Genomic DNA, 57671 nt, shown 5'->3' on the forward strand with positions numbered 1-57671 from the left:
TAAAATAGTTTCCTAGGAAACTATTTTAATTTTACTATTTTTGGAAAAAAAATACAAGATAAATTTATTTGAATTATTATATTTATCATTATATAATTTAAAACAAAATTAAGAATAATAGGAGGAAAAGTGTTAAGTGTTATAATTCCAGCTTATAATGTTGAAAAATATATTGAACGATGTGTAAACTCTGTTTTAAATCAATATTTAAAAAATATTGAAATTATAGTTATAGATGACGGATCAAAAGATAAAACATCAGATATTTGTTTAAAGATATCTGAAAATAATAAAAATATAATATATAAAAAAGTGCAAAATGGCGGGTGTAGTGCTGCTAGAAATTTAGGAGTTTCAATGGCTAAAGGAAAATATATAGCTTTTTTGGATTCTGATGATTGGGTAGATTCAGATATGTATATAAATATGATAGAAGAAGCTGAAAAAAATCAAGCAGATATTGTAATATGTGGATTTAAGAAATTAGATGAAAATAAAAATCTTCTTTCAACAGTTAAAATTCCTAAAAGAAATAATAAAAATGAGTATATAGATTGTACTACAGAGTGGTTTGCATCACCATGTAATAAAATTTATAAAAGAGATTTATTAGAAAAAAATAATATTAGATTTTTATTAAATATCTATACTGGTGAGGATATGTTTTTTAATTTTATAAGTTTTTTTTATAGTAAAAATATTATTTCTTTAGATGAACCATATTATAATTATTTTATGAACCAAAATTCAGTTTCAAATAATTATAAAAATAGAACAGATATTTATATTGTCATAAGAGAATTAATATCTTTTTATAAAAGAAATGGGGTATATAAAGAAAATATAAATAAAATTAGGGAATGCTTTAAATATCATGGTATAATGTATCCCTTTGATGTACTTCAAAAATTGAGTGAAAATAAAGTTGAAAATTGGAAAAGGTTTTATATAAAGATAAAAGAAGAAATAAATAGATTAAAAGAAATAGAAACTATAGATATAAAAATATATTACTATTATAGAATTTTTAGATTAAAAATGATGTGGCTTAAGCGATTTAAAAAAATGCTAATAGAAAAATAGGGTGAGGGACAGTGAAAAAAATATTAATAAAGGCGTATGCACAACTAAATTTAGGAGATGATCTTTTTATAAAAATGCTTTGTGAAAGATATAAAGATACAGAGTTTTATCTTTTTGCTACTCCTGAATATGAAAATTTAAAAGGGATTGAAACAAATAATTTAAAGATTTTATATAATAATACTTTTGCAAAAAAGATATTATTTCGTTTAGGAAGAAAATTTGGAGTATATAATATATTAGAGGATTTAAAAGCAAAAGAGTTAGATGGTGTTGTTAATATAGGAGGATCAATTTTTATAGAAAATGATTTTTCAAAAGAGGACTTTAAAATAAGAGAAAGAAACTTGGAATTTGGAAAAAACTATTTTATTTTAGGAGCAAATTTTGGTCCTTATAAAAGTGAAGCATTTAAAAGTATGTATCATGATTTTTTCAAAAAATGTAAGGATGTATGTTTTAGAGAAAGGTATTCATATGAGCTTTTTAAAGATTTAGAAAATGTAAGATTTGGAAAAGATATAGTCTTTAGTCTAAAGCAAGAGACTGTAGCAAAAGAAGATTATGTTTTATTTTCTATAATTTTACCATCAGCAAGGCCAGGTTTTTCTGGAATAGAGTCAGAGTATTTTAATAGATTGAAAACATTAACTTTAGATATTATAAAAAGTGGAAAAAAAGTTAAATTTATGTCCTTTTGTCAAGGTGAAAAAGACGAAGAAGCTATAAAAAAATTACTAAATATGATACCAAATGAGCAACATAAATATATTTCTAAATATTTTTATAGAGGAGATATGAATGAAGCATTGGAAATATTAAATAAAGCTGATAGTATTGTAGCTACAAGATTTCATGCAATGATATTAGGATTTGTTCTTAAAAAAACTGTATTTCCAATAGCGTATAGCAAAAAAATGACAAATGTTTTAGAAGATTTAGAGTTTAAGCAAAATTATGCTTCTTTAGAAAATTTACAAGGTTTAAATTTTGAAAAATTTAAAGAGAATGAGGCACTATCTCCAAACACACTTATAAGAGCAGCTCAGGATGGGGAGAGGCATTTTTTAAAATTAGATGATTTTTTAAGCGAATAGAGGTTGATATGGCTAGAAATGAACTAAAAATAGGAACGGCTCTTTCAATGATGACAATAATTACAAGTTCGGTTATTCAGATTTTATATACGCCTTTATATATGAAGTATTTAGGGCCAGGAGATTACGGAATAAACTCATTGGTTCAATCAATAATGGGATATATATCTATTTTGAACTTAGGATTAGGGAATACAATGCTAAGATATACAACAAGATACAGAGCTGAAGGAAAAATAGAGGAAGAAAAATCTTTAAACGGAATGTTTTTAGTAATTTTTTCTATTTTAATGACGATAGCTTTTATTATAGGAGTATACATTTATATAAATATTGGGAAATTTTTTGGAGAAAGATTTACTTTGGTAGAACTTGAAAAAACAAAAGCGGTATTTATAATATTAGCCTTAAATGTAATTATATCTTTTCCAATGGGTATTTTTTCTACTAATATAACATCTAGAGAAAAGTTTATATATCAAAGGGGAGTAAAACTTATAACGATTATACTAAATCCTATTGTCGGAGCAATTTTAATGATAAATGGTTTTGGTTTAATAGCAGTAACTGTTTCAACCGTATGTTTTGCAATATTATCTTATTTCTTTGATATGATTTATGCTTTTAAATTAGGAATGAAAATAAAATTTTCTAAATTTAATAATGATATTTTAAAAGAGATATTTGTTTACTCATTTTTTATTTTTTTAAATGTATTAATCGATCAAATTTATTGGGGAACGGATAGAGTTATAATAGGAAAGTATGTTGGAGTTCAAGGAATTGCAATATACTCTGTTGGAGCAATATTTAATACTCTTTATATGGGATTTGCATCAGCTGTTTCAGGTGTTTTATTTCCAAGAATAAATAGGTTAATAGTAGAAGAAAAGCACCAAGAAGTAGATGACATGTTCTTAAAAATTGGAAGATTACAATATATTCTTTTAGGATTAATTTCTTCAGGTTTTATATTATTTGGAAAAGATTTTATAACTTTGTGGGTTGGAAAAGAATATATTGAAGCATATAACATAGCGTTATGGATAATGATACCATTAACAGTTCCCTTAATTCAAAGTACGGGTGTAAGTATAATGCAGGCTAAAAATATGCATCAATTTAGATCAATAGTTTATTTTATAATAGCTATTTTAAATTTACTTCTTAGTATTATTTTTGTAAAAAAAGTTGGAGCAATAGGATGTGCAATAGCTACGGGAATTTCTTTTATTTTAGGACAAATAATAGTTATGAATATATATTATAAAGTTTCAGTAGGATTAGATATAGTTAAATTTTGGAAAAATATTATAAAAATGTCAATACCAATGGGAATAGTAATGATATTTGGATATATTTTAAATTATTATTTAATAGAAATTAATTATTTAAATTTCTTGATAAAGATAGGACTTTATACAATATCTTACGGAATATTACTTTGGTTTATGGGATTAAATAACTATGAAAAATCCCAAGTTTATATATGGAAAAAGTAAAAAAGTGATGTAATTAAACATCACTTTTTTTATTGGTAATATATTCCTCTGTTAAAAAATGGATTCCTAAAAATAAGATATACCATCCAAAAACAATATAAACAGCTTTATCAGTTAGCAAAGGTAATACAATGATTAAAGAACCAAATAAAAAATGTAAAAGACCTTTTACAATAACTAAGATTTTTACTTTAGCTTTTGTATTCTCCCAAGATGTAAGTTTATTGTCTCTACCTAAAATTAAGATTAAACCCTTTAGGCAAAGAAGTCCACCAATATAACTTGTAAAAAACAATTGACTAGTAAAAGTGTTTAAAAGAATGATAGCTACAGATATAAGCTCGATTATTCCCTCACCTAGAACAAGCCCCCAATGAAAGTATGGATTTTTTCGATTTGTCATTGAATAGAAAACATGATATATACCATTTAAAAATAAAACAGTACTTAAAATATACTCTATATTTTGATTGAAAAATCCCATATTGCTAATTCCAAGAGCTCCTATTAAAATGTAAAAAATTCCTAATGTTAAGAAAAATGATTTAAATTTTATTGCCATTATAAATTCTCTCCTTATAAAGAATAGTTATTGATTGAATTATATCAGAGTTTAGAAAACACTTCAATTAAAAAAAACTTCACATAAATGCGATAGATTGATATAATATTAAAAAAGTTTTTTTAGGAGGGACAGATGTTTTCAAAAAATATACAAAATTTAAAAACATCTCCAGTGAGAGAGTTAATACCATATTCAAAAAAGGCTAAGGATGCTGGTGTAGATATAATACATTTAAATATAGGTCAACCAGATTTAGAAACTCCAAAGGAGTTCTTTGAAGCAATAGAGAATTTTGGAGAGAGAACAATAGCTTATTCGGACTCATCAGGGAGAAAAGAGTTAATAGACTCAATAAAAAAATACTATAATAATTTAGGAATAAATTATGAAAATGATGAGATATTAATAACCGCAGGTGGAAGTGAAGCATTATTATTTACACTAATGACACTTTTTAATGCAGGTGAAGAAGTTTTAATTCCTGAACCATATTATGCAAATTATAACAGTTTTTTTGCTATGTTAGGAATTAAGGTTGTGGGAATTCCTACAAAATTTGAGGAAAACTTCAAACTTCCAGAAAAAAGTGTAATTGAAAATTTAATTACAGAAAAAACAAAAGCTATAATGTTTTCAAATCCGGGAAATCCTACAGGATCAGTTTACTCGAAAGACGAGCTTTTAATGTTAAATGAAATATCAAAAGATAGAAATTTATTTTTAATAAGTGATGAAGTTTACAGAGAATTTATTTATGATGGAAAGGATACAGTTAGTTGTGGAACTTTCGTAGATAATTTAGATAGAATAATACTTATAGATTCTATTTCAAAAAGATTTTCAACATGTGGTGCAAGAGTTGGAACAATATTAAATAAAAATAAAGAGTTTATGTCTTATATTTTAAAGTTATGTCAATCAAGACTATCAATATCAACTCTTGATATGGTTGGAGCAGAAGCATTATATAGATGTATGGGTAAAGATTACTACGAAGCTGTTAATAAAAAATATATGGAAAGAAGAGATTTCTTATATGAAGGATTAAATAAAATAGATGGAGTAGTATTAAATAAGCCAGAAGGAGCGTTTTATTGTATCGTTGAACTTCCTGTAAAAGATGCAACAGATTTTTCTAAGTGGTTATTAGGAGAGTTTTCATATGACAATTCAACAGTTATGTTAGCACCAGCAAAAGGTTTCTATCAAAATGAAGAGTTAGGATTAAATAAAATTAGAATATCTTATGCTTTAGAATTAGATAGATTGGAAAAAGCGATAAAAATAATAGATTTAGGATTAAAAAAATATAATAATAAATAAAAAAACGCTAGGATTCTAGCGTTTTATTTTTTTAATAGAAGTTCTCTAAACTCTTTAGCAGTCATTCGATTACTTTTAATCTCTTTTTCTATTTTTATAGGAGCGGCTACTTTAGGAGTATATAAAGAGTTTGTAAGAGAGTTAATATGTGTAATAGCTACAGCAATAGCATCAGCAGCATCATCAGGTTTAGGAATCTCTTCTAGCTTTAAGATTTTTTGAACCATAAGTTGTACTTGTTTTTTATCTGCTTTACCATAACCAGTAATACCCATTTTAACTTGAAGTGGTGTATAACTCTCTATTTGCAAATTATTTTTTTTTCCAGCTAGGATTATAACACCTCTAGCTTGTCCAACGCTAATAACTGTTTTATTATTTTTAAAAAAGAAAAGTTCCTCAACAGCCATGAATTGTGGAGCATAAAAATCTATAATCTCTTCAAGTTCATTAAAAATTTGTAAAAGTCTATCTTCCATAGGAAGATTTTTATCTGTGAAAACACATCCGTATTTTATTAAATTAATTTTATTTTCTTTATAATCTACAATTGAATATCCAACGATTGCAGTACCTGGGTCAATACCTAAAATTCTCAAAAAAATCACCTCTAAAATAGTTTAGCATGAGATAAGAAAAAAAACTAGGAGATGTATATAAGTTTAAAAATTATGGTATAATAGAAAACATAAAAAGGTAGCATAATAGGAGAGTATATATGATTTTAAAAAGAGCTATGGCAGCGCAAATAATAGAAGAGTTAAAGATGCAAAATAAAAAAGTAGTTTTTACAAATGGGTGTTTTGACATTCTACATGTAGGACATTTAACATATTTAAATGAGGCTAAAAGACAAGGGGATATACTTGTTGTTGGAGTAAATTCAGATGCGTCTGTAAAAAGATTAAAAGGTGAAAGTAGACCAATTAATAGTGAAGTAGATAGAGCTGAAATGCTTTGTGGTTTAAAAGCTGTAGATTATACAGTTATATTTGAAGAAGATACTCCTTGTGAGTTATTAGATGAATTAAAACCTTCAATTCATGTAAAAGGAGGAGATTATACAAAAGATGATCTTCCAGAGACAAAAATTGTAGAGAAAAATGGTGGAGAAGTTAGAATTTTAGGATTTGTAGAGGGGAAGTCTACAACGAACATAGTTAATAAGATACAAGGGTAGGTGAATTATGAAAAAAATATTAACATTTGATGAAATTAATATATTAGCTAAAAAACTAGCAGATTATGTTTCACCAAATACAGTAGTAGCTCTAATAGGTGATTTAGGAACAGGGAAAACAACGTTTACAAAAACTTTTGCAAAAGCTTTTGGGATAATGGACAATTTGAAAAGTCCGACATTTAACTATGTTTTAGAGTACTTGGATGGAAGATTACCTCTTTATCATTTTGATGTATATAGATTAGGAAGTCCAGAAGAGATTTATGAAATTGGTTATGAAGATTACATAAATAATGATGGAGTAGCTCTTATAGAGTGGGCAAATATAATTGAAAGTGAGTTGCCTAAAAAATATATAAAGATAGAGTTTGAATATGCTTTAGATAAAGAAGAGCAAGAGGTCAGAAGCGTTAGCTTAGAGTATATAGGAGATAAAGAAAAAGAGGAGGAGATGTTAAAATATGTTGATTTTAGCAATTGATACATCTACAAATATAGGAACAGTAGCTATTTATGATAATAAAAAAGGCGTTGTTGGAGAAATAACTTTGAATGTAAAGCAAAACCACTCAGCAATAACAATGACAACAATAGATACATTATTTAATTTAACTGGGATAGATAAAAAAGAGATTGATAAAATTGCTGTAAGTACAGGGCCAGGTTCATTTACTGGAATAAGAATTGGAGTAGGGTTAGCTAAAGGCTTAGCATACGCTTTAAAAAAGCCAATTGCTGGAATAAATGAACTAGATTTACTTGCGAATACATATAATGGTGATAAAAAAGTTATAGCAATGTTAGATGCAAGAAAGGAAAGAGTATTCTCTGGAGTATATAAGAAAAAGAATGATGCCTTTATGTTAGATGGAGAATATATGGCTGAAGAACTAGAGAATATATTAAATATTGTGGATGAAGAAACTGTATTTGTTGGAGATGGAGCATCTACATACGAAGATATAATAAGAGAAAAACTAGGAGATAAATGTATATTTATTAAAAAATCTTTAAATATATCTAGAGCTTCTTTATTAGCTGAATTAGCTGAAAATAAAGAGGATAATTTATTTACTCTTGAGCCATACTATGTAACAAAATCTCAAGCTGAAAGAGAAAAAGAAGGTAAATAAATATCGAGGTGGGCTTATGAACTCTTTTAAATTGAAAGATGGAATCTATTGGATTGGAGCATTAAATCCAGATCTGAAAGTGTTTGATGTGATTATGGAGACTCAATTTGGGACGACGTATAACTCTTATTTAGTTAAGGGTGATAAAAAAATAGCAGTTTTCGAAACTGTAAAAGAAAATAAATTCCAAGAGTTTTTAGAAAGATTAAAAACATGTTTAGATGACATCAGTAAAATTGATTATATTGTATTAAACCATACAGAACCAGACCATTCAGGATCTGTTGGAAAATTATTAGATTTAGCACCAAATGCTAAAGTTGTTGGATCAAAAAATACAATTGAGTTTTTAAGAGGTATACTAAATAAAGATTTTCCTCATATAATTGTAGGACAAGATGACACCATATCTTTAGGAAATAAAACGTTAAAATTTATATCAGCACCATTTTTACATTGGCCAGATTCAATGTATACTTATATAGAAGAGGATAAATATCTAGTGACATGTGATTCATTTGGTTCTCATTTTAGTTTTGATGGTATATTATTATCAAAAGTTCCAGTTGAAAGACATAAAGATTATATGGTTGCTTTAAGATACTATTATATGTGTATATTTTCACCTTTTAGAAAATATATGTTAGAAGGAATTGAAAAAATTAAAGATTTAAAGATTGATGCAATACTTCCAGGGCATGGTCCTGTTTTAGATATTGATATCGATAAGATGATACAAACATATAAAAATTGGTCAACAGTAAAAAATCCAAATGAATTTAAAAGTATTATAATCCCATATGCAACAGCTTATGGATATACAAGAGAGCTAGCTCAAGAAATTGAAAAAGGAATAAAAGATTACAATTCTACTATAGAAGTAAAAAGTTATGATTTAAATATAGATAACTTTGGAAAATTAGAAGGTGAGATTTTAAGAGAATTTCAATGGGCAGATGGGATACTATTTGGAAGCTGTACTATAAACGGAGATACGTTGCCGGTTATTTGGAATCTTTTAACATCGTTAAACCCAATCGTTCATGGTGGAAAATATGTATCAGCTTTTGGAAGTTATGGGTGGAGTGGAGAAGCTGTTCCTAATATAATTTCTAGATTAAAAGAACTTAGAATGCATGTTATAGATGGGATGAAAGTTAATTTTAGAGCATCTAGAAAAGATTTAGATACAGCATTTGAATTTGGAAAAGAGTTTGCAAAGCATATGTGTTTGAAAACACTCCCAGAAAAGGTGGTGGATACAGTTATGGAGAATTTAAATCCAGATAGAAAATTAATGAGATGGACATGCAGTGTTTGTGGAGAATCTTATGTTCAAATTGATCCCCCAGAGGTTTGCCCAGCATGTGGAGTTGGAAGAGAATTCTTTGTACCATCGCCGCTAGATAAAAAAATTGAAAAAAGTGATGCTGAAGAAAAAATAGTTATAATAGGTGGAGGAATTGCAGCTTTATCTACTGCTCAAGTAATTAGAGAAAGAAATGACAAAGCTAAGATAGTTATTTTATCTAAAGAGAAAGAGTATCCATATTATAGAACATTATTGTCTGAAATGATTGGAGAAAATATTTCAAGAGAAAAATTCTTAGTAAAACCAGAAGAGTGGTATAAAGATAAAAAAATTGAAATCTCTTTGAAAAAAATAGTGGAGGATATAGATTCTAAAAATAAAATTATAAAAACAGAAGATGGACAAGAAATATCGTATGATAAACTTGTTATAGCTACAGGAGCAAGAGCAATGGTTCCAAGCATTGGTAACTCTCATTTAGAAGGAATATTTACTGTTAGAAATAAAGAGGATGTAGATGCAATTAAAAATTATTGCATTGGAAAGAAAAAAGCTGTTGTAATAGGTGGAGGAGTTTTAGGATTAGAATCAGCATGTGGACTTCAGAAATTAGGATTAGAAGTTACTGTTGTTGAGATGATGCAAAGAATGCTTCCAAGACAACTTGATGAAGAAGGGTCAAAAATATTTGAAACATGTATTAATAAAAGTGATATAAAACTTTATAAAAACTCTAAAGCAGAAAAATTTGATGGAACTCAAAAAGTAGAGGGAATTCATTTAGATAGTGGAGAAGTAATCGAAGCAGATATTGTTATAATTAGTTCAGGAATAATTCCTAATAAAGAGTTAGCTGAAAAAGCAGGTATTGCTATTAATAGAGGGATAATTGTTAATGAAAAAATGGAAACATCTGTAAAAGATATTTATGCTTGTGGAGATGTGGCTGAGTATAAGGGAAATGTAATTGGATTATGGCAAATATCTTCAGATCAAGGAAAAGTAGCAGGACTTAATTCTATCGGAATTGAAGAAAAATATGAAGATAAAATACAACCAGTTACTTTTGAAGGAATGGGAACAAAAATATTCTCAGCAGGTGGTGTTTTAGAAACTCAAGATTCGATTTGTGAAAGAGATTATGATGATTTAATTTATAAAAAATTAAACTTTAAAAATAATGAATTATCATCTGGAATATTAATTGGAGATATAGAAAAAGGTATAGTTATAATTAAAGGATTAAAAGATAAAGAAAAAAAAGGAAATCTATTAAAAAAGTTCTATAAATAGGTAGTAAATTAAAATTGACAAAAATAGTTGTCTATGTTAAAGTACAAATATATTTAAAGGAATATTTTCCATATTAAGGAGGAAAAAATGGGAAAGGTTTTAAGTTTAAATAATTCAAATTTTAAAGGTGAAGTTATTGAATCAAAAGGATTAGTATTAGTTGATTTCTGGGCTGATTGGTGTGGGCCTTGCAAAATGTTAGCGCCAATTTTAGAAGAGCTTTCAGGAGAAACTGAAGCAAAAATCTGTAAGGTAAATGTAGATGAAAGTGGAGACTTAGCAGGAGATTACGGAATTAGAAGTATTCCAACAATGATTATATTCAAAGATGGAGTTAAAGTTGATCAAATAGTTGGGTTAAGACAAAAATCAGAGCTTTTAGAAAAATTGAATTCTTATTAAAATAATAAATAAAAAGGTTGCTACTGGCAACCTTTTTTGTTTTATGGTATAATTGAAATTAACATAAAATGGGAAAATGGGAGGGCCAATGAAAAGTAAAATCTATTTAATTTTAGCTTTAATGGTTGTTGCTATAACCAGTTTAAAAGCACAAACAGAAAAGATTGATGATTTACAAAATGAAGTTGAGATAGACTTGAATTCAGATACGATGACTTCGACAGACGGAGTAAATGTAAGATATGGATCTTTAAAGTTAAAAGCTTTTGAAGTTAAAGTTGACAGAGAGAAAAATAGAGCTTATATTCCAGGAGAGTTCTATCTAGAAGCAGATGAGCCTACAGGAAAATTGAGAATGGACTCACTAAATGGAGAGTTTGATACAGAGGGGAAAACTGGAAGTTTTGGTAAAAGTTTTGGATATCTTGAAGTTGGTCAGGTAACTGGTGCAGAAAAGCCAAATGATAGAATCTATTTTGGTGGAAATAAAACAGAGTACTTAAATGGGAAAACTTATTTAAGAGATGCATGGTTTACAACAGATCCTAAAATTCTTGAGAATAGAAACCCAGAAGAAGTTGGTTACCATTTACAATCTGATACAATAGTAATTGAACCAGATAAACAAGTAACCTTTAGAAATACAAATCTTTTCATAGGAGATACAGATGTAATCCCATTTTCATTACCTTGGTATAGATTTAATATAAGACAAGGTTCAGAAGTTCCTTTATTCCCAAGTTGGGGAAATGATGATGACTACGGATGGTTTATAACATCAGGGGTTTTATGGGGAGATAAAGATAGTAAATTTAAAGGTGGTATAGCACCAAAATTTGGAGATAGAATAGGACTTTTAATAGGTAGAATGGAAAATTGGTATGATTTTGGAACCTATGGAAAAGGACAATTAAATATTAATGATTGGTTAATAGATAAAAAAGCCGATGGAAATGATGTAGAAAGAAACTTCAATAGATGGGATTTCAATTACAATCATAACTATTCTGGTGAATATGGATTCTTTAATTTAAATTATAAGAACGCAACATATAACATGATTCCAACTTTAGATGATGCGATAGATAAGTATTTTTATGGTCCAGGAAACCAAGGAAGACCAGGCAATACATGGAAATATGTTGATGGTATACCAGATCGTGGTGGAAGTTTAGGATTCTATACTTTAAATACAGAGTTAACAAATTTAGGAGAAGATAAAGATATTAGCATTAAAGCTGATGTAAATCTTGTTTCTGATAAAAAAGTATATGGAGTAATAGTAGCAGATCAATTGGATGATATGGACTATGGATCATCGTCAGACTATGATTTAACAAGCGATGTATCTATAAAGAAAGAAAATGATAGATATTCAGTAGGAGCATATTATAACTATCTTTATGATATGGATCCAGGATCTACAAAACAAGACTTGCAGTCAAGAGCTGAGAATTTTGGATTTAATTTTAATGATAAAGTAAATAAGATTAATATATCTTATGATGATAAAACAGGAAATAAATTCAGAGAGTTAAACTCTTGGGAAAGAGATCCAAATTTTAGTAAATTAGATAATCAAGGCTTTTATGGAATAAAGTTTGATTATACTCCATGGACTGTAGAACAATATAGTATATATGATAGCAAGGATCTAAAGACCTCTTTAGGTGAATATCATCTATATAAAGATGTATTCTATAAAGTTGGGTATGATTATACTGAGTTTGAGCATAAACTAAACTTACAAAATGATCCATTTAGAAAAACTGCTTTATTTGATGGAACTACAAAAACTAATAATTATAGAGATTTACAATATAATAGATATGAAAATATTATTTATAATAAAACATCTGAGAATAGAGCTTACGTAGACTTTATGTATGATTCATTAAAGCTAACAATAGCTGGAGGTAATACAAAAGAAGAGATATGGGATAGAGAAGGGATTTATCACTATGGTGATATAAATAATCCTTGGGATAGAAGTGCATATAGAATATATGTAAATAACTCAAATTTCTATGAAGTAGGTTTATCTGATGAAAAACTATCGCTATCAAGACTTGGAAATCTAGAAGTATATGGAAATGTAAGATTTGATCAGTATGATAAAGGGTATGATAATTTAGCTGACAAAGAGATATCAACAGATGATAGTTCAACTAGATATAGAGCTGGATTTACTCATAATGTAACTATATTTGATAATAGTGAAAACAAAGAGAGAAAAACAGATTTATCTTTATTAAATAGATTAACTTATATGTTCCAAGAGTATTCTTATAACTCAGATTCAAAAATTACTAAAGATGTAAGAATGGCTCAAAAGGATAATATTCAACAGGTTACAGATACTGTTACATTTGATTTAGGAAATACTGAAACTGTATATAAAGTTGATTATAAAGAGATAAAAAGAGCAAGTAATGACAATAAAAAAGGTGAAATATTAAATCAAAATTTAGATTTCTTAATTGATGATAAAAATAGTTTTGGTTTAGAATATGGTTCAGATAAAAGATTTACAGATTATAATAAAAAAGATGAAAATCATAATGATTTGACTTTTGAGAATTATGGTGCTAATTACAGATATGCAAATAACTATTTCTATTATAAAAATCGTAGAATAGATTCTAGTATCTGGGAAATAGAAAATGTAAATAATGCTGAAGAAAAAATTAGAGAAGATGTCTATGGTTATACTTATGATTTTGGAAAAAATAAATTAAATTTAGAGTATATTCAAGGTAAAGATGAAAGAGATGAGTTGGGAGCAAAAGTAATTAATACTAAAAATAAAACTTATTCAGTTTCATATTTAGTAGGTGGAGATGTAGAGCATTTATATAGAGCTAGCTATGAAGATTATAAAAATGCGGGTGAATGGAATCCTACGTTAAGTAGATATAACTCAGATATAGTTTATTTAGCTTATACTTATAAAGATAAGAGATTTACAGATGCAGAATTAGTTTCATATGCATCTTCAGAGTATAATAAAACTCCAGATCAATTATCCCAAGTTGAAATAGACAGAATTAGACAAGTTCTTGAAGATAGAGAAAATTCTAGAGCTAGAACATTTAATTTAAATAGAATAATTGACGATAGAACATATTTTGGAGATTATAAAAGAGGTTTCCATGCTTCTTTAATGATGCAAAGAAATGATAAGAGATATGAAATGACTGGTGATTACTTGAAGTCATTGGAGGAGTTAGAAGGAAGATTGTTCTATTCGTACAATAGAATAGGATTAGGTTATATTTATAATCAAAAATCTAATTATACAAACTATGGAGTATCAGATGAGAAAAAATTAGATTGGAGAGATTCAGAAAGAGAGCATGAGTTTAGTTTAAATGCTAAAGTTGGAAAACCAAGTGAAGGTTGGAGAACAAAAGCATATGTTAAATTCTATGATCAACTTGGAGGACAAGGTGATAATGGAAGAAGTACTTTTGATGGATTTGGTGTTGAGATAGGAAAAGAGTTTGGATACTATGAGTGGGCAGTGGCTTATGAAAGAGATTATTCATATAGAACTAAAGACTATGAATGGAGTATGGCTATCCAATTTAAACTATTAACATTCCCAACAAGTAATATATTCGGATTAGGTGCAACAACTGACCAAAATAAAAAGACAACTCCAGATACATATCTATTTAATGGAATTAAAATAGATGATCTAGAGGATTAATATATTTATAGAAGAAAAGGAGAAAAACATGAAAGTAATATTACCAAGTGGAGATATAAAAGAGTTTGAAAACAGTGTAAATATGTTTGAAGTTGCAAAGTCAATTAGTAACTCTTTAGCTAAAAAAGCTGTTGGAGCAAAAGTAGATGGAAAGGAAGTTGATATGAGCTATGTACTAGATAGAGATGCTCATGTTGAAATAATAACTCCTGAAACTGAAGAGGGAGAAGAGATAATAAAGCATTCAACTGCGCACTTATTAGCACAAGCAGTTATTAGACTTTTCCCAGGAACTAAAGTAGCAATAGGTCCAGCAATAGAGAATGGATTCTATTATGACTTTGATCCTGAAAATCAATTTACAGATGAAGATTTAGAAAGAATCGAAGCTGAAATGAAGAAAATTACAAAAGAAAATATAAAAGTTGAAAGAATTGAGATGACTAGAGATGAAGCTATAGAACATTTTAAAAATCTTGGTGAAACTTATAAAGTTGAAATTATTGAAAGCATTCCAGCTAATGAGATGTTAACATTTTATAAACAGGGAGATTTCATTGATTTATGTAGAGGACCACACGTACCGTCTACATCATACTTAAAAGCTTTTAAATTAAAGTCAGTGGCTGGAGCTTACTGGAGAGGAGATTCTAATAACAAAATGTTACAAAGAATCTATGGATTTGCATTTGCAACTGAGCCTCAATTAAAAGCACATCTAAAGTTTTTAGAAGAAGCTGAGAAAAGAGATCACAGAAAGTTAGGAAGAGAGCTAGAGTTATTCTTTACAAGTGATTTTGGACCAGGATTCCCATTCTTCTTACCAAACGGAATGAAGATGAGAAATGTTTTAACAGATTTATGGAGAAGAGAGCATGAAAAAGCTGGATACGAGATGATTCAAACTCCAATAATGCTAAATAAAGAGTTGTGGGAAACTTCAGGACACTGGATGAATTATAGAGAAAATATGTATACATCAGAAATTGATGAGACAGAATTTGCTATAAAACCAATGAACTGTCCAGGTGGAGTTTTAGTATATAAGCATGGAATGCATTCATATAAAGATTTACCAATAAGAGCAGGAGAGTTAGGAATTGTTCATAGACATGAGTTTTCAGGAGCTCTTCATGGATTAATGAGAGTAAGAAACTTTACTCAAGATGATGCTCACATCTTTATGACTCCTGAGCAAATAGAAGATGAAATTATAGGAGTAGTAAACTTAATAGATAAGTTCTATAGAGGATTATTTGGGTTTGAATATGCAATTGAGTTATCAACAAGACCTGAAAAAGCTATTGGATCTCAAGAGATTTGGGATAAAGCTGAATCTGCATTAGAGGGAGCTTTAAAGAGACTTGGAAGAGATTATAAATTAAATCCAGGAGATGGAGCATTCTACGGACCAAAATTAGACTTTAAAATTAAGGATGCTATAGGAAGAACTTGGCAGTGTGGAACTATTCAACTAGACTTTAACTTACCAGAGAGATTTGATATCTCTTATGTTGGAGAAGATGGAGAAAAGCATAGACCAGTAATGATTCATAGAGTTGTTTATGGATCTTTAGAAAGATTCATGGGAATCTTAATAGAGCATTATGCAGGAGCATTCCCAACTTGGTTAGCACCTTGTCAAGTTAAAGTATTAACTATAAATGATGAAGTTGCTCCTTATGCACAAGAAGTTGTAGATATGTTAAAAGAATCTGGAATAAGAGCAGAGATAGATACAAGAGCAGAATCTATTGGATATAAAATTAGAGAAGCTAATGGAAGATATAAAGTTCCAGTTCAATTAATAATTGGAAAAAATGAAGTAGAAAATAGAGAAGTAAATGTAAGAAGATTTGGTTCTCAAAATCAAGAATCTATGTCATTAGAAAACTTTATAGATATGATAAAAGAGGAAGCAGCACCAAAATTTAACAACTAATATTTTAGAGACTGTATTTTAATTAGTACAGTCTCTTTTTTGATTTTATAGAATTGATTTTATTTTAAAACTATGATAGAATTAAGAGTAAAATAAATATAAATCCATAATTTATATGGTAGATGTTCGGAAACCTCCATCTTAAAAAAACTAGGCTTAAAATATTAAAATACAAGGGAGAGTTGTACCCTTTTTTTAAATTTGAGCAGGAGTTTCCTGCTCTTTTTTTATTTAAAAATAAAATTAGGAGAAGAAAATGGGAATTAGGTATAGTAAAATAGAAAATAAAAATAAAAGAGAGATAGTCTTATTAAAAAGTTTTCCATGTAAATATGGAAAATGTAAGTTTTGTAATTATATAGAGGATAATTCAACGGATGAATTAGAAATAGATAAAGTTAATTTAGAAACTTTACAAGAGGTTACGGGAGAGTTTGGAGCTTTAGAGGTAATAAATTCAGGTTCAGTATTTGAGTTACCTATAAAAACATTAGAAAGAATTAGAGAAGTTGTTCATAATAAAAATATAAAATTGTTATATTTTGAGATTTATTATGGATATAAAAATAGATTAGATGAAATTAGAGAGTTTTTCAAAGGTATAGATATAAGATTTAGAATGGGAATGGAGACATTTGACAATAATTTTAGAATAAACTCATATGGAAAAAACTTTAAAATAGATACACTAGAAATAGAAGAGTTAAGTAAAAAATTATACTCAGTGTGTCTTTTAATTTGTGTAAAAGGTCAAACAAAAGAGATGATAAAAAAAGATATTGAACTTGGCTTGAAGTATTTTAAAAGTATAACTGTAAATATATTTATAAATAATGGAACTGAAGTTGAAAGAGATGAAGAGCTTGTAAAGTGGTTTGTAGAAAATTATAATCAACTACAAGAAGATCCAAGAGTGGAACTATTAATTGATAATAAAGATTTAGGAGTTTTTGAACAATAATTTTAAAAAGGAGATAATTATGAGAAATGAAATTTTATGGATAGTAATGCTTTTTGTTAATTTTTTTAGCATAATTTTTATATATAAAAAATTTGGAAAGTTAGGACTTTTTATTTGGGTTCCAATTAGTAGTATATTAGCAAATATCCAGGTTGTGCTTTTAGTAAACCTTTTTGGATTTGAAACGACTTTAGGAAATATAATGTATGCAGGTGGATTTTTAGTGACAGATATTCTATCTGAAAATTATGGTGAAGAAGAAGCAAAAAGTGCTGTTAAATTGGGGTTTGTAAGTATGATTGTAACTGCAGTAATAATGAAATTAGCAGTATCTTTTGTTCCAAGTACAGTTCAAGCAGGTGCAGAAAATTTTAAAAGTTTAAAAATGATATTTGATTTTATGCCTAGAATACTTTTTGCAGGATTAGTAGCTTATGGTGTTTCACAAAGACATGATGTTTGGGCTTATAAGTTTTGGAAAAATAGGTTTCCAGCAAAGAAACATATATGGATAAGAAATAATTTTAGTACTTTAGTAAGCCAACTAATTGATAATCTTATTTTTACAACAATAGCTTTTGCAGGAGTTTATCCAGTTGAAGTTTTAGTAGAGATATTTTTAGTAACTTATGTTATGAAAGTTATAGTAGCTACAATGGATACACCATTTGTTTATTTAGCTAGTTACCTAAAAGAAAATAAAAGTGTAACAGAAAAGATAATTATCTAGTGTTGAGTATTCTCAACACTTTTTTATTTTAAAATAGTGTTGAAAAAAAAGGATATCTATACTAAAATAAGTAAAATAACTAAAAATATTTATAGGAGGAGTTATGAAAGTAGTAGTAGCTATAGATTCGTTTAAAGGAAGTTTAAGCTCTTATGAACTTGGACAAGCAATAGAAGTTGGAGTAAAAAGAGTATACCCAGAGGCTGAAGTAATAAAGGTACCAATCGCTGATGGAGGAGAGGGAACAGTAGCTTCTTTAGTTGAAGGAACGAAAGGAAAATTTGTAACAGTAACAGTAAATAATCCTCTTATGGAAAAAATTGAAGCTAGATATGGAATAATGGGAGATGGAAAAACTGCGGTAATTGAGATGGCAGAAGCATCAGGACTGCCATTAATACCAGTGGAAAAAAGAAATCCTATGAAGACAACTACTTATGGGACAGGAGAGTTAATAAAAGATGCAATATTAAAGGGATGTCGTGAATTTATAGTTGGAATAGGTGGAAGTGCTACAAATGATGCTGGACTTGGTATGTTACAAGCTTTAGGTTACAAATTTTTAGATGAAAATAAAAAAGAATTAGGATTTGGAGGAGAGATTTTATCTAAAGTAAGATATATAGATTCGACAAAGAGTTTACCTGAATTAAAAGATTGTAGATTTTTAGTGGCATGTGATGTTGATAATCCGTTCTATGGTCCAAAAGGAGCTGCAGAGATTTACTCAAGACAAAAGGGTGCCACTGAAGATATGGTTAAAGAGCTAGATAAAGGATTAAAAGATTTATCAGAAGTAATAAAGAAAGAGTTGGATATAGATGTTTCAAATCTTTCAGGAGCTGGAGCAGCAGGTGGATTAGGAGGAGGTTTAGTAGCTTTCTTAAATGGTAAATTGTCACCAGGAATAGATATGATATTAGAAAAAGTAGGCTTAGAAAAAGAATTAAAAGATGCTGATTTTGTTATAACAGGAGAAGGTAGATTAGATCATCAGACAGCTATGGGAAAAGCACCAGTGGGAGTTGCAAAAATAGCTAAAAAATTTGATATTCCTGTAATAGCTTTAGCAGGAGGATTAACAGATGATGCAGTACAAACTCACGAAAAAGGAATAGATAGTTTCTTCTCAATAATAAATTATCCAATAACTTTAGAGGAAGCTATGAAAAAAGAGACAGCTGAAAAGTTTGTAAAAGGAAATACTGAGGAAATATTTAGATTGATAAAAGTTTGTGAGAAAAAATACTCAAAATAAAATAGGAGGCAAGAAATGACAGCATTTGGAGCAGTATTGGGATTAATAATAGCTATAATATTGATAATGAGAAAAGCTAATCCGGCTTATAGTTTAATTTTAGGTGCTATAATAGGAGGATTAGCTGGAGGAGTATCTCTTCCAGAAACAGTAAACTTAATGGTTAGTGGAGTAAAGGATGTAACACCAGCAATAGTTAGAATTTTAACAGCTGGTATCTTAGCAGGAATACTAATAAAAACAGAAGCAGCTACAAAAATAGCTGAAACAATAATAGATACTTTAGGAGAAAAGAGAGCAATATTTGCATTAGCTTTATCAGCACTTATTTTAACAGCAATAGGAGTATTTATAGATGTAGCAGTAATAACTGTATCACCAATAGCTTTAGCTATTGCAAAAAGATTAAAAATATCTAAAATGGCAATGCTATGTGCAATGATAGGTGGAGGAAAATCAGGGAATATAATATCACCAAATCCAAATACAATAGCAGCTGCGGAAAATTTTGGAGCACCTCTTCCATCTGTAATGTGGGTAAATATAATTCCGGCAATAGTTGGATTATTTGCAACAATTTTAATAGCTAAACTTTTAGTTGAAAAGGGTGAAAAAGTTTTAGAAAGTGAAATTGAACAAGGTAGTGGAGAAAATTTACCAAGTTTTTTTGGAAGTATAATAGGGCCAATTATAACTATAAGTTTACTAGCTTTAAGACCAATAGCAGGAATTAATATAGATCCTTTAATAGCATTACCAGTTGGAGGATTAGTTGGAATTGTAGCAATGGGTAAAACTTCAAAGTTAAAAGAATCTATGGAATATGGGTTACAAAAGATGTCAGGAGTAGCTATTCTTTTAATAGGAACTGGAACAGTTGCTGGAATAATAAAAAACTCAACATTAAAAGATGTTATACTATCTGTTTTAGGAAAAGCAAATATTAGTGAACAATTAATAGCACCAATAGCTGGAGCATTAATGTCTGGAGCCACAGCATCAACAACAGCTGGAGCAACAATAGCATCAGCAACATTTTCAGGAGTAATATTAGCAGCTGGAGTAAGTGCTGTTTGGGGAGCTGCAATGGTAAACTCAGGAGCTACAGTTTTAGATCACCTACCTCATGGATCATTTTTCCATAGTACAGGTGGAGCTAGTAATACAAAATTAGAAGAAAGATTAAAATTAATTCCTTATGAATCGGCAATAGGATTTGTATTAGCTCTTTCTACTTTTGTAACTTATTTAGTAATTGGATAAAAAAAGATGCTGAAAAATTTTTCAGCATCTTTTTTATATAATAATATCTTCTCTTTTAATCTCTTTAACTTCACCAGGAATCATTCCATCAAGAGTTAAATTACCAAACTTTACTCTTTTAAGGTAGATAACTTTATTTTTAACAGCTTTTAACATTTTTTTTACTTGATGATACTTTCCTTCTGTAATAGTCAAATGAATACATTTAGAATTTAAATATTCCACTTTACCTGGAAGTGCAGCATAGTTGGTATCTAGAATGACACCTTGCTCTAAAGCAATAATATCTTCTTGGGAAATTTCTTTATCTAGTTCAACATAGTATGTTTTTTCCATATTTCTATCTGGATGAGCCATAGCATGACTTAAATCACCATCACTTGTAAATAATAAAACCCCTTCAGTATCACGATCAAGTCGTCCTACAGGGAAAACAGAATTTTTATCAATATATTCAGGTAAAAGTTCAGCAACAGTTTTTTTATTTTCATCTTCCATGGCAGTTATATATCCTGCTATTTTATACATAATATAGTATTTTAGCTGCTTTTTTTCTGGAATTATTCCATCAAAAGTAATAATATCTTCTCCCCATTCAACATCAGTAGCATCGTTAACTTCAATATTCCCATTAACAGTAACTCTTCCTTGAGCAATTGCAGTTTTAATTTTTTTTCTACTAGCAACACCACATTGAACTAAATATTTTTCTAATCTCAAATTTAAACCTCACAAAATTTATTTTACATAAGATGTTAACATATTTTTGATAAATTTGCAAAATAGACTATTTTTTTCAAATAAATTATGTTAATTTATATATGGGTTAAATAATTTTAAGTAAATTTTGGGAGGAAAAATGAGTTTTTTAGTAGAGAAGTTTTTACAATATGTTAAAATTGATACGACATCAGATTCAAAAAGTCAATCGTGTCCAAGTAGTGAGATTCAATGGAATTTAGCTAAGATTATAGTTAAAGATTTAGAAGAGATTGGTTTAGTAGATATATCATTAGATGAAAATGGATATATTATGGGGACACTACCATCAAATACACAAAAAGATATTCCAACAATAGGATTTATAGCACATATGGATACAGCACCATCATTTAATGGTAATGATATAAAGCCAAGAATTATAGATAACTATGATGGTAATGATATTATACTAAATAGTGATTTAAATATATCAATGACAGTAAAAGATTTTCCAGAATTAAAAAAATATGTAAATCAAAAATTAATTGTAACAGATGGAACAACGCTTTTAGGAGCAGATGATAAAGCTGGTATAGTTGAAATAATGACAGCATTAAAATATTTAAAAGAGAATCCAACTATTGAGCATGGAGAAATTAAAATAGGAATAACTCCTGATGAAGAGATAGGAAGAGGTGCAAATTTATTTGATGTAGAAAAGTTTGGAGCAAAGTTTGCTTATACAATTGATGGAGGAGAAGTTGGAGAATTAGAGTTTGAAAACTTCAATGCCGCATCAGCAAATATAGTAATCAAAGGAAGAGATATTCATCCAGGAGCTTCAAAAAATAAGATGATAAATGCGATGTTATTAGCAATGGAACTAAATGATATGTTGCCAGCTAATGAAAGACCTGAATATACAGAAGGGTATGAAGGGTTCTTTTTATTAACTAATTTTAAAGGAACAATAGAAACAACAGAGATAGATTATATAATAAGAGATCATTCAAAAGAGAAGTTCTTAGAAAAGAAGGAACTAATTGAAAATGCTGTAAAATATCTTCAAGGAAAATACAAAGATGCAGAGATAATTTTAACATTAAAAGATAGCTATTATAATATGAGAGAGATGATAGAACCAGTTTATCATATCGTAGATTTAGCTAAAAATGCAATGATAGAAGTTGGGGTAAAACCAATAATAAAGCCAATTAGAGGTGGAACTGACGGAGCAAGACTGTCATTTAAAGGGCTACCTTGTCCAAACATATTCACAGGTGGACACAACTTTCATGGTAAATTTGAATTTATTCCAATAGAATCAATGGAACAATCAGTAAAAGTAATATTGAAAATTGTTGAAATTTTATCTAGATAAATATCAGTTTTGGAGGTAAAAATGAAAACATATCATTTTATAATTAAGGGTGAAGTTCAAGGAGTAGGTTATAGAATAACAGCATATTTAAATGCAACAAGACTTGGAATTACTGGCAGTGTAAAAAATTTATCAAATGATAATGTAGAAGTTTTTGCTCAGGGAGATGAAAAAATAATAGATAATTTTAAAAAATATTTAAAGATAGGTTCCTCTATGAGTCGCGTTAGTGAGATAGATGAAGATATATTAGACAAACCAGAATTTAAAGATTTTCAAGTTATATATTAATGGCGGTAGAAACTACCGCCATTTTTTTAGTTATTGTTTATTTAAAAGATTATTTAAAAGCATTGCTAAATCTGCAGCATTACATTCAACAACATGAGCAGTAATTACTTCGTTATCTTCATTTTTTATATTTACAAAAACTCTGTCATTTATTAAAAGAATTTCTGTGACAACGCCTTCAGCAATTTTATATGTGCCTGTAGCTTTAGAAATAGCAAAAATTTCGAAACCTTCTGCTACAATATCTATTGAATCTAATTGTTGTTTCTTTAAAAAATCTTTTGCTAACTCTTCCGATTGCACATAAAAATTTTCTAGAATATCCACATATTTACTTTTTTTTATTAATTTATCAACTAAAACAGCTAAAGAAAATGGATGATAGATTTCTTCTACACTATATGGAGACGGAATTTGTTCCTTGTTCTTAAGAAAAATTTCAATTCCAGTTTCACCATCTTTTATAGTTTCGATAATAGGTGTTTTACTGTCATCTAAGTAATCGATAACATCTATCTCTAAATTTCCAACAGATAATTTTTTAGTTTTTTCTTTTTTCATTAATATTTCGAATTCATCTTCAATTTTTTCATAAAAATTAACGATAAAATCATTAAAAAAATTTTCGTACATAAATTAATCACCACCAATATTTTTTAACATATTATAACATAAAATATATGATATAATATACAGAAGAGAAAAAAATAGTGAGGTAGATAAAATGATAATTTGTCCAGTTTGTAATAAAAAAATGACAAGAATAGAAAGAAAATATATATGTGAGGGAAATCATAACTTTGATATTTCAAAATATGGTCATGTAAATTTATTATTATCTAATCAGAAAAATAGTAAAATTCCTGGTGACAATAAAGAAATGGTTTTAAGTAGAAAAAATTATTTGGAAAAAGGTTATTACAGAGGAATATCTGATGGTGTTAATAAAATTGTTGAAAATTACTTAGATAATAAAAAAGAATTAAATATACTAGATATAGGTTGTGGAGAGGGATATTATACAAATAGATTAAAAGAAAAGTTAGATGCGCTAAACATAAATAGTAATATTGTAGGAATAGATATTTCAAAAGAGGCTGTTATTTCAGCAGCAAAGTCATATAAAAATATGGAATGGATTGTAGCAAGCGCAAGTTCTTTACCAATAGAGGATGAATCATTAGATTTTATAATCTGTATGTTTGCTAAAATAATACCAGAAGAAAATATGAGAACTTTAAAAAAAGGTGGAAAATTAATAGTTGTTTCAACTGGTGAAAATCATCTATTACAATTAAAAGAGGTAGTTTACGAATCTGTAAGAAAAGAGTTCTACTCTCCTGTAGAGGATTTAAAAATATTTAAGCATTTAGAAACTATAAATTTAAAGTATGAAACGGAGATTTTAGAAAAAGAAAGTATAGAAAATCTATTTAATATGACTCCTTATAGATGGAGAAGTCCACAAAAGGGTGTTGAAAAATTATTTGCATTAGATAAATTAAAAACTACAGTTGAAGTAAATATAGATATTTTTGAAAAAAAATAAAAAAATAAAACTTTTTTAAAAAACTTTACGTCAAAAAAATATAATTAGAAAGTTAGAAATAATTTTTTAATTATAAGAAGATTTTATACTTACAAAAGTATTATTTAATCCCCCCCTGTAGACGACCTTCTATCCCCCCCGGAAGGTCGTTTCATTTTTTTGTACTTCTAATAAATATTTAGAAGTATTTTTTTTTATAAATTTATATTGTATAATATATTAGGTCAATTTTAGGGGGAGATAAAGTTGAAACAAATAGATAGAATTATTTTGATAAATGTAATAACAACAGCTATAGTTTCAGGTGTATTCAATGTTTTTACAGGAATACATGTTAAAAATTTAGGTTTTGGTGAAGGGATAGTAGGGCAAGTACTCTCAATTGGGAGTGTATCAATTGCATTAGGATCAATGTTAAATGCCTATTTAAGTTCAAAACTTGGTTTTAAAAAAACAATTTCATTGGGACTAATTTTAATGAGTATTGGAATTTTAGGAGTAAGTTTTTTAACAAATCCATTTTTAATCAAATTATTTTCTGGAATAATGGGGATAGGATATGGATTTCCATTTTCTTCAATAGGAGTACTTTTAATTGAAAATTCATCGGAAAAAGAGAGAGTGAGGGTTTTTAGTAAGAATTTTGTGAGTCAGAGTTTAGGGACTGTTTGTGCTAGTTATGGTGCTGGAAGATTGATTAAAACTTTTGGAAAAATTTTTGCAGTAGAAAAATCAATTCCATTGGTTTATTTATTTTGTGCTTTTTTAATTTTATTTAGTTTTTATCCTTTAAATGGATTGAAAGATAGAGAGATAATAAAAAATAAGAAAAGCAAAGATTTTTTCAAAGGCTTTAAAGAGGTTATGAGTGGCCAAGCTTTAAAATTTGTTATTTATAATACAATTATAGGTTTTGGAGCAGGATTGGTAATTCCATTTTTTAGTGTATATTTGAAATTTTCTTTAAATATAGATAATGAAAAAGTGGGGATTATTATGGGGTTATCTCAATTGGGATTAGTTATAGGAGGTTTATTAGTTCCATATATTTCTAAAGTATTAGGAAGAGAGAATACCGTTGTAATATGTCAGCTGTTATCAATTCCATTTTTAATCTCAATTGCATTTCCTCAAGGTATATTTATATTAGGAGTTTCATTTTTATTGAGGTCAACTTTGATGAATTTAAATCAGCCACTTATTCAAAATATATCTTTGGAGACCGTAGATTATGAAAATAGAGCGTTGATGAGTAGTGTAGTATCTATGTCATCTAATGTAACAAGAGCGATAAGTATGATTATAGCAGGATATTTAATGGAAAATATATCATATAATTTTCCATACTATCTAACAGTAGTTTTATATTTAGTTGGAACTGCTGTTTTTTATAAAAATTTTAAAGTAGAAAAACCATTAAGAGGAGGAGCAGATGAATAAAAACTTTGTTCATTTACATTTACACACAGAGTACAGTCTCCTAGATGGGGTTGGAAGAATAGAGGAGTATTTAGAAAGAGCTAAAAGTTTAAATATGAAAGCAATAGCTATTACAGATCATGGGAATATGTATGGAGCTATAGAGTTTTATAAATGTGCTATGAAGAAAGGTATCAAACCGATTATTGGTATTGAAGCATATGTATCAGAGTTTGAAATGGAAAAAAAAGAGGGAAGAAATTTTCACTTGATACTTTTAGCTAAAAATCTAACTGGTTATAAAAATCTTTTGAAAATATCTTCAGTAGGATTTTTAAAGGGATTTTATTATAGACCTCGTGTGGATAAAGAGTTTTTAAAGAAGCATAGTGAAGGTATCATAGCTTTATCAGCATGTATGCAGGGAGAAGTCTCAAGAGCAATTCTTGAAAATGAAAAAGAGAAAATAATAGATGAAAAAATAACGAGTTATATAGAAATTTTTGGTAAAGAAAATTTTTATTTAGAGGTTCAAGGTAATGGAGTTGAAGGTCAAAGAGAATTGAATAAAGAGTTACAAAGATATTCTAAAAAACATGAATTAAAATGTGTAGCAACAAATGATACGCATTATGTTTATGAAGGAGATCATGTACTACAAGACTTAGTTATTTGTATTCAAACTGGAGCTAAGGTTTCAGATACAAATAGAATGAAAATAGAAACTAAAGAGTTATTTTTAAAAAGTAGAATGGAAATTATAAATTCTTTAGGTGAAGAATTTATTGACGCTATTGATATAACTGAAGAGATAGCAGAGAAATGCAATTTAAATTTAGAGTTTGGAGAGTTAAAGTTTCCAAAATATGAAATCCCAAATTGTGTAAAAACACCAGGAGAGTTTTTAAGAAAAATTGTATATAAAGGATTATCTCAGAGATATCCAAGTGGTTTAAGTGAGGAACTTTTAAAAAGAGTAGAGTATGAATTAGATGTTATTTTGAAAATGGGTTATGAGGAATACTTTATAGTTGTATGGGATTTTATCTCTTATGCAAAAGGAAAAAATATACCAATTGGACCTGGAAGAGGATCTGCGGCAGGAAGTCTAGTTGCTTATGCTTTAAAAATAACAGATTTAGATCCAATAAAATACAATTTAATTTTTGAAAGATTTTTAAATCCTGAGAGAATATCAATGCCAGATATAGATATAGATATTTGTCAGGAGAGAAGAGAAGAAGTAATTGAATATGTAACTCAAAAATATGGTGAGGATAAAGTAGCGCAAATAATAACTTTTGGTAGAATGAAAGCTAGAGCGGCTCTAAGAGATGTTGGAAGAGTATTAGATGTGAACTTAGCTAAAGTTGATAAAATAGCAAAACTAATACCTGCATTTTCAACATTAGAGGAAGCTTTGAAAGCAAATTCTGAACTTAGAGAGTTATATACAGAGGATAATGAAATTAGAAACCTAGTGAATCTATCGCAAAGATTAGAGAATAAGGTTAGACATGCTTCTATACATGCCGCTGGAGTTGTAATAACTAAAGATCCATTAATGGAAGTAGTTCCTTTATATAGTGACAATAAGGATCATAAAATTTCGACGCAGTATCAAATGAAAGAACTAGAAGAGTTAGGTTTACTTAAAATGGATTTTCTAGGACTTAGAAACTTGACTAATATTCAGAGAACTATTGAGTATATTAAGGAAAGTAAAGGAAAAGATATAAAGTTAGAAGAGATTTCATTAAATGAAGCTCCAGTATATGAAATGCTTTCGTCAGGAGATAGTTTAGGAGTGTTTCAACTAGAATCAATAGGTATAAGAAAAATATTGGTTCAATTAAAACCTAATAGGTTTGAAGATGTAATAGCACTATTGGCTCTTTATCGTCCTGGACCATTAGGATCTGGAATGGTTGAGAGTTTTATAAATTGCAAAAATGGATTGGAAGAGATAAAATATCCCCATCCAACTTTAGAAAAAGTTTTAAAAGAGACATATGGTGTTATCTTATATCAAGAACAGGTAATGAAAATAGCTAATATAATGGCTAGTTATTCTTTAGGAGAAGCTGATCTTTTAAGAAGAGCAATGGGAAAAAAACAAGCTTCTATAATGGATGAAAATAGAGAAAAGTTTGTTAAAAGATCTATAAATAATGGATATTCTAAAGAAAAAGCAGAAGAGATATTTGACTTAATAGATAAGTTTGCAGGATATGGATTTAATAAATCCCATTCAGCAGCTTATGCCTTAATAGCTTATTGGACAGCATATTTTAAACATTTTTATCCTGAGGAGTATTATGCTTCAATAATGACATCTGAAAAAAGTAATGTAGAGAATGTTGCATTTTATATAGAGGATGCAAAAGCACATAAATTAGAGCTAAAGTTATCAGATGTTAACAATCCAGTATCTAAATTTACTGTAGAAGATGGTGGAATTAGATTCTCTCTAGCAGCTATAAAGAATGTTGGAGAAAGTTTAGCTCAAAAAATTCAAGCTGAATTTGAAAAAAATGGAAATTATTTAAGATATGAAGATTTTATTTATAGATTGAGAGGACAGGGGCTTAATAAAAAAAATATAGAAGCACTGGTTTATTCTGGAGCTTTAGATTCCCTTCCTGGAAATCGTAAGCAAAAAATAGAATCAATTGAGAAAGTTATCGACTATGCTAATAAAAAAATAAAAGAAGATGATATTCAACAGATGAATCTTTTTGGAGGAGCGAAATCAGAGATGGTAAATTTTGTTTTACCTGATGTAACAGACTTTACTCCAGATGAAAAATTAGAAAAAGAAAAAGAATTTTTAGGTTTTTATTATAGTGCACATCCTTTGGATAAGTATGATTGGCTAATAAAAACGTATAAAATGAACAAAATTTCAGAAATAAAATTAGAAAATTCCCTGCATATAATTAAAACTTATGGTATACTAAGGGATGTGAAAAAAATATTAACAAAAAAAACAAAAGAACCTATGTGTACATTTGTTATTGAAGATTATTATGATCAAATTTCTGGAATTATTTTTCCAAGAGAATATAAAGATTATTTAAATATAGAACTTGAAGGTAAAGCTGTAGTAATAGATGGAAGTATTCAAGTTGATTATTTTAATGGAAACGAAAATAAAAAATTAGTTGTGAAAAATATGAAAGCTTTAAATTCAATAGAGTTTAATAAAAAAAATAGAATATATATACTAATTAATGAGAAATCTAAAGACAAGTACAATAGATTAAAAGAGATACTTTTAGATAGTAAAGGAGAAGTTCCTTTAAGTTTTGCTATAGATATTAATGGGAATAAAGAGATAAAAAACTCAAAACTGACGATTGAAATAACTCCTAGATTAATAAGAAAAATAGAGGAGTTATTAGGAGAAAAAAGTGTAGTTATAAGATAAAATTACACTTGTAATGTAATCTTGAATGATTTTTTAAATTATGTTAAAATAAGTGATAAAAACTGATGGAGGAACTTATGAAAAAAGAAGAGTTTCAAATTGAAGATTTAATTAATGTTTTAAGTGAATGTGGATTAACTGAAATTAGTTATGAGGAAAATGAAAATTTAAAAATAAAAATAAAAAAATCTCCACAGCCAAAAGTTGTAATGCCTAAAGAAACTCCACAACCTGCAAAAGAGACAGGTAAAAAAGAGGAGAATATAAAAACTGTAGTCTCTACAGGAATAGGAAAATATTTCTATAAAGATGCAGTTAAAATAGGTGATAAAATTAAAGTAGGACAAGATCTTGGTTATATTTATGTAATGGGATTAAAAACACCGTTAAAGTCTACAGTAGGAGGAGAAGTAATGGAGATAACTGTAGAAGATGGAGGCGTAGTTGACTACGGTAAAGTGTTATTAAAAGTAAAGGCCACAGCAAGATAATTGGGAGGATTTTATGTTTAAAAAGATATTGATTGCTAATAGAGGTGAAATCGCTGTTAGAATAATAAGAGCAGCAAGAGAGTTAGGAATAAAAACAGTTGCTGTTTATTCAGAAGCAGATAAAGATAGTTTACACGTTAGATTAGCAGATGAAGCAGTTTGTATAGGGGGACCTTTAAGTACAGAGTCATATTTAAAAATACCTAATATATTAGCGGCAGCAGAGATAACAGGAGCAAATGCAATACATCCTGGATATGGATTTTTATCTGAAAATGCTAGATTTGCAAGAATATGCCAAACTCATAACATAACATTTATTGGACCAAGTCCAGAAGCTATTGAAAGCATGGGTGATAAAGCTACAGCTAGAAAAACTGCAATAGAAAATGATGTACCATTAACAAATGGAACAGGAATTATAAGAAGTATAGAGGAAGCTAGAAAAGAAGTAGAAGAAAGAATAGGATATCCAGTAATGATAAAAGCTACTGCAGGTGGTGGTGGAAAAGGTATGAGATTAGCTAGAACTCCAGAAGAGTTAGAAAGCAAAATCATCGCTGCTCAAACAGAAGCAGAGTCTGCATTTGGAAATCCAGATGTTTATATAGAGAAGTTTGTTGAAAACCCAAGACACGTTGAAATTCAAATTATGGGAGATAAACATGGAAATGTTATTCACTTGGGAGAAAGAGATTGTTCTATTCAAAGAAGACATCAAAAGTTAATAGAGGAAGCACCATCGTATAAATTACCATCAAAAGTTAGAAAAGCAATGGGTGAGGCTGCTGTAAAATTAGCAAAATCTATTAATTATGATTCAGCAGGAACTTTAGAATTTTTAGTTGATAAAGATGATAACTTCTATTTTATGGAAATGAATACAAGAGTTCAAGTTGAGCATACAGTAACTGAGATGGTAACGGGAATAGATATTATTAAATTACAAATCAAAGTTGCAGAAGGAGAGAGAATAAACATATCTCAAGAAGATGTTGTATTATTTGGACATGCAATTGAATGTAGAATAAATGCTGAAGATACAACAGCAGGATTTTTACCATCACCAGGAAAATTAGAAACTTATATTGTTCCAGGAGGACCTGGAGTTAGAGTAGATTCACACTCATATCAAGGATATGAAATTTCTCCATACTATGATTCTATGATTGGAAAGCTTATTGTCCATGGAATCACTAGAGAAGAAGCCATAGAAAAGATGAAAAGAGCATTAAATGAATTTATTATAGAGGGAATTGATACAACAATTCCATTCCATTTAGAGGTACTAGACAATAAGGTATACAGAGCAGGAAAAGTTACAACGAAGTTTATTGAAGAAAATTTTGAAAAAAATTAAATAATAGCTAGGAAAAACTTTAAATAAATGTAATAATATATGTATAATATCTACGGAGGTGTTTTTATGAACGAGTTAGGAAATATAAAAATAGCAGATGATGTTGTAAAGACGATATCAGCAAAGGCAGCACAAGATGTTTCTGGAGTTTATAAATTAGCAGGTGGAGTAGCAGATGAAGTTAGTAAAATGCTAGGGAAAAAGAGACTTACAAATGGGGTTAAAGTAGAAGTTGGAGAAAAAGAGTGCAGTGTAGAGATATATATTATAGTTGAGTATGGATATCAAATCTCTGAGGTTGCTCAAAATGTTCAAAAAAATGTTTTAACAGCAGTGAGTACAATGACTGGATTAAAAGTTGTAGAAGTGAATGTATTTGTACAGGATGTAAAAATTTTAACAGATGAGTATGAAGAAAAGCATGAGGATATAGAGATTGTATAATTAAAATATGAGAGAGGCGTTTTATTACGCCTCTAATCTTTCTTTACAGGGGTGAGTTTATTGATAAAAAAGTTAATATTTTTCTTTGCATGGATAGGAATATTTACTATAGCTGTAACAGGAATAGGGTATATAACAATGCCACAATATTTTTCAACAATAGACACAAGCTCACTTATATTTAAAGTTGTTATTTTTAATATATGCTTAATATATATGTGTATATCAATATTAAAATTATTATCTAATTTTTCCAAAGAAAAAGATTATGTTATAAAAAATGAACATGGATCAGTTCATATTTCAACAGATACAGTAAAAAATTTAATAAGAGAGATTTTGTCAAAAGATAGCGATATAAAAGGTTTAAAAATAGAGTGTGGAAATAGAGGAAGCAAATATTTTGTTAAATTAAATTTAGATATGATATCAAATAATAATCTATCGTCAAAAACAGTAGATATACAAAATTTGATAAAAACTAATTTAGAACAAAAGTTAGATTTAAAAGTTGATTATATAGAGGTAAAAATTTCTAGATTATCACCTAGAAGAGACTCAATTGAATAGGAGGAGCAGATATGATGTTGGAAAAGATTATTGAAAATTTTATTCTTAATTTTAAGAAATATCTATATGCCATCTTAGGGTTAGTGATAGGAGTTCTTTTAGTTGAGTATGGAATGCTAAAAACTATTTTTATATTATTTTTGGCATTTATTGGATTTAAATTAGGAGATAGAGATTTTCAAGAGAAGTTAAAAAAACAAATATTAAATAGATTAAAGGATTAGAAAGGAAACAATAATGAGTAGAAGAGTAGCAAGAGAAGAGTTATTTAAAATAGTTTTTGAATCGGAGTTAACTGAAGTAAAGATAGATGAAACTTTAGCAAGTTATATGTTAAGAGATGAAACTAATTTAAATACAAATGAAAAAGAGTTTATTGAAAAATACTCTAATGGAATGGCTTTAAATGATGAGAAAATTACAGAAACATTAAAAAATAATATTACTGGTTGGAGCTTAGAAAGAATTGGAAATGTTGAAAAAGCACTTTTAAAAATAGCGACATATGAGGTTTTATTTGAGGATGTTCCAGCTGAGATAGTTGTTAACGAAGTTGTAGAATTAGCAAAAAAATATGGTGATGAGAAATCACATGAGTTTATCAACGGTGTTTTAGCAAAAGTAGTAGTTGAAAAAAATAGATAATAACTTTAAAAAGGAGAAGTAGTTCTAAAAAATTGCTTCTCCTTTTTTATTATTTATTATTTAATTTTTTCTAAAATTAATGGCTTCTAGCAAATGATGCTTTTCAATATTAGAAGAGTTTCCTAAATCTGCAATTGTTCTAGCAACTTTTAAAATTTTATGATATGTTCTCATGGATAAATTTAAATTTCTAATAGCTGTTCTAATTATTTGCTCACATTCATTATTTAAAGAACAATATTTTTCAACTTCGTTATTATTCATATCACGATTAAGTTTATTATTATTAAAGCGCATATTTTGAAGTTCTCTAGCTTTCATAACTCGATCTCTGATAATTTGAGAAGTATCACCTCGATCTTCATCTAAAATCTCTTTATCATTGAGCCTGTAAATTTCAACATATAAATCAATTCTATCAATAATAGGACCTGAAAGTTTTTTTGTATACCTTCTAATGTCATAAGGTGTACATGTACATAACTCTTCATCAAATCCATTTCCACAAAAACATGGATTACATGCAGCGATAAAGATTAATTTGGCAGGGAACTCCATTTTTCCTAAGCTTCGTGTTATAGATATTCTTTTCTCTTCTAAAGGTTCTCTTAAACTTTCAATAACGACTCTATCAAACTCTGTAAATTCATCTAAAAATAGTACACCATTATTAGCTAAACTTATTTCACCTGGTTTAGGTGTTCTACCACCTCCGATTATAGAGGATGTTGTAGATGTATGATGAGGGTCTCTAAATGGTCGGTTAATGATGATAGGAACTCTTTCACTGAGTTCACCGGCAATACTATAAATTTTAGTAGTTTCAATAATTTCACTCTCTGACATAGGTGGTAGTATGCCAGTTAATCTTTTAGCTAACATAGATTTACCACTTCCAGGAGCTCCAATCATTATTATATTATGCCCTCCAGCGGCAGCAATTTCAAGTGCTCTTTTAGCTCTTATTTGCCCTTTAACGTCCCACATATCTAAAGTATATTCAAAGTTTTTTATTGTATTTACAACTCTTTTACTACGAGTAATACCTTCTTCTATAAATTTAACAACATCTCTAAGATTTTTAACAGCAATAATATCAATATCTTTTATAATTGAAGCTTCTTCTAAATTTTCTTCAGGAATAATAACTCCTTTAAATCCTTTACTTTTAGCCAATAAAACACCGCTAATTATGCCTTCAGATCTTCTAACTTCTCCAGTTAAAGAAAGTTCACCCATCAGTAGATATTCTCTTAAAATACCTTTATAATCAGAAAGAAATTTCATTCCAACCATTATTCCAATGGCAATAGGTAGATCAAAGTGTGATCCTTTTTTTCTTATGTTAGCAGGAGTCAAATTAACAACAATTCTTCTAGGATCTAATAAATAACCCATATTTTTAATTCCTGACCTTATCCGATCGCGACTTTCTGATATAGTTGCATCACCTAAACCAACTATATTAAAAATAGGAAGACCATTAGTCACATCAACTTCGACTTCAACTAAAAATGGTTCAATTCCTAAATAACTTGAGCTTAACACTCGAACTAACATAAAAACCTCCTTATTTATAAATATTTTAAAATTTAAAATAAATTAAATTTTGATAAATATCAGAGTGAGTATTCTATATGACTACTGATATTTTATAATTTTCTTTTTTTTAAAAAATAAATAAAAAAAGTTTGACATATCCACAAAAAAGGTGTATATTATTCTTGTGAACAAAATTGTAATAATTACAAAATAGTAATTGTAACAATTTTAAAAAATATAAAAAAATATAAAATATAGACAGAAAATAATCGAGGAGGATTTAAAATGGCAAAAGTAAAATGTACAGTATGTGGAGAAGTATTTGAAGAGGCTTTAGGAGCTTGCCCTTTATGTAAGGTAGGATTAGATAAATGTGTTGCTTATGATGAAACTGCAGGAAGAGTTTGGGCAACTGAGCACAAAGTAGGAGAAGGATTAGCTTGCGGAGATGAAGAGATCATCGAAGGATTAAGAGCAAACTTCAACGGAGAGTGTATGGAAGTTGGAATGTACTTAGCAATGGCTAGAGTAGCAGATAGAGAAGGATATCCAGAAGTAGCAGAAGCTTATACAAGAATAGCTTTTGAAGAAGCTGGTCACGCTGCAAGATTTGCAGAGTTATTAGGAGAAGTTGTAACTGATTCTACAGAAGAGAACTTAAAGAGAAGAGTAGAAGCTGAGTATGGAGCAACTTCAGGAAAATTCGATATTGCTAAGAGAGCTAAACAATTAGGATTCGATGCAATTCACGATACAGTTCATGAAATGGCTAAAGATGAAGCTAGACACGGAAGAGCTTTCTTAGGATTATTAGAGAGACATTTCCAAAAATAATAATAAATAGTTAGAGTGCTTAATATATTTAAGCACTCTTTTTCGTTATGTTGAAGTTTTGATTAGATTGTGATACTATTAAAGTATTATAAAGGGATAAAAGGTGAGATGCTTGGGGAAAATAATTTATGTAACTGGTGGAGCAAGAAGTGGGAAAAGTTCATTTGCTGAAAAAAAAGTTTTTCAATTGAATAAGGAGAAGATTTATGTAGCTACAGCGATATCTTTTGATGAAGAGATGAAGGAAAGAGTAAGACTACACAAAATTCAAAGAGGAGAAAATTGGATAACAATAGAGGCATATAAAAATCTTTATAAAATTTTAGAAGAATATAAAGAGTTAAATGGAGTTGTATTACTAGATTGTTTAACAAATTTAGTCACAAATATTATGATTATGGATAGAGATATCAACTGGGATAAAATAACTCAAGATATTGTTAAAGAGATTGAGGAAGAGATTGAAAATGAAGTTCAAAAATTAATAGATTTTATAAAAAATAGTTCATTAGATATGGTTGTAGTTTCTAATGAAGTTGGAATGGGATTAGTTCCTCCGTATGCTTTAGGAAGATATTTTAGAGATATAGGCGGTAGAATAAATCAATTGGTTGCAAAAGAATGCCATGAAGCGTATTTAATAGTTTCTGGATTAGAGTTAAAATTAAAATAGAGTTTGGAGGAGAAAATGAAAGGTTTAGCTTTACTTTTTAAATTTATGACAAGATTACCATTTCCAGGAGGAAAAACTTTTGATTCGAAAGCTTTAGGAAAAGGGATGAAATGGTTTCCAATAGTAGGATTAGTGATAGGTATTATAAACTTAGCTGTGGCAATGGTTTTAGAAACATTTATTCCATCGCCTATTTTAATAGCAATAATCTTAGTTACTCTTGATGTTATAGTAACTGGTGGATTACATTTAGATGGTCTAGCGGATACTTTTGATGGAATATTTAGCTATAGAAGTAAACAAAAAATGTTAGAGATTATGAAAGACTCTAGAGTTGGAACAAATGGTGTTTTAGTTTTAATACTTTACTTTATATTTAAAGTTGCTTTCTTAGTAGAAACATCTGAATTGTTTGGAGTAAATCAAGGTGTAATAATGCTTATTGTACCTATATTAGCTAGAATAAATAGTGTAGTCAACTGTGCTTTTGAGCCTTATGCAAGAGCCACTGGAATGGGTAAAACTTTTGTTGATAACACTGATAAGATGGGATTATTAATATCTTATGTCACTGTTACAGCTATATTATATGGAATAGCTCAGTACTTTATGTTACCATTTATAAGTTTATTTATTGTTTTAAATATACTAATTGTTTGTGGATTTTTATTTGGAAAGTTAATGACAAAAAAAATAGGTGGTATAACTGGGGATACTTTAGGAGCATTGTTAGAGTTATCTTCAGTACTTTCGTTAGTTTTAATGTATGTAACTTTATAGGTGAGATTGATGGGGCAAATTATTTTAGTTAGGCATGGTGAATCAAAATTAAATATTGAAGGGGTTTACTATGGAATTTTAGATCCAGAATTAACAGAAAAAGGAAAAGAGCAGGCAGAAAAAACTAGGGAAATTTTAAAAAGTATAAATTATGAAAAGATATATGCAAGCGATTTAAGAAGAGCAATAGACACAGCAGAGATTGTAAATTATAAAAAATTAGAAATCTTAATTGATCAAGAATTACGTGAACTAAATTTTGGAATATTTGAAGGACATAGTTATAAAGAACTTTTGGACAAATATCCAGAGGAGTTAAAAAAGAGTCAAAGTAATTGGGAAAATTATAATTATATAACTGGCGAAAGTGTTTTAGAGCTTCAAAAAAGAGCTATTAATTTTATAGAGAAGAAAGTTGATTTAGATGGAACAACAGTTTTAGTTACTCACTGGGGAGTAATTAATACTATTTTAAGTCATTACTTTTCTAATGGATTAGAATCTTATTGGAAGTTTAGTGTAGAAAATGGTGGTGTAGTTATAATTGAATTTTCTGAAGGATATCCCATATTAAAGGGATTAAATATAGGGGGCTAAAATTGGACAGAATAAAAAAGATTCAAAATGATATAATTGGTGTTGATACAGAAGCTATAAAAGAGTGTAAAAAAATATTAGATTCTAGAATGAAACCTGAGAAAAGTTTAGGTGTTTTAGAAGATTTAGCAATGAAAGTAGCGGGAATAACAGGCCAACCCTTAAATGAACTAAAAGCTGGGTGTCATTTTATAGCATCGTCTGATAATGGAGTTATAGAAGAAGGAGTATCATCTTGTCCAATAGAATATACAAGAATAGTTTCAGAAGCAATGTTAAGCTCTTTTGCAGCTATTGGAATTTTATGTAAAAGTTTAGGAATACCTCTAAATTTGATAGATATTGGAATAAAAGGAGATATTCCAAGAAACTATGAAAACTTATACGTAAAAAAAATAGCTTATGGAACTAAAAATTTTAGTAAGGAACCTGCTATGAGTTTAGATGAGGTAATAAAAGCAATCTTAGTTGGAGTAGAAATAATAAAAGAAAAAAAAGAGTATGATTTCTTCTCTAATGGAGAGATGGGAATAGCTAATACAACAACAAGTTCAGCTATATTATACGCCTTAACAAAAGAGGATATAGAAAAAGTTGTAGGTTGTGGTGCAGGACTTTCAGATGAAGGATTAAGACGAAAAAAAGATGTGATAAAAGATGCTTGTCTGAAATATGATTTATTTAATAAAGAGCCAATAGAAGTTTTAAGATGCGTTGGTGGACTTGATATAGCATGTATGGTTGGACTTTACTTAGGTGCAGCATTAGAGAGAAAGCCTATGTTAATAGATGGTTTTATATCAGCAGTAGCAGCATTAGTTGCAACTAGAATAGAACCAAAGGTAAAAAATTACCTAATAGGAACTCATATGAGTGAAGAACCAGGAATGAAAGTCGTTATGACAGCACTAGATTTAAAAACATTTTTACATATGGAGATGCGTTTAGGAGAAGGAACTGGAGCAGTTTTGGCGTATCCTATTTTGAAAGCAGCAGTAGAAATTCCTAAAATAATGAAAACAAAAGATGAGGTTTATGAAATATTTCAATAAAGTAATAAGGGGTGATTATTTTGGAAAAAAACCAAATGCAAGGACACCGAAAGAGATTACGAGAGAAGTATTTAAAAGTTGGATATAAGGGTTTAGAGGATTATGAAATTTTAGAGCTACTGTTAACTTATTCAATAAAATTAAAAGATTGTAAAGGTATTGCAAAGAATTTATTGTCAAAATTTAAAAGCATAGATAAAGTGATAAATGCTGAGTTAAATGATTTAAAAGAAATTGAAGGTGTTGGTGCAGAGACAGCTTTATATTTAAAAGTAATTGGTGAAACTATGTCTAATCACTATTTTAAAAATGTGAAAAATGCTGATTTAACAACTTTGAAAGGCAAAAATGATTTGGTAAATTATTTGAAAGACGATGTAGGTACTTTGAAAAGTGAAGAGTTTAAAGTGATTTACCTAAGTAGTGATAATAAGATTGTATGTGATGAGATTTTATTTAAGGGAACAATTGATAGAAGTGTAGTTTATCCCAGAAAGATAATGGAAAGAGCAATTGATAATAGAGCTAAAGGAATAATATTTGCTCATAACCATCCAAGTGGAAATTTAACTCCATCTAAAAAAGATATTGAATTAACATTAGAAATGCAAGAGTTACTAGAAAAGGTAGATATAAAATTATTAGACCATATTATTGTTAGTGATGAGTCTTATTTTAGTTTTTATGAAAATGGACTAATTGAATATTATTAAAAAGTTTAGCCCTCTTACGTTGATTAAGAGGGTCTTTTAGTAAGGAGGAAAAATGTTAGACAAAATAATTATAAAAGGTGCTAGAGAACATAATCTTAAAAATTTTGATATAGAAATTCCAAAGTATAAATTTGTTGTTGTAACAGGAGTAAGTGGAAGTGGAAAATCATCGCTAGCATTTGATACTATTTATTCAGAAGGGCAAAGAAGATATGTAGAAAGTTTATCGGCTTATGCAAGACAATTCATTGGACAAATGAAAAAGCCAGAGGTAGATAGCATAGAAGGGTTAGCACCGGCTATTTCAATTGAACAAAAAACAACAAATAAAAATCCAAGATCAACAGTAGGGACAGTAACAGAGATATATGATTATATGAGATTATTATTTGCACATATAGGTAAAGCACATTGTCCAATATGTGGAAAATTAGTAGAGAGACAAAGTGTTGATGAAATTGTAGAAAATGTATATGAAAAATTTAATAATGGTGACAGACTAATGATTTTAAGTCCTGTTGTCAAAGATAAAAAAGGAACACACAAAAATCTATTTTTAAATCTTGTAAAAAAGGGATTTGTAAGAGCAAGAGTTAATGGTGAAATTCTTTATATTGAAGAGGAAATAAACTTAGATAAAAACAAAAAGCATAATATTGAAGTTGTTGTAGATAGAATTGTTGTAGATAAGGAAGATGAGGAGTTTAAATCAAGATTAACTCAAAGTATAGAGCAAGGTATAGAACTATCTGAAGGAAAAATAATAATAAACTGGGGAGATGGAGAACAATTATATAGTGAAAATTTTTCATGTCCAGATCATGAAAATGTAAGTATTCCAGATTTAAACCCGAGACTATTCTCTTTTAATGCTCCTTTTGGAGCTTGTCCTGAATGCAAAGGAATAGGGAAAAAATTAGAAATTGATGAAAGTAGACTAATAGAGGATGAAAACTTATCAATATTAAAAGGTGGATTATATGTTCCAGGAGCAGCATCAGCTAAAAAGGGTTATACATGGACAATATTTGAATCTATGGCGAAAAAATATAAAATTGATTTAGATAAACCAGTAAAAGATTTAACTAAAAAAGAGATGGATATAATTTTTTATGGAACTGATGGAGAGAAATTTAGAGTGGACTATACATCAAAAGAGTTTAGTTTTCATGGAGAAAAGGATTTTGAAGGAATTGTAAAGAATTTAGAAAGGAGATATAATGAATCGTTTTCAGAGAGCTCTAGAGAAGAGATAGAAAATAGATTTATGATAGAAAGAATATGTAAGGTATGTCATGGAAAAAGATTAAAGCCAGAAGTTTTAGCTGTAACTGTTTATAATAAAAATATAATTGAGATAACAGAACTAAGTATAAAAGATGCTCTAAATTTTTTTGAAAATATAAAGTTAACAGAAAAAGAGAAACAAATAGCAGCAGAGATCTTAAAAGAGATAAAAGAAAGAATATCGTTTATGATAAATGTGGGATTAGATTATTTGAGTTTAGCTAGAGAGACAAAAACATTATCTGGAGGAGAGTCTCAAAGGATTAGATTGGCAACTCAAATTGGGTCAGGGCTAACAGGTGTATTGTATGTTTTAGATGAACCAAGTATTGGATTACATCAAAGAGATAATGATAAACTTTTAGCTACTTTAAATAGATTGAAAGAGTTAGGAAATACACTTATTGTTGTTGAACACGATGAAGATACAATGCATCAAGCTGATTATATTTTAGATATGGGACCGGGAGCAGGAGTGTTTGGTGGTGAAATTGTAGCTGCAGGAACACCACAAGAAGTTATGGATAATGAGACTTCAATGACAGGGAGATATTTAAAAGGTGAAATAGGTATAACGGTACCAGAAAAGAGAAGAGAGCCCAAAGGGTATATAACTTTAAAAGGAGCAAAGGGGAATAATTTAAAGAATGTAGATGTAGATATACCTTTAGGTGTTTTAACTGTTGTAACAGGAGTAAGTGGAAGTGGAAAATCAACACTAATAAATCAAACTCTTTATCCAATTTTATTTAATAAATTAAATAAAGGTAAGCTTTATCCATTAGAATATTCTTCTATTGAAGGATTAGAAAGTTTAGATAAAGTTATAGATATAGATCAAAGTCCTATTGGAAGAACTCCAAGATCAAATCCAGCTACATATACAAAAGTATTTGATGATATTAGAGATATTTTCTCTCAAACAAAAGATGCAAAAGCTAAGGGATACTCAAAAGGTCGTTTTTCTTTTAATGTAAAAGGAGGACGATGTGAAGCATGTCAGGGTGCTGGAATAATCAAAATTGAAATGAATTTTTTACCTGATGTTTATGTTGAATGTGAGGTATGTAGAGGAAAAAGATATAATAGGGAAACACTGGAAGTTTACTACAAAGGAAAAAATATTTCAGATGTATTGGACATGAGCGTGGGAGAAGCCTATGATTTCTTCAAAACAATACCAACATTAGAAAGAAAACTAAAGGTATTAGTAGATGTAGGGTTAGATTATATAAAATTAGGTCAACCTGCTACAACGCTATCTGGAGGAGAAGCTCAAAGAATAAAATTAGCAAGTGAATTATCTAAAGTATCAAAAGGAAAAACTGTATATATTTTAGATGAGCCAACAACAGGATTACATTTTGAAGATATAAGAAAACTTTTAGAAGTAATTAATAGATTAGTGGAAAAAGGAAATACAGTTATAATTATAGAACATAATTTAGATGTAATAAAAAATGCTGATTACATAATCGATATAGGACCTGAAGGTGGAGATGGTGGAGGAAAAGTTATTTTAACAGGAACTCCAGAAAAAATAGCTTCTTCTAAAAAAGGTTATACAAGTAAATACTTAAAAAAAGCATTAAAAGGAGAGAGATAAAATAATGTTTGAATATTTAAATGGAGTAATAAAAATAAAAAAACCAGAATATTTAGCAGTGGATGTAAATGGGGTAGGGTATAGAGTTTACATAACTTTAAAAACTTATGATCAAGTACAGGTGGGAGAGAAAAAAGAGCTATATATATATAATGTAATAAAAGAAGATGCATTTAAACTAGTAGGGTTTTTACAGGAGAGAGAAAGAGTTCTTTTTGAGATGTTAATAGGAATAAGTGGAATAGGATTATCACTAGCCCTTTCTATAATGTCAACATTTTCAATAGACAATATTAGAGAGATTGTTTTAACAGAAGATTTTAAGACGTTAAAAAGAGTTCCAAAATTAGGAGAAAAAAAATCAAAGCAAATAATTATAGATTTAAATAATAAGATTAAAACATTAAATTTAATGTCTATGGAAGATCCATCAGGAGATATGCTAAATAATGCGATTGAAGAAGAGTTATATATGGCATTGGATTCTTTAGGATACAGTAAAAAGGAAATAGATTCTATGATAAGTAAAGATGAGTTAAATAGTTATTCTACTTTGGAAGAGGCAATTAAGGGAGTTTTAAAAAAAATTCAATTAAGGGGATGATTTTATGAGGAAAATCTATGTTCTAGACACTAATGTTTTAATACATGACCATCGTAGTATTTATAGTTTTGAAGATAATGAAGTTGTTGTTCCTATATATGTAATAGAGGAGATAGATAATTTAAAGAGAAATAGTACGACAGCAATACAGGCTCGTTTAGCAGCTAGAGAGCTTGATACCATAAGAAAAAAAGGGTGTATTGCAAAAGGGGTAGAGCTAGAGAAAAAGATTTTTTTCAGGGTAGAGATAGAAAGTGATTTAAATTTATTACCATCAGTATTAAAAAAAGACTCAATGGATAATATGATAATTGCAACAACTCTCGGAATTAAAAATAAAAATCCAGATATGAAAGTAATTTTAATAACTAAAGATATAAATATGAGAATTAAGGCAGATTCTTTAGGATTAGAAGTTCAAGATTATGAAACAGATAGAACGGATTATACGACGTTATATGATGGTTATGAAGAGATTGAAGTTTCAAGAGATATTTATAACAAATTTGATAAAGCTGGAAAAATAAATGTTTGGGAGTTAGGAAAAGAGTATCATTTTACAGAAAATATGTTTATTAAATTTAAATGTGGAGAAGAAAAAACTTTTGGAAGATATATAGGTGGAAAAATTAGAAGAAATTTAGAAGGACAAATATCAGCTTGGGGTGCAAGGGCAAGAAATGATGAGCAAGAATATGCAATGGAACTTTTAATGGATGAAAATATAAAAGTTGTAACATTAGTAGGAAGAGCTGGAACTGGAAAAACTTTATTGGCAATAGCAGCAGGATTAGAACAAGTTGTTGAAAGAGGGAAATATAAAAGATTACTTATAGCTCGTCCAATAATTCCAATGGGAAAAGATTTAGGATATCTGCCTGGAAGTGAAGAAGAGAAATTAAGACCATGGATGCAGCCCATATATGATAATATAGATTATTTAGCTGGGGAAAAAGGTGAAAAAACTGGAGAGAAAGTAATTTTAGGGCTTCAAACTATGGGGCTTTTAAAAATAGAAGCTCTTACTTATATAAGAGGAAGAAGTATTCCTAATGGATATATAATAATAGATGAAGCACAAAACTTAACTCCTCTCGAAGTAAAAACCATAATAACAAGAGCAGGAGAAAATACAAAGATAGTGTTAACAGGAGACCCAGATCAAATAGATAGTCCATATTTAGATTCAGACACAAATGGGCTTACATATCTATCAGAAAAATTAAAAAATGAAAGTATAGTAGGACATGTTACTTTGAAAAAAGGTGAACGTTCAGCATTAGCTGAGTTAGCAGCAAAACTTCTATAATTTTTTCTTTTATTTTATCAATATATATATTATAATAATGTATAAGATAAAAGACGAAATTTGGGAGGAGTAAAGTTATGGAGACACTTTTAACATTGTTTTTATTTATTTTTGCTGTAGCTTTAATAATATTAGTTCTTGTTCAACCAGATAGAAGCCATGGTATGTCAGGTAGCATGGGAATGGGAGGTTCAAATACAGTATTTGGAGTTTCAAAAGACGGAGGACCACTAGCCAGAGCAACTGAAGTAGTAGCATTTTTATTCATACTTTCAGCACTTCTTCTGTATCTAGTAAAATAGTTAAAAGAGTTAAAGGCGTGTTGGGGTACACAATACGCTTTTTTATTTTAAAAAATAGGTTGTGATTAAATGCAAAGTATATTTGGTGGAAATTTTGAAGATGCAAAACCTCTATCTACTCGTTTAAGGCCTCAGAAGTTTGTAGATTTTAAAGGGCAAGAAAAACTTCTAGGAAAAAATGGTGTTCTTAGAAAAATAATAGAGGGTAAATCTTTATCTAATATGATTTTATATGGACCATCAGGCTCTGGAAAAAGTTCATTGGGTGAAATAATATCTAAAGAGTTAAACTATAATTTTGAGACTTTAAATGCAACAGTAGCAAGTTTAAATGATTTAAGAGAGATTGTAGAAAAAGCTAAAAGAAATTTAGAGTTATATGGGAAAAGAACAATTTTATTTTTAGATGAAATTCATAGATTTAATAAAACTCAACAAGATGCGTTATTGTCTTATACAGAGTCAGGAATATTAATTTTAGTTGGAGCTACTACTGAAAATCCTTATCATAGTCTAAACAATGCACTATTATCAAGGTGTTTAATCTTTGAATTTAAACCTTTAACAAGAGATAATATAAGAGAGATTTTAATAAAAGGTGAAAATTTATTAAATTTACAACTTCCCGAAGAGGTAAGAGATGTTATTTTAGATATTTCTCAAGGAGATAGTAGAGTAGCTTTAAATTACTTAGAATTATATAAAAATAGTTGTATGGGATACTCTAAAGAAGAGATAATAGATATTTTCAGAGAAAGAAAAGCCTCTTATCATAAGGAAGAGGATAAATATAATATAATTTCAGCTATGATAAAAAGTATAAGAGGAAGCGATCCAGACTCAGCAGTATATTGGTTAGCAAGGCTTCTTCATGGTGGAGAGGATCCACGATATATAGCAAGAAGAATATTTATCCATGCAAGTGAAGACATTGGTATGGCTAATCCAGAAGCTATGTTAATAGCAAATAGTGCTATGAATGCAAGTGAAAAAATAGGAATGCCAGAAATAAGGATAATTTTATCTCAGGCAGTTATTTATTTAGCAATATCAACAAAAAGTAATTCAAGCTATATGGCAATAGATAAAGCTTTAAAAGATATAGAGGATGGAGACTTAGAACCGGTTCCAATACATATAGGGACTGGAGCGGTAGGATATAAATATCCTCATAATTATGAAAATAATTTTGTGGAGCAAAAATATAGAGCAAATAGAAAAAAATACTATATTCCAGGAAATAACAGAAATGAAAAACTAATTGAAGAAAAATTAGATAAATTATGGAAATTAAAATAATTGAGGTGATAAAATGAAGCTAATTAAAGCGGTTAGAGGAACTAAAGATATATTTGGAGATGAAGGAATAAAGTATGACTATATAACGAGGACAGCTCAAGAGTTTTTTGGGAATTATGGGTACTCAATGATAAAAACTCCTATATTTGAAGAAACAGATCTTTTTAAAAGAGGAGTAGGAGAGGGAACAGATATCGTTGAAAAAGAGATGTATACTTTTCAAGATAGAGGAGAAAGAAGTATCACTTTAAGACCAGAAGGAACAGCAGCTGTTGTAAGATGCTATTTAGAAAATAAGATATACGCGAAAGAGGAAGTTTCAAGATATTTTTATGCAGGGTCTATGTTTAGATATGAAAGACCTCAAGCAGGAAGACAAAGAGAGTTCAATCAAATAGGTGTAGAAGTTTTAGGTGAAAGCTCACCGATTTTAGATGCAGAAGTAATTGCAATGGGATATTCTTTTTTAAGTAAAATCGGAGTTACTGATTTAGAAGTAACTATAAATTCTGTAGGAGAAAAAGAAAGCAGACAGAGATATAGAGAAACTCTTTTAAACTTTTTAGAACCAATGAGAGAAGAGCTTTGTGATGATTGTAAAATGAGAATGGAGAAAAATCCACTTAGAGTTTTAGATTGTAAAGTAGATAAATGTAAAGAGTTAACAGCTGATGCACCAATTATAACAGACTCTTTATCAGTAGAAGAAAAAGCACACTATGAAACAGTGAAAAAATATTTAACATTATTTAATGTAAAGTATAAAGAGGATCCAAGACTAGTTAGAGGATTGGATTATTATTCAAGTACAGTTTATGAGATTGTGACAAATAAATTAGGATCACAAGGAACTGTTTTAGGTGGAGGAAGATATGATAATCTTCTAAAGCAACTTGGAGATAAAGAGATACCTGCATTTGGATTTGCAGCAGGAGTTGAAAGAATCATGATGCTTTTAGGTGAGGATTTCCCAAAAAGAGAGTTAGATGTATATATAGCTTGGTTGGGAGAAGCTACTATGGATTCTGCATTTAAGTTAGCTAATGATTTAAGACTTTTTGGAAAATCTGTTGTAATAGATTATGCTTCAAAAGGAATGAAAGCTCATATGAAAAAAGCTGATAGAGTTGGAGCAAAAAATGTTATTATAATAGGTGAGGATGAGATGAATAAAGGTGTTGTTATGCTAAAAGATTTCATCAATAGAACTCAAGAAGAAGTAAGTATAGAAAATATAAAAAATATATTAAAATAATAGAAGGAGAAAAGCGATGACGTATTATAGAACTCATAACTTAGGGGAATTAAGAGCTTCAAATATTGGTGAAACAGTTACTTTATCTGGATGGGTTGATACAAAAAGAGACTTAGGTGGATTAACATTTATCGATTTAAGAGATAGAGAAGGAAAAACACAAATAGTTTTCCATACAGATGTAGCAGAAGTTTCAGTTGTAGAAAGAGCACAAAAATTAAAAAATGAATCAGTTATAAAGGTTGTAGGAGTTGTAAAAGAAAGACAAAGCAAAAATGCTAATATTCCTACTGGTGATATTGAAGTATTTGTAACAGATTTAGAAGTTTTAAATAACTGTGATGTTTTACCATTCCAAATATCTGGAGATGAAAATTTAAGCGAAAATATAAGATTAAAATATAGATATTTAGATTTAAGAAGATCTCAAATGACTAGAAATCTAAAAATGAGACATAAAATGATTATGTCAATAAGAAACTATATGGATGAAAAAGGATTCCTAGACGTAGATACTCCAATTTTAACAAAGTCAACACCAGAGGGAGCAAGAGACTTCTTAGTTCCAAGTAGAATTAATCCAGGAGATTTCTATGCTTTACCACAATCACCTCAATTATTTAAGCAATTATTAATGATTTCTGGAGTAGAAAAATATTTCCAAATTGCTAAATGTTTTAGAGATGAAGATTTAAGAGCTGATAGACAACCTGAGTTTACTCAGTTAGATATCGAAATGTCTTTCATAGAGCAAAAAGATATTATGAATGAGATAGAGGGATTAGCTAAAAGAGTATTTAAAAATGTAACAGGAGAATCAGCTGATTACGAATTCCCAAGAATGCCTTATGCAGAAGCTATGGAAAGATTTGGTTCAGATAAACCTGATACAAGATTTGGTGTTGAATTAAAAGATTTAACAGATATAATGGCAACTTGTGGATTCAAAGGATTTAAAAGTGCAGTAGAAGCTGGTGGAATCGTTAAAGCAGTTGTAGCTCCAGGAGTTGCAGAGCAATTCTCAAGAAAAATTTTAACTGAATATGAAGATTATGCAAAAACATATTTTGGTGCAAAAGGAATGGCTTGGATAAAGTTAACAGAAGAGGGAGTTAATTCCCCAATAGCTAAGTTCTTTACTGAAGAAGAGATGAATGCAATCATAGCTAGAACTGAAGCAAAAGTTGGAGATGTAATAATGATTGTAGCAGATAGAGCAAAAGTTGTGTATGGAGCTTTAGGTGCTGTAAGATTAAAGTTAGGAAAAGAATTAGGATTGATTAATAATGATGAATTTAAATTCTTATGGGTAGTAGATTTCCCTATGTTCGAATATGATGAAGAAGAGCAAAGATATAAGGCTCAACATCACCCATTCACATCAATAAAAGCTGAAGATATGCAGTTATTCTTAGATGGAGAAATGGATGAAGTTAGAACTAACTCATACGACTTAGTATTAAATGGATCTGAAATTGGTGGAGGATCAATAAGAATATTTAATCCTGAAATTCAAAGTAAAGTATTTGAAAAGTTAGGTTTATCTAAAGAAGAAGCACAAGAGAAGTTTGGATTCTTTGTGGATGCATTTAAATATGGAGCACCACCACATGGAGGATTAGCTTTTGGTATTGATAGATGGTTAATGGTAATGTTAAAAGAGCAATCAATAAGAGATGTAATCCCATTCCCTAAAACAAATAAAGGTCAATGTTTAATGACAGAAGCACCAAGTAAAGTTGATGATAAGCAATTAGAAGAGCTTTATTTAGATTCAACATATAATTCAGAAATAGTTTAGTTATAAAAAATATACTATTCATAAGGATTTTTTAATTGAAAAAATAATATAGAAGTGATATAATTGTCTTAAGAATAAATATTTCTGGTCTACTCGCTATTATCTGGAGGTTTTGGGCCTAAGGTCGCTATTGGGATTGGCGCTGTTATTTATAGTTCAGAAAAGTCACGGAAACCCTTGTTTCACGGACCCTGTGTATAGATAATATCTGGTTACCACTTATAAGAAATGGCGACCAAAACCGTAAGGAAGGCGGTAGACTGGAGTTATTCTTTTTAGGACTTTCGAGTCCTTTTTTTTTATTTCACGATGAAAGGAGAATAAATGTTAACTATTGAAAAACAAATAGAAATAATTTTATTAGAAACAGTAAATAATCTTTATCCAGATAAAGATTTAAAACCAATAGAGATAACTGTAGCAACAAATGAAAAATTTGGAGATTTTCAATCAAATTTTGCTATGATGAATTCTAAAATAATTGGTGGTAATCCAAGAGCTATTGCTGAGAATGTTGTAAATAACATAGTTGAAAATAGTGTAATTGATAAAATAGAGATTGCAGGACCAGGATTTTTAAATATATTTTTAAAAGATTCATATTTAGGAGATTTAGTTAAAAAGATTTCAAAAGAGGATTATGAATTTAAAGGACTTAATATAGAAGGAGATGTAATAATAGATTACTCTTCGCCGAATATAGCAAAAAGAATGCATATTGGTCACTTAAGATCAACTATAATCGGAGATTCGATTAAAAGAATGTATAAGTATTTAGGTTATAATGTTGTGGCAGACAATCACATTGGAGATTGGGGAACTCAATTTGGAAAACTGATAATAGGATACAGAAACTGGCTTAATCAAGAGGCTTATAAAGAAAATGCTATTGAAGAATTAGAAAGAGTTTATGTTGAGTTTACAAGACAAAGTGAGGAAAATCCAGAACTTGAAGATCAAGCTAGAGAAGAGTTAAAAAAACTTCAAGATGGTGATAAGGAAAATTATAGATTATGGCAAGAGTTTATAAAAGTTTCTCTAGATGAATATGCAAAGTTATATAATAGAATGGGAATAAACTTTGATACATATTATGGTGAATCTTTTTATCATGATTTAATGCCAGGAGTAGTTGAAGAGTTAGAAAATAAGAAAATAGCAGTTGAAGATCAAGGAGCAAAAGTTGTATTTTTCCAAGAGGAAGAGAAACTACATCCTTGTATTGTTCAAAAGAAAGATGGAGCATTTTTATATGCAACTTCAGATATAGCAACTGTTAAATTTAGATTAGCTAATTATAATGTAAATAAATTAATATATGTAACAGATGAGAGACAGCAAGATCACTTTAGACAATTTTTTAGAATTACAGATATGTTAGGATGGAATGTTGAAAAGCAACATGTTTGGTTTGGAATAATGAGATTTGCTGATGGTGTGTTCTCTACTAGAAAAGGAAATGTAATTAGATTAGAGGAACTTTTAGATGAAGGTAAGAGAAGAGCTTATGAAATTGTAAATGAGAAAAATCCAGAATTATCAGAAGAGGAAAAAGATAATATAGCAGAAGTTGTAGGAACAGGAGCTATAAAGTATGCTGATTTATCACAAAACAGACAAACAGCAGTTATTTTTGAATGGGATAAAATTTTAAGCTTTGAAGGAAATACGGCTCCATATTTACAATACTCTTATGCAAGAATTAAATCTATATTAAGAAGAGCAAAAGAGCAGAATAAAGATGTTAAAGAGGATGTTATAATAAAGTTTGTAGATAAAACAGAAAGAACTTTAGCTCATCATTTAACACAATTCCCAGGAGTTATATTGAAAGCAGCTGATAGTTGTAGACCAAATTTAATAGCTGATTATTTATTTGAATTATCAAAAAAATTCAATAGCTTCTACAATGCATGTCCAATATTAAATCAAGAGGATGAAATTTTATATTCAAGATTGTTATTAGCTGAAAGAACAGCAGCAGTATTGAAAGAAGGATTGAATATTTTAGGAATAAATACATTAGAGAGAATGTAAAACTAAAACCAGTGTGAGAGCACTGGTTTTTTTATAAAAAAGAATAAGAGAAAAACTAAGTATAACAAGATTAGATAGTAAGAATTTGTAATACGAGGTGAAAGAATGGAGTGGATTTATCTTTTTTATAATGTTACTGTAGAGGTTTTTTATAAAGTTGGTGTTTTTGTATCAATATCTTTATTATTAATTGGTTTAATAGATTACAAATTTAATGGAATAATAATAAAACTATTAGAAAAAGATAGGAAAAATCAAGTTTATTTTTCAGCATTATTAGGGTTAGTTCCAGGTTGTGGAGGGGCAATAGTTGTAGTTCCAATGTATATTTTAGGAAAAGTAACTTTTGGAAGTTTAGTTGCAGCTTTTATAACAACAATGGGAGATGCTGCCTTTATTTTAATTGTGGGAGATATAACTGCATACTTTAAAGTATTAATAATAAGTGGAATAACTGGAGTAATTTGTGGTTTATTTATAGATTATTTTAAGATTGGTGAAAATATAGTTATAAATAAAAATAAGCAAATGGAAAAAGGGAAGGACTATGTAAATGAAGAGAGTGGACATAAACATCACAAACATATAGCTCATAAACAAGGAGATATAGTTGATAAAGTTTTACATAGAAGAACAGATTTTAAATATGTATACTTAATGACTCATAATATATGGTACAAAATATTTTGGCTTTTGGTAATAATCTCTTTTCCTTTTGCTTTGGAGCATTTATTAGATGCTCATACACATGAAAATCATTTTATAATTGAGTATATGAATATAAGTGGTAGTATAGGAACGATTTTATGTATTTTATATACTTTATTAAGTAGAAAAGGAATACAGGGCAGTAACTTTGACAAAACTGAAAGTAAATTAGGATCAATAAAAGAAACTTTAATACACACAGCAGAAGAAGTGGCATTTTTAGTAAGTTGGGTTTTTGTGGCATTTTTAGGGTATGAGATATTATTGAGATATATAGGTGGAGCTGAAGGCTTAAAACTATTTTTAGAAAACAAGGGTTTTTTAGTAGTAATCGGGGCAGTCATTATCGGGTTAATACCAGGTTGTGGACCTCAAATATTATTAGCTGCTATCTATATATCAGGTGGAATTCCATTTTCAGCGTTGGTAGCTAATGCAATTTGTAATGATGGAGATGCATTATTTCCATTGTTAGCGTTAAGTAAAAAGTCAGCTTTACTAGTTACCTTATATAATGTAATTCCAGCTTTATTAATTGGAGGTTTTTTATATTTATTAGAAACTTAAAAAGCAGATGGTTATAGACCATCTGCTTTATTAGTTTAAATTTCATCTAAAAAATCTTCTAATGAAACTAAAGGTTCTAGAAGTTCTAAATAATTTTTATTTGTAGTAGTAGTTACTCGATTAATTTTTATAAGATCTTTATCTGCTAAGATAGAGGCGTTTTCATTTATTTCATTTAAAGAATAGTCTTGTAAAAGATTCTGTAAGTCAATTGTTGTTAAGATTTTTTTTTGTAGTTCTTTTGTGCTTCCATTAGCCATACATCCAAGAGTTATAATCTCTTTTTCTTCAAAGATATCTCCTTGAGAATGAAACTTTAGAAGTTCTCTAAAAATTTTGTCTTGCAGTAATTTGTTCATAAAAATCATCTCCTGATATATTATTTTTTAAAATAATTTTTAAGTAAACTATCTAAAAGCGGATTAACACCTAAAAATTGTAAGTATCTATTATATTCTTTTCTTTTTTCTTCTAGTTTCTCTTCTGAAGGAGAACCTAAAATAGCCTTGATTAGAATATTTTTAGGAGTATGTTCCATATCTATGAATTCCATAACTTTTGTATTATAACCACAAAGTTCTAAAGAAAGAGCTCTTAGAGCATCTGTGGCTAAAGAACTAAATCGTTCTTGTAAAATACCATGATTCCCAAAAGGCGATAGAACTCCTTTTAATTCTGTTGTTGGGGATTTATCTATTTTTTGATTTATTTCTGACTGGCAGCAAGGTACAGCTAAAATAGCTTTAGCACCTAATTCTAATCCTTTAAGAATAGAGTAGTCAGTAGCATTATTACAAGCATGTAGTGAGAATATTAAGTCAACATCTTTAAAAATATCAAAATCTTTAATATCTCCTTTTAAGAACTGTAAATTATTAAAGTTTAAATCTTTAGCAATGATATTACAATGGTTAATAACATCCTCTTTTAAATCTAAGCCGATAACATCAATATTTAAATTTTTAATATTTTTTAAATAATGATACAAAGCAAAAGTTAAGTATGATTTACCACATCCAAAATCAATTATTTTCATTGAATTACCAATAAGTTTTTTTTCTTGTAACTCTTTTAGTGTATCTTCAATAAATTCTAAATATCTGTTTATTTGTCTAAATTTATTAAATTTTTCTTTACTAACTTTTCCGGCTTCAGACATAACTCCAAGTCTAATTAAAAATGGGATAGGTGTGTTATCTTGTAAAATATAATTTTTTTGTTTATTGTGTGAAAGTTCTAATATTTTACTTTCAGTATTTTTTCTTTTTATAGAAAAACCTTTTTTATTTTGTAAAACTTGAATCTCTTGATTAGATGTAACTATTAAAATTTGTTTAAATGTATCAATAATTTCATCCAAAATGTTAAAGCTATCAGCTAAAAGTTCATTTTTATGAAAAGCCTTATTATTTGCAAAACTTTCGAACTGTATAAAAAAATCTTCTTTTATTTGAACAGGTTTTAAATTTATTTTTTTATAAGAACTTTCTTTTGTAGGATTTGAAAAAATTCCTTTTATAAAATTATTATCATTAATACTATCTTTAAAAATATTTAAAATATCATTTTTTAGGTATTTCATATTAAACTCCTTATTTTCAATAATCTATATTATACTCTGTAAGAGAAAAATATTCAAAAAATTTTTGACAAAAATGTCAAATTATGGTATTTTAGAATCATAGATATAGGGGGTATAGGTATATCAATATAAGGAGATGAAATGATGAAAAAAGAGTATGAGATTGAAAATCTCCACTGTGGAGGTTGTGCATCAAAAATTCAATATGAATTGGATAAATTAGCTGAATTAGAAGGTGTTAATGTTGATTTTTATACAAAAAAATTGAAGTTTATACTAAAAGAAGAGGTAAATGAGGATGAACTTATTGAAAAATTAAATAAAATTGCAGATAAAGTAGAACCAGGAACATATTTTAAAAAAGTAAAAAATGATGATAGTAAATTGAGTGAAGATGAGGATACTCACGAACATAATCATTCTCATGGCAACGAATTAATTTCAAAATTAGATTTAATTATTCTAACAATTGGAATTACTCTTTTTGTTGTTGGATTAACATTACCAAAGAGTTTACAAAAAGATATAATTTTGATTATAGCATATGGACTATCGGGATATGATATATTGTTAAATGCTTTAAAAAATTTAAAAAGAGGAAAATTTTTAGATGAGAATTTTTTAATGAGTATAGCTACAGTTGGAGCTTTAGCTTTAGGTGACTTTGGAGAAGCTGCAGGTGTTATGATTTTCTATAAAATAGGTGAATTCTTTCAAGATATGGCAGTTAATAATTCAAAAAAATCTATAGAAAAATTAATGAGTATAAAACCAGAGTTTGCAAATGTAAAAGATAAAAATGGGATTATAGAAATGATGAATCCTTCAAAAGTAAAAGTAGGAGACATATTAATTATAAAACCTGGAGAAAGAGTTCCTTTAGATGGAGTTATTGTATCAGGAACAACAACATTAGATAAATCAGCTTTAACGGGAGAGTCAGTGCCAGTTATAGGTGAAGTAGGAAGTGAAATATTAAGTGGATCTATAAATATAAATGGTACTATTGAAGTAAAAACAACAAAAATATATTCTCAATCTACTGTTAGTAGAATAATAGACATGGTTCAAAGTGCTGGAAGTAAAAAAGCACATGCTGAAAAATTTATAACAAAATTTGCAAGATATTACACACCATTAGTTGTTTTTATGGCTATTTTAATAGGATTTGGAGTTCCATTATTTTACGATGGTAACTTTAAATTATGGTTTAGTAGAGCACTTATATTTTTAGTAATCTCTTGTCCATGTGCATTAGTTTTATCAGTACCTTTAACATTCTTTAGTTCTATTGGAAAAGGATCAAAAGATGGAATATTGATAAAAGGTGGAAATTATTTAGAAAGATTAAAAAATATAGATACAGTTGTATTTGATAAAACAGGTACTTTAACAAAGGGAAGTTTCAAAGTAACAAAGGTTGAGGTTATAAAGGGATCAGAAAAACGTCTAATGGAATATGCTAAGGCAGGTGAATTTTATTCAAACCATCCTATAGGAAAAGCTATATTAAATTATGGAGATGTTGAAATTTCAGAATGGGATATACAAGGACACAATGAAAAAGCTGGATATGGGGTAAATGCTCTTTATTCTGGAAAAGAGATTTTAGTAGGAAGTAGAAAATTCTTAGAAAGTCATAATATCAATGTTGAATTACCAGAAGCTTTTGGAACAGTAGTTTATGTTGCTGTAGATTCTGAATTTATTGGAAGAATTTTTGTAGAAGATGAGATAAAAGAAAACTCAAGAAAGACAATAGATGAGTTAAAATCACAGGGTATTGATGTGTATATGTTAACTGGAGATAATAAAAAAACAGGTAAACATATTGGAGATATTTTAGGAATAGATGAAGACAAAGTATGTACAAATCTTCTTCCGCAAGATAAAGTTAGTAAGTTAGAAGAGATAAAAAGTAAAAGTAAAAAAGGAACTATATTCGTGGGAGATGGAATAAACGATGCTCCAGTATTAGCTATGGCTGATATCGGAATTTCTATGGGGAAATTGGGAAGTGATATTGCAATAGAAAGTTCAGATATAGTTTTAATGAATGATGATCCTTATAAAATAATAGAAGCTTTACATTTGGGACAAAGAAATAATCAAGTTGTATTAGAAAATGTAGGGTTTGCTTTAGGAGTAAAAATAGTAGTTATGATTTTAGGAGTTTTAGGAATTGCAAATCTATGGTTAGCTATTTTTGCAGATGTAGGAGTATCGGTATTAGCTGTTTTAAATGCATCTAAAATTTTAAGTAAAAAAAATTAAAGAATATAAAGAGAGTTCGTATACTCTCTTTTATTTTTTGTGTTATAATATATAAAAAAAGAAAAGGGAGATAGATATGTTTTATTTTGTTTACGGAGACACTCCACTTCCGTTAAAATATGAAGAGTTAATGGAAAAAATAAAAAAGTCAAATCCTAGCATTCCAATGAAAGTCTATGATGCTTCTCAAAATGAGGAAGATAATTTTTTAGAAAGTATTTCAATAAACTCTATGTTTGCTCCAAAGGAGTTAGTAGTTTTAAAAAGAGCTGAAAAAAATAAAAAGTTAGATCAATTATTAAAAATAGTTGGAGAATATGATCTCACAAAAAAAGAGGTTGTAGTTGTTTATGAAGAAGAGTTAAATGATTATGGTAAAGCAATAAATGAGGTTGGAAAAAAGGTTTTAACAAATGCAGAGAAATTAGGAAAAGTAATTGTAGCAAGAAAAGCTTTAGAGAAAAAGGGTATACACTTTTTTATAGAAAAAGAGTTAGAAATATCTGAGTATGAGGCCGAAAAATTAGCAGAAATTTTAGGTGATGATTTTTTTAAAGTAAAAAACGAAGTAGAGAAAATAAAGAGTTTTTTAGATGGAAAAACATTTATATTAGAAAAAATTTTACCTATCTTATCAGTAAGTGATGAGTATAATTTAAAAAAATTAGTAGAAGATTTTATGATTGAAGATAATATGGAAGTATTACTAGATTATTTAAAAAAAAGTAAAGAGTATATGTTATTTTTATATTTAATTTCAGAAGAGTTAAGTTTAGCATTAAAATTAGTAGGGTTAAAGAAAAGTGGAGATTTAAGAGAAAGTATTTCGTATAATGATTTTAAAGGAAATACATATGAAAAATTAAAAAAATATTTTAAAAATAATAGAGGATACATTAGAGAATATCCTATTTTTTTAAAATTAAAATACATGTCTTTATTTAATGAACAATTTTTATTAAAAAAAATAGAAAAATTATTGAAAGTTGAATTTTTAATAAAAAATGGTGGAATAGAAGAAAATATAGGTATAGAAAAATTTATAATTGATTTTAAAAGAGGGTAGTTTTTTAAACTATCCTCTTTTTATATTAAAAAAGCTAGAATCAATATTTTCTATAAATTGAGATGGAGTTTTAAATAATCCAAAGTCACCATAAAAAGATAAAGGATAAGACAAAAAGAGTTCTTTTTTGGCTCGAGTTAAAGCTACATAAAAAAGTCTTTTTTCCTCCTCTAGATTAAGAGCATCACCTATTGAACTTGGAATGATACCTTCTAAAAGAAGAGGAATAAATACATAATCCCATTCTAATCCTTTAGAACTGTGTATGGTTAAAAATGAGAGAGTTATATTTGTATTATAAAATTTATGTTTAAAAATATTTTCTAAAAATGGATTAGAAGCAACATTAAATTTGATATTAGAAGATTCAAAGAATTTGATAAACTCTTCCATGTAAATAAAGTTTCTAAAAAGAATTCCAATCGTAGCAGTTGGATTCAATTCTAAAATATCTTTGATTTTATCAAAAATAAATGAAATTTCATTAAAATGATTTTTAAAAATATTTAGATTAGGTTTTTTTAAAGAGCTATCTTTAGTTATAAGTGATTTTCTAAAACAATATTTTAATTTTTTAGAAAATTCATTTGATAAGTGTAAAATAGGATTGGTACTTCGATAGTTTTCTTTTAAAATAATAGTTTTAACATTGGGAAATTCATTAGAAAAATTTAGAATATTTTCCATGGAAGTTCCTTTAAAACCATAAATACTTTGATAGTCATCTCCAACAACCATGAGA

General features: G+C 28.5%; 51 protein-coding genes (1 of these 51 running past the window's edge). 43 read left to right on the forward strand and 8 right to left on the reverse strand.

Translation table 11 applies throughout. From position 1 onward, the window contains the following. Positions 1-129: 129 nt before the first annotated feature. From HMPREF0202_RS00575 to HMPREF0202_RS00585, 3 genes are read left to right on the forward strand one after another with little or no spacing between them, the layout of a single operon-like run. Entirely contained in the window at positions 130-1083 is a 954-nt protein-coding gene (locus HMPREF0202_RS00575) for a glycosyltransferase family 2 protein (protein ID WP_023051527.1), read from the forward strand. 11 nt (positions 1084-1094) lie between these two features. Then, on the forward strand, positions 1095-2180 hold the full coding sequence (locus HMPREF0202_RS00580; RefSeq protein ID WP_023051528.1) for a polysaccharide pyruvyl transferase family protein: 1086 nt from the start codon (positions 1095-1097) through the stop codon (positions 2178-2180). An 8-nt stretch (positions 2181-2188) separates the two neighbouring features. Beyond that, on the forward strand, positions 2189-3682 hold the full coding sequence (locus HMPREF0202_RS00585) for a lipopolysaccharide biosynthesis protein (protein WP_023051529.1): 1494 nt from the start codon (positions 2189-2191) through the stop codon (positions 3680-3682). A gap of 13 nt (positions 3683-3695) precedes the next feature. Here the strand turns inward: HMPREF0202_RS00585 and HMPREF0202_RS00590 are convergent, their stop codons facing one another. Then, positions 3696-4244 carry a DUF308 domain-containing protein gene (locus tag HMPREF0202_RS00590; protein ID WP_023051530.1) on the reverse strand — a complete coding sequence of 183 codons (549 nt, stop codon included), beginning with the start codon at positions 4242-4244 and terminating at the stop codon, positions 3696-3698. A 135-nt stretch (positions 4245-4379) separates the two neighbouring features. On the opposite strand from HMPREF0202_RS00590, the gene HMPREF0202_RS00595 reads away from it, so the two are divergent. After that, complete coding sequence (locus tag HMPREF0202_RS00595; RefSeq protein WP_023051531.1) at positions 4380-5570, forward strand: pyridoxal phosphate-dependent aminotransferase; 1191 nt, start codon at positions 4380-4382, stop codon at positions 5568-5570. Positions 5571-5593: 23 nt separating this feature from the next. Here the strand turns inward: HMPREF0202_RS00595 and ruvC are convergent, their stop codons facing one another. Further along, positions 5594-6169 carry a crossover junction endodeoxyribonuclease RuvC gene (ruvC, locus tag HMPREF0202_RS00600; protein ID WP_040405952.1) on the reverse strand — a complete coding sequence of 192 codons (576 nt, stop codon included), beginning with the start codon at positions 6167-6169 and terminating at the stop codon, positions 5594-5596. A gap of 119 nt (positions 6170-6288) precedes the next feature. On the opposite strand from ruvC, the gene rfaE2 reads away from it, so the two are divergent. From rfaE2 to HMPREF0202_RS00655, 11 genes are all read left to right on the forward strand, one after another. Then, the gene (gene rfaE2 / locus HMPREF0202_RS00605; RefSeq protein WP_023051533.1) at positions 6289-6750 is read left to right on the forward strand and encodes a D-glycero-beta-D-manno-heptose 1-phosphate adenylyltransferase; all 462 of its coding nucleotides are present in this window, start codon (positions 6289-6291) and stop codon (positions 6748-6750) included. Positions 6751-6757: 7 nt separating this feature from the next. Beyond that, positions 6758-7234, forward strand: a complete 477-nt coding sequence (gene tsaE, locus HMPREF0202_RS00610; RefSeq protein ID WP_023051534.1) for a tRNA (adenosine(37)-N6)-threonylcarbamoyltransferase complex ATPase subunit type 1 TsaE — start codon at positions 6758-6760, stop codon at positions 7232-7234. Next, positions 7215-7886 (forward strand): tRNA (adenosine(37)-N6)-threonylcarbamoyltransferase complex dimerization subunit type 1 TsaB, encoded by a 672-nt coding sequence (gene tsaB, locus HMPREF0202_RS00615; protein ID WP_023051535.1) that lies wholly within the window; start codon positions 7215-7217, stop codon positions 7884-7886. The genes tsaE and tsaB overlap by 20 nt, the downstream gene beginning before the upstream one ends. A 16-nt stretch (positions 7887-7902) precedes the next feature. Further along, entirely contained in the window at positions 7903-10491 is a 2589-nt protein-coding gene (locus HMPREF0202_RS00620; RefSeq protein ID WP_023051536.1) for an FAD-dependent oxidoreductase, read from the forward strand. 87 nt (positions 10492-10578) lie between these two features. Continuing rightward, the gene (gene trxA / locus HMPREF0202_RS00625; RefSeq protein ID WP_023051537.1) at positions 10579-10893 is read left to right on the forward strand and encodes a thioredoxin; all 315 of its coding nucleotides are present in this window, start codon (positions 10579-10581) and stop codon (positions 10891-10893) included. Positions 10894-10981: 88 nt separating this feature from the next. Next, positions 10982-14605: an LPS-assembly protein LptD gene (locus HMPREF0202_RS00630; protein WP_040405953.1), complete on the forward strand. Its 3624-nt coding sequence runs from the start codon at positions 10982-10984 to the stop codon at positions 14603-14605. A 28-nt stretch (positions 14606-14633) separates the two neighbouring features. Beyond that, entirely contained in the window at positions 14634-16547 is a 1914-nt protein-coding gene (gene thrS / locus HMPREF0202_RS00635) for a threonine--tRNA ligase (protein ID WP_023051539.1), read from the forward strand. 256 nt (positions 16548-16803) lie between these two features. Then, entirely contained in the window at positions 16804-17508 is a 705-nt protein-coding gene (locus HMPREF0202_RS00640) for a hypothetical protein (protein WP_023051541.1), read from the forward strand. Between the two features lie 16 nt (positions 17509-17524). After that, positions 17525-18238 carry a queuosine precursor transporter gene (locus tag HMPREF0202_RS00645; RefSeq protein WP_370523838.1) on the forward strand — a complete coding sequence of 238 codons (714 nt, stop codon included), beginning with the start codon at positions 17525-17527 and terminating at the stop codon, positions 18236-18238. A gap of 103 nt (positions 18239-18341) precedes the next feature. Further along, positions 18342-19496 carry a glycerate kinase family protein gene (locus HMPREF0202_RS00650; protein ID WP_023051543.1) on the forward strand — a complete coding sequence of 385 codons (1155 nt, stop codon included), beginning with the start codon at positions 18342-18344 and terminating at the stop codon, positions 19494-19496. A 15-nt stretch (positions 19497-19511) separates the two neighbouring features. Next, on the forward strand, positions 19512-20759 hold the full coding sequence (locus HMPREF0202_RS00655) for a GntP family permease (RefSeq protein WP_023051544.1): 1248 nt from the start codon (positions 19512-19514) through the stop codon (positions 20757-20759). A 33-nt stretch (positions 20760-20792) separates the two neighbouring features. Here the strand turns inward: HMPREF0202_RS00655 and HMPREF0202_RS00660 are convergent, their stop codons facing one another. Then, positions 20793-21479 (reverse strand): pseudouridine synthase, encoded by a 687-nt coding sequence (locus tag HMPREF0202_RS00660; protein ID WP_023051545.1) that lies wholly within the window; start codon positions 21477-21479, stop codon positions 20793-20795. Between the two features lie 139 nt (positions 21480-21618). Here HMPREF0202_RS00660 and pepT point away from each other — a divergent pair, with 139 nt between their 5' ends. Together pepT and HMPREF0202_RS00670 are read left to right on the forward strand one after the other, a co-directional pair. Next, positions 21619-22842, forward strand: a complete 1224-nt coding sequence (pepT, locus tag HMPREF0202_RS00665; protein WP_023051546.1) for a peptidase T — start codon at positions 21619-21621, stop codon at positions 22840-22842. A gap of 21 nt (positions 22843-22863) precedes the next feature. Continuing rightward, positions 22864-23133 (forward strand): acylphosphatase, encoded by a 270-nt coding sequence (locus HMPREF0202_RS00670; protein ID WP_023051547.1) that lies wholly within the window; start codon positions 22864-22866, stop codon positions 23131-23133. A gap of 30 nt (positions 23134-23163) precedes the next feature. On the opposite strand, the gene HMPREF0202_RS00675 is transcribed toward HMPREF0202_RS00670, so the two are convergent. Then, positions 23164-23766 (reverse strand): hypothetical protein, encoded by a 603-nt coding sequence (locus HMPREF0202_RS00675; protein WP_023051548.1) that lies wholly within the window; start codon positions 23764-23766, stop codon positions 23164-23166. A gap of 91 nt (positions 23767-23857) precedes the next feature. On the opposite strand from HMPREF0202_RS00675, the gene HMPREF0202_RS00680 reads away from it, so the two are divergent. The 9 genes from HMPREF0202_RS00680 (at position 23858) to nusB (ending at position 33041) form a co-directional block, all read left to right on the forward strand. Then, positions 23858-24682 (forward strand): methyltransferase domain-containing protein, encoded by an 825-nt coding sequence (locus HMPREF0202_RS00680; protein ID WP_023051549.1) that lies wholly within the window; start codon positions 23858-23860, stop codon positions 24680-24682. A gap of 246 nt (positions 24683-24928) precedes the next feature. After that, on the forward strand, positions 24929-26122 hold the full coding sequence (locus HMPREF0202_RS00685; RefSeq protein WP_023051550.1) for an MFS transporter: 1194 nt from the start codon (positions 24929-24931) through the stop codon (positions 26120-26122). Further along, complete coding sequence (locus tag HMPREF0202_RS00690; protein ID WP_023051551.1) at positions 26115-29531, forward strand: DNA polymerase III subunit alpha; 3417 nt, start codon at positions 26115-26117, stop codon at positions 29529-29531. Before HMPREF0202_RS00685 ends, HMPREF0202_RS00690 begins: the two co-directional genes overlap by 8 nt. 77 nt (positions 29532-29608) lie before the next feature. Further along, complete coding sequence (locus HMPREF0202_RS00695) at positions 29609-30022, forward strand: acetyl-CoA carboxylase biotin carboxyl carrier protein (RefSeq protein WP_040405958.1); 414 nt, start codon at positions 29609-29611, stop codon at positions 30020-30022. Positions 30023-30035: 13 nt separating this feature from the next. Beyond that, a complete protein-coding gene (gene accC / locus HMPREF0202_RS00700; RefSeq protein ID WP_023051553.1) occupies positions 30036-31382 on the forward strand; it encodes an acetyl-CoA carboxylase biotin carboxylase subunit in 1347 nt (448 codons plus the stop codon). A 66-nt stretch (positions 31383-31448) separates the two neighbouring features. Next, a complete protein-coding gene (locus HMPREF0202_RS00705) occupies positions 31449-31826 on the forward strand; it encodes an Asp23/Gls24 family envelope stress response protein (RefSeq protein WP_040405960.1) in 378 nt (125 codons plus the stop codon). A 60-nt stretch (positions 31827-31886) separates the two neighbouring features. Beyond that, positions 31887-32396: an alkaline shock response membrane anchor protein AmaP gene (amaP, locus tag HMPREF0202_RS00710; protein ID WP_040405962.1), complete on the forward strand. Its 510-nt coding sequence runs from the start codon at positions 31887-31889 to the stop codon at positions 32394-32396. A gap of 11 nt (positions 32397-32407) precedes the next feature. Then, positions 32408-32620, forward strand: coding sequence for a DUF2273 domain-containing protein (locus tag HMPREF0202_RS00715; protein WP_040405964.1), 213 nt, complete (start codon positions 32408-32410; stop codon positions 32618-32620). Positions 32621-32633: 13 nt separating this feature from the next. Next, positions 32634-33041: a transcription antitermination factor NusB gene (gene nusB, locus HMPREF0202_RS00720; protein WP_023051557.1), complete on the forward strand. Its 408-nt coding sequence runs from the start codon at positions 32634-32636 to the stop codon at positions 33039-33041. A gap of 60 nt (positions 33042-33101) precedes the next feature. On the opposite strand, the gene HMPREF0202_RS00725 is transcribed toward nusB, so the two are convergent. Then, positions 33102-34601, reverse strand: a complete 1500-nt coding sequence (locus HMPREF0202_RS00725) for a YifB family Mg chelatase-like AAA ATPase (RefSeq protein WP_023051558.1) — start codon at positions 34599-34601, stop codon at positions 33102-33104. Between the two features lie 267 nt (positions 34602-34868). Here HMPREF0202_RS00725 and HMPREF0202_RS00730 point away from each other — a divergent pair, with 267 nt between their 5' ends. The 15 genes from HMPREF0202_RS00730 (at position 34869) to HMPREF0202_RS00800 (ending at position 52007) form a co-directional block, all read left to right on the forward strand. Further along, complete coding sequence (locus tag HMPREF0202_RS00730) at positions 34869-35417, forward strand: ferritin-like domain-containing protein (protein ID WP_023051559.1); 549 nt, start codon at positions 34869-34871, stop codon at positions 35415-35417. A 112-nt stretch (positions 35418-35529) separates the two neighbouring features. Then, the gene (gene cobU / locus HMPREF0202_RS00735) at positions 35530-36090 is read left to right on the forward strand and encodes a bifunctional adenosylcobinamide kinase/adenosylcobinamide-phosphate guanylyltransferase (RefSeq protein ID WP_023051560.1); all 561 of its coding nucleotides are present in this window, start codon (positions 35530-35532) and stop codon (positions 36088-36090) included. Between the two features lie 15 nt (positions 36091-36105). Then, positions 36106-36870, forward strand: coding sequence for an adenosylcobinamide-GDP ribazoletransferase (gene cobS / locus HMPREF0202_RS00740; protein WP_023051561.1), 765 nt, complete (start codon positions 36106-36108; stop codon positions 36868-36870). Between the two features lie 9 nt (positions 36871-36879). Next, complete coding sequence (locus HMPREF0202_RS00745; protein ID WP_023051562.1) at positions 36880-37467, forward strand: histidine phosphatase family protein; 588 nt, start codon at positions 36880-36882, stop codon at positions 37465-37467. A 2-nt stretch (positions 37468-37469) separates the two neighbouring features. Beyond that, the gene (gene cobT / locus HMPREF0202_RS00750; protein WP_023051563.1) at positions 37470-38519 is read left to right on the forward strand and encodes a nicotinate-nucleotide--dimethylbenzimidazole phosphoribosyltransferase; all 1050 of its coding nucleotides are present in this window, start codon (positions 37470-37472) and stop codon (positions 38517-38519) included. Positions 38520-38539: 20 nt separating this feature from the next. After that, on the forward strand, positions 38540-39232 hold the full coding sequence (gene radC, locus HMPREF0202_RS00755; RefSeq protein ID WP_040405966.1) for a RadC family protein: 693 nt from the start codon (positions 38540-38542) through the stop codon (positions 39230-39232). A gap of 52 nt (positions 39233-39284) precedes the next feature. After that, complete coding sequence (uvrA, locus tag HMPREF0202_RS00760) at positions 39285-42125, forward strand: excinuclease ABC subunit UvrA (protein ID WP_023051565.1); 2841 nt, start codon at positions 39285-39287, stop codon at positions 42123-42125. Between the two features lie 4 nt (positions 42126-42129). Beyond that, entirely contained in the window at positions 42130-42729 is a 600-nt protein-coding gene (gene ruvA / locus HMPREF0202_RS00765) for a Holliday junction branch migration protein RuvA (protein WP_023051566.1), read from the forward strand. A gap of 4 nt (positions 42730-42733) precedes the next feature. Beyond that, positions 42734-44038: a PhoH family protein gene (locus tag HMPREF0202_RS00770; protein WP_023051567.1), complete on the forward strand. Its 1305-nt coding sequence runs from the start codon at positions 42734-42736 to the stop codon at positions 44036-44038. A 77-nt stretch (positions 44039-44115) separates the two neighbouring features. After that, a complete protein-coding gene (gene secG / locus HMPREF0202_RS00775; RefSeq protein ID WP_023051568.1) occupies positions 44116-44340 on the forward strand; it encodes a preprotein translocase subunit SecG in 225 nt (74 codons plus the stop codon). Positions 44341-44409: 69 nt separating this feature from the next. Further along, complete coding sequence (locus HMPREF0202_RS00780) at positions 44410-45639, forward strand: replication-associated recombination protein A (protein ID WP_023051569.1); 1230 nt, start codon at positions 44410-44412, stop codon at positions 45637-45639. A 13-nt stretch (positions 45640-45652) separates the two neighbouring features. Then, a complete protein-coding gene (gene hisS, locus HMPREF0202_RS00785) occupies positions 45653-46894 on the forward strand; it encodes a histidine--tRNA ligase (RefSeq protein ID WP_023051570.1) in 1242 nt (413 codons plus the stop codon). A 16-nt stretch (positions 46895-46910) separates the two neighbouring features. Further along, complete coding sequence (aspS, locus tag HMPREF0202_RS00790) at positions 46911-48695, forward strand: aspartate--tRNA ligase (protein ID WP_023051571.1); 1785 nt, start codon at positions 46911-46913, stop codon at positions 48693-48695. A gap of 324 nt (positions 48696-49019) precedes the next feature. Continuing rightward, positions 49020-50732 (forward strand): arginine--tRNA ligase, encoded by a 1713-nt coding sequence (gene argS, locus HMPREF0202_RS00795; protein ID WP_023051572.1) that lies wholly within the window; start codon positions 49020-49022, stop codon positions 50730-50732. A gap of 105 nt (positions 50733-50837) precedes the next feature. After that, on the forward strand, positions 50838-52007 hold the full coding sequence (locus tag HMPREF0202_RS00800) for a putative manganese transporter (protein WP_023051573.1): 1170 nt from the start codon (positions 50838-50840) through the stop codon (positions 52005-52007). Positions 52008-52042: 35 nt separating this feature from the next. Here the strand turns inward: HMPREF0202_RS00800 and HMPREF0202_RS00805 are convergent, their stop codons facing one another. Both HMPREF0202_RS00805 and HMPREF0202_RS00810 read right to left on the reverse strand, forming a co-directional pair. Continuing rightward, complete coding sequence (locus HMPREF0202_RS00805) at positions 52043-52366, reverse strand: hypothetical protein (protein ID WP_040405967.1); 324 nt, start codon at positions 52364-52366, stop codon at positions 52043-52045. 20 nt (positions 52367-52386) lie between these two features. Beyond that, positions 52387-53589 carry a class I SAM-dependent methyltransferase gene (locus HMPREF0202_RS00810; RefSeq protein WP_023051575.1) on the reverse strand — a complete coding sequence of 401 codons (1203 nt, stop codon included), beginning with the start codon at positions 53587-53589 and terminating at the stop codon, positions 52387-52389. Positions 53590-53733: 144 nt separating this feature from the next. Between HMPREF0202_RS00810 and HMPREF0202_RS00815 the strand changes: the two genes are divergently transcribed. Together HMPREF0202_RS00815 and HMPREF0202_RS00820 are read left to right on the forward strand one after the other, a co-directional pair. Next, the gene (locus HMPREF0202_RS00815) at positions 53734-55863 is read left to right on the forward strand and encodes a heavy metal translocating P-type ATPase (RefSeq protein WP_023051576.1); all 2130 of its coding nucleotides are present in this window, start codon (positions 53734-53736) and stop codon (positions 55861-55863) included. Between the two features lie 76 nt (positions 55864-55939). Further along, positions 55940-56929: a DNA polymerase III subunit delta gene (locus tag HMPREF0202_RS00820; protein WP_023051577.1), complete on the forward strand. Its 990-nt coding sequence runs from the start codon at positions 55940-55942 to the stop codon at positions 56927-56929. Between the two features lie 9 nt (positions 56930-56938). Here the strand turns inward: HMPREF0202_RS00820 and HMPREF0202_RS00825 are convergent. Continuing rightward, on the reverse strand, positions 56939-57671 hold part of the coding region annotated (locus HMPREF0202_RS00825; RefSeq protein ID WP_023051578.1) for a 3'-5' exonuclease (this coding region is incomplete at its 5' end). 198 nt of the annotated region lie beyond the right edge of the window; 733 of 931 annotated nt are visible.

The organism is Cetobacterium somerae ATCC BAA-474, assembly GCF_000479045.1.
Lineage (GTDB): Bacteria > Fusobacteriota > Fusobacteriia > Fusobacteriales > Fusobacteriaceae > Cetobacterium_A > Cetobacterium_A somerae.

What these genes read in the sequence shown, in the direction of transcription:
- HMPREF0202_RS00725 (WP_023051558.1), bottom strand. Translation starts at nt 34,601, where the DNA reads ATGTTAGTTCGAGTGTTAAGCTCAAGTTATTTAGGAATTGAACCATTT.
- uvrA (WP_023051565.1), top strand. Translation starts at nt 39,285, where the DNA reads ATGTTAGACAAAATAATTATAAAAGGTGCTAGAGAACATAATCTTAAA.
- HMPREF0202_RS00800 (WP_023051573.1), top strand. Translation starts at nt 50,838, where the DNA reads ATGGAGTGGATTTATCTTTTTTATAATGTTACTGTAGAGGTTTTTTAT.
- HMPREF0202_RS00810 (WP_023051575.1), bottom strand. Translation starts at nt 53,589, where the DNA reads ATGAAATACCTAAAAAATGATATTTTAAATATTTTTAAAGATAGTATT.
- HMPREF0202_RS00675 (WP_023051548.1), bottom strand. Translation starts at nt 23,766, where the DNA reads ATGTACGAAAATTTTTTTAATGATTTTATCGTTAATTTTTATGAAAAA.
- HMPREF0202_RS00595 (WP_023051531.1), top strand. Translation starts at nt 4,380, where the DNA reads ATGTTTTCAAAAAATATACAAAATTTAAAAACATCTCCAGTGAGAGAG.
- ruvA (WP_023051566.1), top strand. Translation starts at nt 42,130, where the DNA reads ATGTTTGAATATTTAAATGGAGTAATAAAAATAAAAAAACCAGAATAT.
- nusB (WP_023051557.1), top strand. Translation starts at nt 32,634, where the DNA reads ATGAGTAGAAGAGTAGCAAGAGAAGAGTTATTTAAAATAGTTTTTGAA.
- argS (WP_023051572.1), top strand. Translation starts at nt 49,020, where the DNA reads ATGTTAACTATTGAAAAACAAATAGAAATAATTTTATTAGAAACAGTA.
- accC (WP_023051553.1), top strand. Translation starts at nt 30,036, where the DNA reads ATGTTTAAAAAGATATTGATTGCTAATAGAGGTGAAATCGCTGTTAGA.
- trxA (WP_023051537.1), top strand. Translation starts at nt 10,579, where the DNA reads ATGGGAAAGGTTTTAAGTTTAAATAATTCAAATTTTAAAGGTGAAGTT.
- HMPREF0202_RS00640 (WP_023051541.1), top strand. Translation starts at nt 16,804, where the DNA reads ATGGGAATTAGGTATAGTAAAATAGAAAATAAAAATAAAAGAGAGATA.
- HMPREF0202_RS00650 (WP_023051543.1), top strand. Translation starts at nt 18,342, where the DNA reads ATGAAAGTAGTAGTAGCTATAGATTCGTTTAAAGGAAGTTTAAGCTCT.
- thrS (WP_023051539.1), top strand. Translation starts at nt 14,634, where the DNA reads ATGAAAGTAATATTACCAAGTGGAGATATAAAAGAGTTTGAAAACAGT.
- HMPREF0202_RS00815 (WP_023051576.1), top strand. Translation starts at nt 53,734, where the DNA reads ATGAAAAAAGAGTATGAGATTGAAAATCTCCACTGTGGAGGTTGTGCA.
- HMPREF0202_RS00585 (WP_023051529.1), top strand. Translation starts at nt 2,189, where the DNA reads ATGGCTAGAAATGAACTAAAAATAGGAACGGCTCTTTCAATGATGACA.
- HMPREF0202_RS00655 (WP_023051544.1), top strand. Translation starts at nt 19,512, where the DNA reads ATGACAGCATTTGGAGCAGTATTGGGATTAATAATAGCTATAATATTG.
- HMPREF0202_RS00630 (WP_040405953.1), top strand. Translation starts at nt 10,982, where the DNA reads ATGAAAAGTAAAATCTATTTAATTTTAGCTTTAATGGTTGTTGCTATA.
- HMPREF0202_RS00620 (WP_023051536.1), top strand. Translation starts at nt 7,903, where the DNA reads ATGAACTCTTTTAAATTGAAAGATGGAATCTATTGGATTGGAGCATTA.
- HMPREF0202_RS00670 (WP_023051547.1), top strand. Translation starts at nt 22,864, where the DNA reads ATGAAAACATATCATTTTATAATTAAGGGTGAAGTTCAAGGAGTAGGT.
- HMPREF0202_RS00590 (WP_023051530.1), bottom strand. Translation starts at nt 4,244, where the DNA reads ATGGCAATAAAATTTAAATCATTTTTCTTAACATTAGGAATTTTTTAC.
- HMPREF0202_RS00715 (WP_040405964.1), top strand. Translation starts at nt 32,408, where the DNA reads ATGATGTTGGAAAAGATTATTGAAAATTTTATTCTTAATTTTAAGAAA.
- cobS (WP_023051561.1), top strand. Translation starts at nt 36,106, where the DNA reads ATGAAAGGTTTAGCTTTACTTTTTAAATTTATGACAAGATTACCATTT.
- HMPREF0202_RS00770 (WP_023051567.1), top strand. Translation starts at nt 42,734, where the DNA reads ATGAGGAAAATCTATGTTCTAGACACTAATGTTTTAATACATGACCAT.
- HMPREF0202_RS00695 (WP_040405958.1), top strand. Translation starts at nt 29,609, where the DNA reads ATGAAAAAAGAAGAGTTTCAAATTGAAGATTTAATTAATGTTTTAAGT.
- HMPREF0202_RS00705 (WP_040405960.1), top strand. Translation starts at nt 31,449, where the DNA reads ATGAACGAGTTAGGAAATATAAAAATAGCAGATGATGTTGTAAAGACG.
- secG (WP_023051568.1), top strand. Translation starts at nt 44,116, where the DNA reads ATGGAGACACTTTTAACATTGTTTTTATTTATTTTTGCTGTAGCTTTA.
- HMPREF0202_RS00690 (WP_023051551.1), top strand. Translation starts at nt 26,115, where the DNA reads ATGAATAAAAACTTTGTTCATTTACATTTACACACAGAGTACAGTCTC.
- HMPREF0202_RS00680 (WP_023051549.1), top strand. Translation starts at nt 23,858, where the DNA reads ATGATAATTTGTCCAGTTTGTAATAAAAAAATGACAAGAATAGAAAGA.
- tsaB (WP_023051535.1), top strand. Translation starts at nt 7,215, where the DNA reads ATGTTGATTTTAGCAATTGATACATCTACAAATATAGGAACAGTAGCT.
- rfaE2 (WP_023051533.1), top strand. Translation starts at nt 6,289, where the DNA reads ATGATTTTAAAAAGAGCTATGGCAGCGCAAATAATAGAAGAGTTAAAG.
- pepT (WP_023051546.1), top strand. Translation starts at nt 21,619, where the DNA reads ATGAGTTTTTTAGTAGAGAAGTTTTTACAATATGTTAAAATTGATACG.
- hisS (WP_023051570.1), top strand. Translation starts at nt 45,653, where the DNA reads ATGAAGCTAATTAAAGCGGTTAGAGGAACTAAAGATATATTTGGAGAT.
- HMPREF0202_RS00780 (WP_023051569.1), top strand. Translation starts at nt 44,410, where the DNA reads ATGCAAAGTATATTTGGTGGAAATTTTGAAGATGCAAAACCTCTATCT.
- HMPREF0202_RS00745 (WP_023051562.1), top strand. Translation starts at nt 36,880, where the DNA reads ATGGGGCAAATTATTTTAGTTAGGCATGGTGAATCAAAATTAAATATT.
- aspS (WP_023051571.1), top strand. Translation starts at nt 46,911, where the DNA reads ATGACGTATTATAGAACTCATAACTTAGGGGAATTAAGAGCTTCAAAT.
- tsaE (WP_023051534.1), top strand. Translation starts at nt 6,758, where the DNA reads ATGAAAAAAATATTAACATTTGATGAAATTAATATATTAGCTAAAAAA.
- HMPREF0202_RS00805 (WP_040405967.1), bottom strand. Translation starts at nt 52,366, where the DNA reads ATGAACAAATTACTGCAAGACAAAATTTTTAGAGAACTTCTAAAGTTT.
- HMPREF0202_RS00820 (WP_023051577.1), top strand. Translation starts at nt 55,940, where the DNA reads ATGTTTTATTTTGTTTACGGAGACACTCCACTTCCGTTAAAATATGAA.
- HMPREF0202_RS00730 (WP_023051559.1), top strand. Translation starts at nt 34,869, where the DNA reads ATGGCAAAAGTAAAATGTACAGTATGTGGAGAAGTATTTGAAGAGGCT.